Source organism: Amycolatopsis sp. NPDC058986 (assembly GCF_042741125.1).
In the GTDB taxonomy this organism is placed as follows: Bacteria; Actinomycetota; Actinomycetes; order Mycobacteriales; family Pseudonocardiaceae; genus Amycolatopsis.
The window spans coordinates 57,672-115,342 of the sequence record NZ_JBHYJW010000007.1 but is presented as its reverse complement, the minus strand read 5'-3'; the positions used below and the strand labels follow the sequence as shown (position 1 = coordinate 115,342).

The 57,671-nt window shown below is 67.5% G+C and carries 40 protein-coding genes and 1 tRNA gene (2 of these 41 cut by a window edge); 22 read left to right on the top strand and 19 right to left on the bottom strand.

The window, feature by feature from the left end:
- Positions 1-13,407, bottom strand: partial view of an amino acid adenylation domain-containing protein gene (locus tag ACFW0G_RS09200; protein WP_378324514.1) — the 5' portion only. The gene continues 5,106 nt to the left of window position 1, outside the view; 13,407 of the gene's 18,513 nt are visible here — the first part of the coding sequence; the start codon lies at positions 13,405-13,407; its stop codon lies off the left edge, out of view.
- Complete coding sequence (locus ACFW0G_RS09195; protein WP_378324375.1) at positions 13,404-19,442, bottom strand: amino acid adenylation domain-containing protein; 6,039 nt, start codon at positions 19,440-19,442, stop codon at positions 13,404-13,406. The genes ACFW0G_RS09200 and ACFW0G_RS09195 overlap by 4 nt, the downstream gene beginning before the upstream one ends.
- Before the next feature lie 274 nt (positions 19,443-19,716).
- On the opposite strand from ACFW0G_RS09195, the gene ACFW0G_RS09190 reads away from it, so the two are divergent.
- From ACFW0G_RS09190 to ACFW0G_RS09180, 3 genes are read left to right on the top strand one after another with little or no spacing between them, the layout of a single operon-like run.
- Positions 19,717-21,642 (top strand): amino acid adenylation domain-containing protein, encoded by a 1,926-nt coding sequence (locus tag ACFW0G_RS09190; protein ID WP_378324374.1) that lies wholly within the window; start codon positions 19,717-19,719, stop codon positions 21,640-21,642.
- The gene (locus ACFW0G_RS09185) at positions 21,635-22,783 is read left to right on the top strand and encodes an acyl-CoA dehydrogenase family protein (protein WP_378324373.1); all 1,149 of its coding nucleotides are present in this window, start codon (positions 21,635-21,637) and stop codon (positions 22,781-22,783) included. Before ACFW0G_RS09190 ends, ACFW0G_RS09185 begins: the two co-directional genes overlap by 8 nt.
- 37 nt (positions 22,784-22,820) lie before the next feature.
- Positions 22,821-23,570 carry a thioesterase II family protein gene (locus ACFW0G_RS09180; protein ID WP_378324371.1) on the top strand — a complete coding sequence of 250 codons (750 nt, stop codon included), beginning with the start codon at positions 22,821-22,823 and terminating at the stop codon, positions 23,568-23,570.
- Positions 23,571-23,715: 145 nt separating this feature from the next.
- On the opposite strand, the gene ACFW0G_RS09175 is transcribed toward ACFW0G_RS09180, so the two are convergent.
- Both ACFW0G_RS09175 and ACFW0G_RS09170 read right to left on the bottom strand, forming a co-directional pair.
- Positions 23,716-24,513 (bottom strand): SDR family oxidoreductase, encoded by a 798-nt coding sequence (locus ACFW0G_RS09175; protein ID WP_378324370.1) that lies wholly within the window; start codon positions 24,511-24,513, stop codon positions 23,716-23,718.
- A 347-nt stretch (positions 24,514-24,860) separates the two neighbouring features.
- Positions 24,861-25,505 carry an FMN-binding negative transcriptional regulator gene (locus tag ACFW0G_RS09170; RefSeq protein WP_378324513.1) on the bottom strand — a complete coding sequence of 215 codons (645 nt, stop codon included), beginning with the start codon at positions 25,503-25,505 and terminating at the stop codon, positions 24,861-24,863.
- Positions 25,506-25,731: 226 nt separating this feature from the next.
- Here ACFW0G_RS09170 and ACFW0G_RS09165 point away from each other — a divergent pair, with 226 nt between their 5' ends.
- The 7 genes from ACFW0G_RS09165 to ACFW0G_RS09135 are packed head-to-tail and all read left to right on the top strand — an operon-like array spanning position 25,732 to position 31,781.
- Positions 25,732-26,064 (top strand): cupin domain-containing protein, encoded by a 333-nt coding sequence (locus ACFW0G_RS09165; RefSeq protein WP_378324369.1) that lies wholly within the window; start codon positions 25,732-25,734, stop codon positions 26,062-26,064.
- Between the two features lie 15 nt (positions 26,065-26,079).
- Positions 26,080-26,631 (top strand): hypothetical protein, encoded by a 552-nt coding sequence (locus ACFW0G_RS09160; protein WP_378324368.1) that lies wholly within the window; start codon positions 26,080-26,082, stop codon positions 26,629-26,631.
- Positions 26,628-27,383 (top strand): RraA family protein, encoded by a 756-nt coding sequence (locus ACFW0G_RS09155; RefSeq protein ID WP_378324366.1) that lies wholly within the window; start codon positions 26,628-26,630, stop codon positions 27,381-27,383. The genes ACFW0G_RS09160 and ACFW0G_RS09155 overlap by 4 nt, the downstream gene beginning before the upstream one ends.
- Before the next feature lie 26 nt (positions 27,384-27,409).
- A complete protein-coding gene (locus tag ACFW0G_RS09150; RefSeq protein WP_378324365.1) occupies positions 27,410-28,387 on the top strand; it encodes a quinone oxidoreductase family protein in 978 nt (325 codons plus the stop codon).
- Positions 28,388-28,399: 12 nt separating this feature from the next.
- Positions 28,400-28,702 (top strand): chorismate mutase, encoded by a 303-nt coding sequence (locus tag ACFW0G_RS09145; protein WP_378324364.1) that lies wholly within the window; start codon positions 28,400-28,402, stop codon positions 28,700-28,702.
- A gap of 17 nt (positions 28,703-28,719) precedes the next feature.
- Positions 28,720-30,024: a 3-deoxy-7-phosphoheptulonate synthase gene (locus ACFW0G_RS09140; RefSeq protein ID WP_378324362.1), complete on the top strand. Its 1,305-nt coding sequence runs from the start codon at positions 28,720-28,722 to the stop codon at positions 30,022-30,024.
- Positions 30,021-31,781, top strand: a complete 1,761-nt coding sequence (locus ACFW0G_RS09135) for an NAD(P)-binding domain-containing protein (protein ID WP_378324361.1) — start codon at positions 30,021-30,023, stop codon at positions 31,779-31,781. Before ACFW0G_RS09140 ends, ACFW0G_RS09135 begins: the two co-directional genes overlap by 4 nt.
- A 650-nt stretch (positions 31,782-32,431) precedes the next feature.
- Here the strand turns inward: ACFW0G_RS09135 and ACFW0G_RS09130 are convergent.
- Genes ACFW0G_RS09130 through ACFW0G_RS09120 form a run of 3 tightly spaced genes read right to left on the bottom strand, consistent with a single transcriptional unit; the run spans position 32,432 to position 34,746 of the window.
- Entirely contained in the window at positions 32,432-33,076 is a 645-nt protein-coding gene (locus ACFW0G_RS09130; protein ID WP_378324360.1) for an LmbU family transcriptional regulator, read from the bottom strand.
- Between the two features lie 56 nt (positions 33,077-33,132).
- Entirely contained in the window at positions 33,133-33,375 is a 243-nt protein-coding gene (locus tag ACFW0G_RS09125; RefSeq protein ID WP_378324358.1) for an MbtH family protein, read from the bottom strand.
- 36 nt (positions 33,376-33,411) lie between these two features.
- Complete coding sequence (locus ACFW0G_RS09120; RefSeq protein ID WP_378324356.1) at positions 33,412-34,746, bottom strand: lysine N(6)-hydroxylase/L-ornithine N(5)-oxygenase family protein; 1,335 nt, start codon at positions 34,744-34,746, stop codon at positions 33,412-33,414.
- A gap of 868 nt (positions 34,747-35,614) precedes the next feature.
- Here ACFW0G_RS09120 and ACFW0G_RS09115 point away from each other — a divergent pair.
- Together ACFW0G_RS09115 and ACFW0G_RS09110 are read left to right on the top strand one after the other, a co-directional pair.
- Positions 35,615-38,848, top strand: coding sequence for an amino acid adenylation domain-containing protein (locus ACFW0G_RS09115; protein WP_378324355.1), 3,234 nt, complete (start codon positions 35,615-35,617; stop codon positions 38,846-38,848).
- Positions 38,829-39,650: a thioesterase II family protein gene (locus ACFW0G_RS09110; RefSeq protein ID WP_378324354.1), complete on the top strand. Its 822-nt coding sequence runs from the start codon at positions 38,829-38,831 to the stop codon at positions 39,648-39,650. The genes ACFW0G_RS09115 and ACFW0G_RS09110 overlap by 20 nt, the downstream gene beginning before the upstream one ends.
- A 316-nt stretch (positions 39,651-39,966) precedes the next feature.
- On the opposite strand, the gene ACFW0G_RS09105 is transcribed toward ACFW0G_RS09110, so the two are convergent.
- The 5 genes from ACFW0G_RS09105 to ACFW0G_RS09085 all read right to left on the bottom strand — a co-directional run bounded on the left by ACFW0G_RS09105 (position 39,967) and on the right by ACFW0G_RS09085 (position 43,992).
- Positions 39,967-40,039: transfer RNA gene (locus tag ACFW0G_RS09105), tRNA-Ala, on the bottom strand.
- Positions 40,040-40,095: 56 nt separating this feature from the next.
- Positions 40,096-40,908 carry a gephyrin-like molybdotransferase receptor GlpR gene (glpR, locus tag ACFW0G_RS09100; RefSeq protein ID WP_378324352.1) on the bottom strand — a complete coding sequence of 271 codons (813 nt, stop codon included), beginning with the start codon at positions 40,906-40,908 and terminating at the stop codon, positions 40,096-40,098.
- Positions 40,909-41,073: 165 nt separating this feature from the next.
- Positions 41,074-41,745 carry a GNAT family N-acetyltransferase gene (locus ACFW0G_RS09095; protein WP_378324351.1) on the bottom strand — a complete coding sequence of 224 codons (672 nt, stop codon included), beginning with the start codon at positions 41,743-41,745 and terminating at the stop codon, positions 41,074-41,076.
- An 8-nt stretch (positions 41,746-41,753) separates the two neighbouring features.
- The gene (glp, locus tag ACFW0G_RS09090; RefSeq protein ID WP_378324512.1) at positions 41,754-43,016 is read right to left on the bottom strand and encodes a gephyrin-like molybdotransferase Glp; all 1,263 of its coding nucleotides are present in this window, start codon (positions 43,014-43,016) and stop codon (positions 41,754-41,756) included.
- 70 nt (positions 43,017-43,086) lie between these two features.
- Entirely contained in the window at positions 43,087-43,992 is a 906-nt protein-coding gene (locus tag ACFW0G_RS09085) for a UTP--glucose-1-phosphate uridylyltransferase (RefSeq protein WP_378324350.1), read from the bottom strand.
- A 24-nt stretch (positions 43,993-44,016) separates the two neighbouring features.
- Here ACFW0G_RS09085 and ACFW0G_RS09080 point away from each other — a divergent pair, with 24 nt between their 5' ends.
- The 4 genes from ACFW0G_RS09080 (at position 44,017) to mscL (ending at position 46,375) form a co-directional block, all read left to right on the top strand.
- Entirely contained in the window at positions 44,017-44,607 is a 591-nt protein-coding gene (locus ACFW0G_RS09080; RefSeq protein WP_378324349.1) for a 5-formyltetrahydrofolate cyclo-ligase, read from the top strand.
- Between the two features lie 134 nt (positions 44,608-44,741).
- Complete coding sequence (locus ACFW0G_RS09075) at positions 44,742-45,083, top strand: FmdB family zinc ribbon protein (RefSeq protein WP_378324348.1); 342 nt, start codon at positions 44,742-44,744, stop codon at positions 45,081-45,083.
- Between the two features lie 130 nt (positions 45,084-45,213).
- Entirely contained in the window at positions 45,214-45,885 is a 672-nt protein-coding gene (locus ACFW0G_RS09070) for an SAF domain-containing protein (RefSeq protein WP_378324347.1), read from the top strand.
- An 82-nt stretch (positions 45,886-45,967) separates the two neighbouring features.
- Positions 45,968-46,375 (top strand): large-conductance mechanosensitive channel protein MscL, encoded by a 408-nt coding sequence (gene mscL, locus ACFW0G_RS09065; protein WP_378324346.1) that lies wholly within the window; start codon positions 45,968-45,970, stop codon positions 46,373-46,375.
- Positions 46,376-46,389: 14 nt separating this feature from the next.
- Here mscL and ACFW0G_RS09060 read toward each other — a convergent pair whose 3' ends face one another.
- Together ACFW0G_RS09060 and ACFW0G_RS09055 are read right to left on the bottom strand one after the other, a co-directional pair.
- Entirely contained in the window at positions 46,390-46,560 is a 171-nt protein-coding gene (locus ACFW0G_RS09060) for a hypothetical protein (protein WP_378324345.1), read from the bottom strand.
- An 80-nt stretch (positions 46,561-46,640) separates the two neighbouring features.
- Positions 46,641-47,135 (bottom strand): MogA/MoaB family molybdenum cofactor biosynthesis protein, encoded by a 495-nt coding sequence (locus ACFW0G_RS09055; protein WP_345393810.1) that lies wholly within the window; start codon positions 47,133-47,135, stop codon positions 46,641-46,643.
- Positions 47,136-47,258: 123 nt separating this feature from the next.
- Here ACFW0G_RS09055 and ACFW0G_RS09050 point away from each other — a divergent pair, with 123 nt between their 5' ends.
- The gene (locus ACFW0G_RS09050; RefSeq protein ID WP_378324344.1) at positions 47,259-48,320 is read left to right on the top strand and encodes an NAD-dependent epimerase/dehydratase family protein; all 1,062 of its coding nucleotides are present in this window, start codon (positions 47,259-47,261) and stop codon (positions 48,318-48,320) included.
- Positions 48,321-48,419: 99 nt separating this feature from the next.
- Here the strand turns inward: ACFW0G_RS09050 and ACFW0G_RS09045 are convergent, their stop codons facing one another.
- The 4 genes from ACFW0G_RS09045 to ACFW0G_RS09030 all read right to left on the bottom strand — a co-directional run bounded on the left by ACFW0G_RS09045 (position 48,420) and on the right by ACFW0G_RS09030 (position 53,037).
- On the bottom strand, positions 48,420-49,316 hold the full coding sequence (locus ACFW0G_RS09045; protein ID WP_378324343.1) for a serine hydrolase: 897 nt from the start codon (positions 49,314-49,316) through the stop codon (positions 48,420-48,422).
- A 553-nt stretch (positions 49,317-49,869) separates the two neighbouring features.
- Entirely contained in the window at positions 49,870-50,916 is a 1,047-nt protein-coding gene (locus ACFW0G_RS09040) for a sensor histidine kinase (RefSeq protein WP_378324342.1), read from the bottom strand.
- On the bottom strand, positions 50,913-51,614 hold the full coding sequence (locus ACFW0G_RS09035; RefSeq protein WP_378324341.1) for a response regulator transcription factor: 702 nt from the start codon (positions 51,612-51,614) through the stop codon (positions 50,913-50,915). Before ACFW0G_RS09035 ends, ACFW0G_RS09040 begins: the two co-directional genes overlap by 4 nt.
- 10 nt (positions 51,615-51,624) lie before the next feature.
- Positions 51,625-53,037: a hypothetical protein gene (locus tag ACFW0G_RS09030; protein ID WP_378324340.1), complete on the bottom strand. Its 1,413-nt coding sequence runs from the start codon at positions 53,035-53,037 to the stop codon at positions 51,625-51,627.
- Between the two features lie 158 nt (positions 53,038-53,195).
- Between ACFW0G_RS09030 and ACFW0G_RS09025 the strand changes: the two genes are divergently transcribed.
- Genes ACFW0G_RS09025 through ACFW0G_RS09005 form a run of 5 tightly spaced genes read left to right on the top strand, consistent with a single transcriptional unit; the run spans position 53,196 to position 56,719 of the window.
- The gene (locus ACFW0G_RS09025; protein WP_378324510.1) at positions 53,196-53,840 is read left to right on the top strand and encodes a glycosyltransferase family 2 protein; all 645 of its coding nucleotides are present in this window, start codon (positions 53,196-53,198) and stop codon (positions 53,838-53,840) included.
- Entirely contained in the window at positions 53,837-54,526 is a 690-nt protein-coding gene (locus ACFW0G_RS09020; RefSeq protein ID WP_378324339.1) for a DUF2064 domain-containing protein, read from the top strand. Before ACFW0G_RS09025 ends, ACFW0G_RS09020 begins: the two co-directional genes overlap by 4 nt.
- Complete coding sequence (locus tag ACFW0G_RS09015; protein WP_378324338.1) at positions 54,523-55,146, top strand: methyltransferase domain-containing protein; 624 nt, start codon at positions 54,523-54,525, stop codon at positions 55,144-55,146. Before ACFW0G_RS09020 ends, ACFW0G_RS09015 begins: the two co-directional genes overlap by 4 nt.
- Positions 55,143-56,276: a molybdopterin-dependent oxidoreductase gene (locus tag ACFW0G_RS09010; protein ID WP_378324337.1), complete on the top strand. Its 1,134-nt coding sequence runs from the start codon at positions 55,143-55,145 to the stop codon at positions 56,274-56,276. Before ACFW0G_RS09015 ends, ACFW0G_RS09010 begins: the two co-directional genes overlap by 4 nt.
- On the top strand, positions 56,273-56,719 hold the full coding sequence (locus ACFW0G_RS09005) for a hypothetical protein (RefSeq protein WP_378324336.1): 447 nt from the start codon (positions 56,273-56,275) through the stop codon (positions 56,717-56,719). Before ACFW0G_RS09010 ends, ACFW0G_RS09005 begins: the two co-directional genes overlap by 4 nt.
- Before the next feature lie 88 nt (positions 56,720-56,807).
- Here ACFW0G_RS09005 and ACFW0G_RS09000 read toward each other — a convergent pair whose 3' ends face one another.
- On the bottom strand, positions 56,808-57,671 hold the 3' portion of the coding sequence (locus ACFW0G_RS09000) for a S1C family serine protease (protein ID WP_378324335.1). 606 nt of this gene lie beyond the right edge of the window; only the last 864 of its 1,470 coding nucleotides appear in the window; the start codon falls outside the window, past its right edge; it ends in the stop codon at positions 56,808-56,810.

Sequence of the window (57,671 nt, the reverse complement as noted above, 5' to 3'; positions counted from 1 at the left end):
GGTCACGTACGAGCTGATATCCACTGTGGACAGAGCAGGCATGTCCTCGTCGAAATCGGCGAGCAGGCCGAGCGAGTCGGCCGCCACCACCCAGCCGTCCCCCGGTGTTTCCTCGCCTGCCGCCATGCGGCCGAGGTAGTTGAAACCGATCTGCCCGACCGGCAGGTGGCGCAGTTCCGCCGCGGTCCCCGGATTCAGATAGCGCAGCATGCCGTAGCCGATGCCTTTGTCCGGCACGGAAAGCAACTGTTCCTTGACCGCCTTGACCGCGGCACCCGCGGCAGGCCCGCCCGCGAAGGCATCGGCGATGTCGATGCCTTCGACATCGAGGCGCACCGGGAACATGCTGGTGAACCAGCCGACGGTGCGGGACAGGTCGGCGCCGGGCACGACCTGCTCCTCGCGCCCGTGACCTTCGAGCCGGAGAAGCACGGACGACTCGGAGACGCCCCGCTCGGCGCGCCATCTGACGATCGCGAGTGCCAATGTCGTGAGCAGCCCGTCGTTGACCCCTGCGCGAAACAGTGCCGGCACCCGGGTGAGCACGGCCTGGGTCACCGACTCCGGAACATCGATGTGCACACTATCCACAGTGGACATCGTGTCCACCGAGCCGTCCAGTGCTCGGGCGCCGAGCAGCGGATCGGGGCCATCGACGATCCGGCGCCACAACGGCAACTCCGCCATCCGTCCGGCGCTGGTCGCTTCCTCGGCCAGCGCGTGGGCCCAGCGACGCGCCGAGGTCCCCACCCTGGCGAGTACTGGCGTCCGGCCGGTGTGGACGGCCTGCCACGCGGCGGCGAGATCCGGGACGAGAACGCGCCAGGAAACGCCGTCCACCACGAGGTGGTGCAGGACGATCAGCAGCCTGCCCTGTCCATCCGCCCGGTCGAACCACACGAACCGCGCCATCGCCCCGGCGGCCGGATCGAGTTCCCCGGTCGCGGTGTCGAGTTCGGCCGAAACGAGGTCATGCCAGGCGGGCGATCCCCAGCCGGCCTCGCACCGGACGCGGCGCACCAACGCGGCCGGGTCGACCGAGCCCGGTTCCGCGATCACCATCTCGTCGCCGTCCAGCCGGGACCGCAGCACGTCGTGCCGGTCCAGCACGACACCGAGCGTGGCGACCAACTCGACATCCGAGACATCGTCCGGCAGGCCGAGGACGATCGACATGGAGAACCGGTCGATACCGCCGCCCAGTTCGGTCAGATACCTGGCAGCGGGGAGCAGCGGAAGCCTGCCCACCGGCCCGCCCGCCAACTCGGCGAGCACGGGTTCTCGCGCCGATCCGCGACGAGCCGCCGCGGCCAGTGCGAGCTGCGCCACGGAGCGATGCTCGAAGATATCCCGTGGGTTGATCTCCACTCCGAACGCGGCGGCCTTGGCCACCACCTGGATCGAACGGATGCTGTCCCCGCCGATGGCGAAGAAGTCGTCACTGGTGCCGACTCGGTCCAGACCGAGGACCTCCGCGTACACCGCGGCGAGGATCTCCTCGTCGAGTGACCGCGGGACGGAGTACTCGCCGACCGTGAACGCCGGCCTCGGCAGCGCGGCGCGGTCGAGCTTCCCGTTGGGGCCCAACGGAAGGTGGTCAAGGATTTCGATCACCGATGGGACCATGAACTCCGGCAGCCGCGCGGAGACGAACCTGCGCAGCTCGTCGCGTGTGACACCCGCGATCAGGTCGACATCGGCGTGGGGATCGGAGTGCAGACCTTCCGGTACGACGTAGCCGACCAGCCGGGCGCCCGCTGTCCCGGCGTCGTGCACGGCGACCGCGGACCGGGCGACGCCAGGATGGGCGGCCAGCACCGCCTCCACCTCGCCGGGCTCGATGCGGATGCCGCGGATCTTCAGTTGCGCGTCACCGCGTCCGGCATAGGCCAGTACTCCGTTTTCGTCCCAGCGCGCGAGATCACCGGTGCGATACATGCGGGTTCCCGGCGGCCCGAAGGGGTCGGCCACGAACCGGCTCGCGGTCAACCGGGGCTCGTCGTGGTAGCCACGCGCGATCTCCCCGGCGACGTACAGCTCACCGATCACGCCGATCGGCACCGGACGAAGGCCGGACCCCAGGACGTAGACACGCATGTTGCCGAGCGGGCGGCCGAGGTGCACCGTACCCAGCGGTGGCTCCTCCTCCGCCGGAAAAGCCGTCGCATAGAAGCTCTCGGTCTGTCCGTAGGTATTGACCACGCGGACACCGGGGACGGCCTGCGCGACCCTGCGCGCCAACGCGCCAGGCAGTGCCTCACCGGCGAAGACGACGGTGTCCACGTCGATCTTCTCCGGTATCTGTTCGATCAGTTCGGCGAAGACGGAGGGAACGGAACTGAGCACACCACCCGTCCAGCCGCCACGCTCCACCACGGCGAGCACGTCGCGTACCACTTCCACGGTGCCACCGGACACCAACGTCGCGAAGATCTCGAACACTGACACGTCGAAGCCGACCGATGTGCTCGCGAGCACCCGCCGTCTTCCGGTGTCGACGCCGATGGCCTCGATCAACTGGGTCAGCCCGTTGACCACGCCGCGATGCGTGACGGCGACGCCTTTGGGAGTTCCCGTGGACCCGGAGGTGTACATGACATAGGCGGTGTTGCCGGGCCGGAGGTTCACGAGTGGCGTAGCGACCACACCATCGCGGCCGGTGGTCGGACGGTCGACGTAGTGGTGGGGACAGTCGCTTCCGGCCAGGACGCCCGCGGTTTCGGTGTCGGTGAGAATCAGCGCCGGACGGGCCGACTCGATGACCAGTCCCAGGCGTGCGCTCGGATACCGCGGATCGATCGGCAGATAGGCTCCGCCTGCTTTCCACACTGCCAGCAAGGCGATCACGAGGTCGATCGAGCGAGGGAGTGCCACCCCCACGACGCTCTCGGGGCGGACGCCGCGCCCGGCCAGTTCACTCGCCAGGCCGCCGGCCCGCTCGTTCAGCTCGCGGTAAGTCAGTTCGGCGCCCTCGCACTGTATGGCAGTTGCGTCGGGCGATAACGCGACCGCCCTGTCGATCAGCTCCGCGACCGTGGCCTCCGCGACCGGCGTCGCGGTGCCGTTGAACTCCGCCACTATCCGATGCCATTCGGCCTTGGCCAGCAGCTCGACGTCGTCCAGTCGATCTTCCGGGCTGGCGACGAGGCCGGCCAGCAATCGCACGAAGCAATCCGCGATGCTCCGCGCGGTCGATTCATCGAACAGATCAGTGGCGTACTCGAGAACCCCCAGCACACCCCGGCCGGGCAGATCGGCCAGGTTGAAATACAGGTCGAACTTCGCCGTACCGGTCCGCGCGGGTTCGAAACGCGCGGTGAGCCCTGGCAGCGCGAAATCCTCGCGCGTGTAGTTCTGCCAGGCGAACATCACCTGGAAAAGGGGGTGATACGCGGTCGACCGTTCCGGATTGAGGAGTTCCACCAATCGTTCGAAGGGAACATCCTGGTTCTCGTAGGCCGCCAGCGAACGGTCCCGCACCTTGTGCAGAAGGCCGGTGAAGCTTTCGGTACCGGAAACGCCGATACGCAGGACCCAGGTGTTGACGAAGAACCCCACCAGGTCGGTCAGCTGCTCGTCGGTCCGGTTGGCGATCGGCGAGCCGATCGTCAGGTCCTCTCCACCGCCGAGGCGCAGCAGCAGCGCCGCCACGGCCGCCTGCAACACCATCGCGACCGTGGCGTCATGGTCGCGGGCCAGCTTTTCGACCACTCGCATCGTGCCCGCGTCCACAGTGAACTCGACGATGTCGCCACGGTGACTCGCGACCGGCGGGCGCGGGCGATCGGTCGGCAGCGTCAGGGGTAACGGGACGTCCGCCAACTCGGCACGCCAGTACGCGGACTGCCTCGTCATCAAGCTGTCCGGGTCGGACTCGTCTCCCAGCAGTTCCCGCTGCCACAGCGTGTAGTCGGTGTACTGGACAGGCAGGTCGGCCCAGGCCGGCGCGCTCCCACCGCGGCGAGCGGCGTAGGCCGAAGCCAGGTCACGGGCGAACGGGGCCATCGACGAACCGTCCATCGCGATGTGATGGAACACCAGCACGAGCACGTGTTCGCCGGGACCGCATCGCAGCACGGAGGCCCGGATCGGAATCTCGGTAGTGAGGTCGAACGCGTGGGCGGCGGCCGCCACGACGGCGTCCTCGACCTGCTCCGGCAGAACGTCGGTGACCGGCAGGTCGACGCCGACCTCGAACGCCGGCAGCACACGCTGGTAGGGGATACCCTCGGCGTCCTCGGCGAAGATCGTACGAAGGCTCTCGTGGCGGACGACCACATCACGCATCGCCTGTCGAAGCGCCGGGACGTCGAGCTCGCCGATCAGACGCAGCGGGACCGGCGCGTTGTATGTGGCCGAAGGACCTTCGAACCTGTCGATGAACCACAGCCGCCGCTGGGCGTAGGACATCGGTGACCGTTCCGGCCGCTGTGCCATGGGGCGCAAGCTGGGCCGAACTCGCGTTCCTGGCGAGAGCCGCTCGGCCAGCTCTGCGACGGTCGGGGCCTGAAAGATCGTGGAAATGGGGATTTCCACGCCGAAGGTCGTCCGGATCCGACTGATCAGCCTGGTGGCCAGCAACGAATGTCCGCCGAGTGCGAAGAAGTCGTCATCGATACCGACCCGGTCGAGACCGAGTACCTCGGCACACAAGCCGCAGAGGATCTGCTCACGCGGATCGCGCGGGCCGCGGCCCGAGACCTGGCCGGCATAGTCCGGTGCGGGGAGCGCGCGGCGGTCGACCTTTCCGTTGGCGGTCAGGGGAATCCTGGCGATCGCGATGATGGCCGCCGGCACCATGTAGCCGGGCAACCGATCGCGAAGGAGGTCATGCACCTCACCGATGAGCGCGCCGATCCGCCGGGCTTTCCTCGGACTGTTGGCCAGCGTCCGGCTCGACCGACCGACCGGGACGAACGTGCCGGCAAGCACCCGCCCGCGCGCCATCCGCTCGGGCATCACGACCGCGTCGAAGCAATCCGCGTCCGCGGACGGGGTCAGCACCACTCCCAGGTGGTGTTCCGCGGCCCAGTCGGCCACGTCCTCCGGATCGAGTTCCGGTCCGTGCGTGGAACGCGCGGTCAGCGAGAGCGCGGCGGCGGCTGCCGCTTCGCCGGTCAACCGAGCGTTCGGGATACCGCTGAGCCGGACCGGCCCGGCGTCGCAGTGCCGGCGCGATTCGGCGAGCCGGTCAAGATGATGCCCCCACCGCAGCACCGGCGCCGCCCCGAGATCGATTGCCGTGTGCGGTGTTTTGTGCAGGGTGACCTCGTAGCGATGACGCGTCAGCTCGTTGTGCGCCCTGCCCCTCTTGAGCCGGACGTCCGCGACTGCCAGATGCTCACCTGCCCAGACATGGAACCACTCCGGGTCGAGCACGAGTTCCTCTTCCATGAGCACAGCCCGCGCGACTGACGCACGGGCGGCCGAAGCGGGCTCGTCCGGACAGTGGGCACGCCGCACCGCTGTGTGGAACAACTGGAGGGAGGTCGCCGAACGGATATCGCCCACGATGATCCGGCCGCCGGGCGCCAGCAGGTTCATCGCGCTTGTCAGTACACGGTCGAGGTAATCGGCGTCGGGAAAATACTGGACCACCGAGTTCAGCACGATCGTGTCGAAGTGGTGCTCCGGGAGATCGTCGATCTCGTCGGCGGCCGCGGTACGCAGCCAGACCCGATCGTCGTACCCCGCCTGTGCCACCTGTTGGTTCAGCCGCTCCACCACCGGGGCCGAGATGTCGGTACCCCAGAACTCCTCGACCTCGCGCATCAGCCGCGACAACAACAAACCAGTGCCGACACCGATTTCCAGTAACCGCCGCGGCGACCAGGCGAGAATCCGATCGACCACCGCGTCCCGCCATTCCGTCATTTCGGGCAGAGCGATCGGCGCGCCGTCATAACTGGAGTTCCAGCCCTTGAAATCCTCCCCCAGCTCCGTGTCCGATCCGGCGTACAGGTCGTCGTACAGCCGCCGCCACTCGTCGACCTGGTCGGCGACGTCCATCTCGCCGGCATCGTCCACGCCCGGTACCACGTAACCGACAAGCCGCCGTTCACCACTGCCGTCGTCGTTCCATGCCACCACGGCCTCACCGACCCCGCGGTGGGTCAGGATCGTCGCCTCGACCTCACCCGGCTCGATCCGGAAACCCCGGACCTTGACCTGCTCGTCCGCGCGACCGCGATAATCCAGTTCACCTTCTTCGCTCCAGACCACACGGTCACCGGTCCGGTACATCCGGTCGCCGGGCGCACCGAACGGGCAGGCCACGAATCGCTCGGCGGTCATCCCTGGCCGCTGCGCGTAACCCCGGGCCAACCCGTTTCCGGCGATGTACAGTTCGCCCGCCACACCCGGCAACACCGGGCGCAGCGCCGAATCGAGAACATAGACGCGCATCCCGTCCATCGGGCTCCCGATGGGCACCGGATCGCGGATGTCGTCCGGCGAACGCATCGGGTAGCACGTGGCGAAGGTGGTCGTCTCCGTCGGGCCGTAACCGTTGACGACGGACAGTCCGGGGCAGCACCGCAGAACGCGTGCGACCGCCGCGGGAGGCGCTACATCGCCCCCGGTCCAGACCTCGCGGATCCCGGCGAGACAGTCCGGATGCTCCTCGGCGACGACCCGGAACAACCCGGTGGGCAGGCAAAATCCTGTGATGCCGCCCTCGGCCAGCAACGCGGCCAGCGCGCCGGTGTCCAGCCTTCCCGGGGGCGCCACCACGACCCGACCGCCCCCGAGCAGGGGAACCCACAGATCGTAGGTGGAGGCATCGAACGCCTGCGGTGAATGCACCAGCACCCGTTGGTGGTCGCCGTTGCGGTAGCGATGGTCGTCGGCCAGGCCGAGGACCGCGCGGTGCGGGATGGCGATGCCCTTCGGGACGCCGCTCGAACCAGAGGTGTACATGACGTATGCCAGCTGATCGGCATGCCCCGGACGCGGGATCGACGGGCCTGCCTGGTCGATCGCCTCCACCGTGGCGGGATCGTCGAGGACCAGCAGCGGGCAGTCGTCCTCGGCGAACCGTTCGGCGAACTCGGCCGTAGTGACCACAAGCGCGGGCTGGGTGTCGCGCAGCATGAAAGCCACGCGCTCCGGAGGGTATTCCGGATCGATCGGCAGGTACGCGCCACCGGCACCGAGCAGAGCCACCAGAGTGACGATGAGACCCGCCGAACGCGGCAGCGCCACACCGACGACGGTCTCCCGGTCCACGCCATGCCGGGCGAGCACCGTAGCGAGCCGGCTCGCCCGGCTGTCCAGGTCGCGGTAGCTCAATACGGTCTCGCCGCAGACCACGGCGACCGCATCGGGCTGCGCCCGCACGTGACAGGCGATCCGGTCCGGGATCGTCTGTGCCACCGGGGGAACATCGGTGCGGTTGAAACCACTGATCAGCTGGGCACGTTCCGCGGGCTCGATCAGGTCCACCGCACCGACCGGAACGTCGAGATCGGCGATGAACTGCCGGAGCGCGCGCGCGAACCGGGCCGCCGTCGCCTCGACGGTGCCGCGATCGACCAGGTGGTGCTGGTACTGCAGGGCAATGCGCAACTGGGGCTCCGCGAACGCCATGACCACCAGCGGGTAGTGCGCGCCGCTGAACGGGCTGGCTCCGGTGATCTCGATGCCCGCCGCGTCGTTGGCCTCGGCAAGGGCGACCGTGTCGATCGGATACGACTCGAACCCGACCAGGGTGTCGAACAACGCGGTCAGTCCGGTCGCCTGCTGGATGTCCAGCAGCCCGTAGTGGTGGTGGGCGAGCAGGGCGCCCTGCCTACTCTGCAACGAGATCAGCATCCGCCGCAGCGTGTCCGCCGGATCGCAGTCGACCCTGATCGGCAGCGTATTGATGAACAAGCCGACCATGGAGTCGATCTCGGGCACGTCCGGGGGACGGCCGGACGTCGCGGCGCCGAAGACCACGTCCCGGCGTCCGGTCAGATAAGCCAGCACGAGAGCCCAGGCACCTTGCACCAGGGTGTTCATCGTCAGGCCCAGCTCGCCGCCGAGTCGTGCGAGCGCCTGGACCTCGGCTCCGCTCAACGGGACGTCGACCTGGCCGATACCCGCCGGCGTGCGCTGTCCGGCCGGCTCGGGAAGCAGCAGTGTGGGCTGGTCGATACCACTCAATTCCTCGGACCAGGCGGCTCTCGCCGACGCGTGGTCCTGGACGGCCAGCCATTCGAGGAAGTCACGGTAGCTCCGTGCTCTTGGCAGTCCCGATCGGTCGCCGTCGGACGCGTAAAGGCGCAGCAGATCCTGCATGAGCAGCGGAATAGACCAGCCGTCGAGAAGCACGTGATGCGCCGTGAGAACCAAGTCGGACCGGCCGTCGCCGAGCGTCACGAGGGAAAGGCGTAACAGCGGCGCCTCGGCGAGGTCGAAGTGGCGCTCGTGATCCTCCTCGAGCAGCCGGTCGAGCCGTGCCTGACGCTCCTGCGCGGAAACGGTACCGAGATCGATGTGGCGCCAGGGCAGCTCGACCCGGTCCTGGACGACCTGCACCCGATCTCCGCCGGCGTCGAGGGCGAACGCCACGCGCAGGTTGGGATAGCGATCGAGCAGAGCCTGGCCGGCGCGCCGCATTCGCCCCGGCTGGACAGGGCCGGCGAGGTGCAGCACGAGCTGCATCTGATACGCGTCGAAGCCCGGTCCCGCGAGCTGCGCGTGGAACAGCAGCCCTTCCTGCATCGGTGTCAACGGCCACACGTCACGCAAACCCGGGTACGTGCGTTCCCAGGCGACGATCTCGTCCTGGCTCGCCGAAATCAGCGGCAGATCCGACGGGGTCATGCCACCGGCACCGGAAACGCCCGCGTGCCGGGCCAGCCCTTCCAGCGCCGATTCGAACAGGCGCACCAGCTCGCGCGCCTCGTCGCGGGTGAGGATGTTCGTCGCGTAGCCGACGCGGGCGGTCAACGCCGGGCCCTCCTCCGTGTCCACTACCAGTGCGTGGATGTCGAGGACCGCCAGAGCGGACATGTCCGGGTCCGGCCCGGGGACCAGGCCCGCTGTCCCCTCTGCTTGGCACCAACCCAGATCCCGCAGGGATTCCGGCATGTCCGAGGAGGAGTACCGGCCAAGATAGTTGAACCCGATCTGCGGCATCGGATAGTGCCGCAGGATCTCCGTGGTCTCCGGGTTCAGATAGCGCAGCAGCCCGAAGCCGATTCCCCGGTCCGGCACGGCGAGAAGCTGCTCCTTGACGGCCTTGACCGCGTCACCCGCGGGTCCGGATCCGGCGAACGCTTCGCGGAGATCGATTCCGGACAGATCGAACTTGACCGGATACATCGTGGTGAACCAGCCGACGGTCCGGGACAGGTCGGCACCGGGGATCGCCTCCTCCTCCCGGCCGTGCCCCTCCAGGCGGACCAGCACAGAGGAACCCTTGGCACCGCGCCTGCGCTGCCATTGGGTCACGGCCATCGCCAAGGCGGCGAGCAGACCATCGTGGACGCCGCTGCGGTACAAGGCAGGCAGCGTGGTCAACACCGACTCGGTCGCTTTCGCGGGCACCCGCAGCCACAGATATTCCATGGTCGACATGACATCCACGGTGGGATCCAGCGGTCGTGCCCCGAGGACCGGATCTTCGGTACCCAGGATTTCGCGCCAGGCCGGCAACTCCGCGATGCGCCGCGCGGACGTTGCCTCGTCGGCCAGAGCATGCGCCCATCGGCGCATCGAGGTGGTGGCGGGCAACAGGGCGACAGCTGTTCCGTCTCGTACCTGTTTCCACGCCGCGGCGAGGTCGGGAAGCAGAACACGCCACGACACCCCGTCGACGACGAGGTGGTGCAACACGATCAGCAGCCGGCCCGCGCCATGGGCAGGCGCGAACCACACAAACTGCGCCATGATCCCGTCGGCCGGGTCGAGCCGGCCACCGGCGGCGTCCAGCTCGGCCGCGGCTCGCTCGTGCCAGTCCTGGTCCCACGGCGCGTCCCAGCCGACCTTACGGACGAGGGAAGCGACCTCCACCGACCCCGGTGCGGAAACCAGCAGGCCGTCCGGCAGGAGCCTCGACCGTAGCGCGTCGTGACACTCGACGACCGCCGTCAGTGTTGCCACCAGCCGCGCTTCGTCGATCTCCGCCGGCAGATCGACGGTCATCGCCATGGCGAACCGGTCCGGATCGCCGCCCAGCTCCATGATGTAGCGGGCCACCGGCGGCAGCGGCATCCAGCCGACCGCGCCATCGTCGAACTCGGCCAGGATCGGTCCATCCTCGGCAAGGGGACTCTCCGCCGACCGCCTCGCGAGCTCCGCGGCGGTCCGGCAGTCGAAAACGTCTCGCGGCGTGATCGTCACTCCGAGACGCTTGGCACGGGACACGATCTGGATGGAGCGGATGCTGTCGCCACCGAGAGAAAAGAAGTCGTCGTCGACGCCGACTCGCTCCAGTCCGAGTACGTCGGCGTAGAGGCCGGTGAGGACCTCCTCCACGCGGGTGCTCGGAGCTCGGTACCGCTCGCCTGTGAACTCCGGCTCGGGCAGGGAATCCCGATCCAGTTTTCCGTTGGACATCAGGGGCAGGCGGTCGAGCACGACGAACACCGACGGGACCATGAACTCGGGCAGCCGCTCGGCGACGAACCTGCGCAGGTCCCGCACCGACAATGTGGCCGTTAGATCGACCGTGAGGTCGCCGAGGCTCGCCACGTTCCCGAAACCCTGTTCCGCGCCGTTCGCAACGACATAGCCGACGAACTGCTTGCTCGCTCCACCCCCCTCGTACGCGACAACGACCGCTTGTCGCACACCGGGATGCGCAGTGAGCGTTGCCTCCACTTCGCCGGTCTCGATGCGGACACCTCGGACCTTGACCTGCGCGTCGTTGCGGCCGACATACTCGTGAACGCCATTGTGGTCGACCCGGACGAGATCGCCGGTGCGATACATCCGCGCGCCGGGAGGGCCGAAGGGGTCGGCGACGAATCGGCTGGCGGTCAGCTCACCACGGCCGTGATAACCACGTCCGATGGCGCCCGCGACGTACAGTTCCCCGACAACGCCGGCGGGGACCGGCCGCAGGCCGGTGCCCAGGACGTAGCACCGCATGTTGGCCAGCGGCGAACCTATCGGCGCCGTGGGCCGGTCACCGGATTCGTCGGCCAGGGTGCAGGTCGTGGCGTAGAAGCTTTCTGTCTGTCCATAAGCGTTGATCACCCGCACGCCTGGCAGGGCCGCGCGTACCCGGCGCACGAGAGACGTGGGAAGCGCCTCACCGGCGAACACCAGCGCGTCCACCGTCAGTTTGTCGGCGATCTCGTCCAGAACACCGGCGAACACCGACGGAACCGCGCTGATGACGCCACCCGACCAGCCGCCTCGCTCCCCGATGACGAGACCGTCGCGCACGATTTCGACGCACCCGCCCACGGAGAGCGGGGTGACGATCTCGAACACGGACACGTCGAAACTGATCGAGGTCCCCGAGAGCATGCGGGACAGCGGACCGATGCCCACCGTATCCGCGAGGTCACGAACGCCGTTGATCACTCCGGCGTGGGTGATCGCCACCCCCTTGGGTTTTCCTGTCGACCCGGAGGTGTACATGACGTACGCCGTGTTGTCCGGCCGGGCGGCGCGGACCACAGTGCCGTCCACGGTGTCGCCCTCGCCGTCGACGTCTCGGTCGATGAGGAGAAACGGCGATTCCGTCGCGGGCAACGTCGGCGCGGTCGCGCTGTCGGTGAGGATCGCCAGTGGCTGGGCCTCGGCGAGCACGGTGACCAGCCTGGCGCTCGGATACCGGGGATCGATGGGCAGATAGGCGGCACCGCACTTGAGGATGCCGAGCATTCCGGCCACCAGGTCGACGGTGCGTGGCAGTGCCAGGCCGACAAGGGTTTCCGGCACGGCGCCAAGCCTGGCCAGAGCGTTCGCCACCTGGTCGGCACGCCTGCGCAGCTCGCCGTAGGTGACCGCGTCGTCGTCGCACACCACGGCGACCCGATCCGGATGAGCCTCGGCCCGTTCGTCGACGATGTCAGGAACAGTCAGCGGCGGCACCTCGGACACGGTGCCTCGTGACGTCGCGAGCAATCGGCTCCGCTCGGCCTCGGTCATCGTGTCCACGAGTGCCACCGGCCGTTCCGGCGCACCGGCGAGTTGCCGTACTACGCGGAGGTACCGCTCGGCGATCTCGGCCGCGGTCTCGCGGTCGAAGAGATCGGTGGCGTACTGGAGGTAGCAGAGCAAGCCCGGCCCGTCGGGGTCCGAGAAGAAGTTGAACTCGAGGTCGAACTTGGCCGTCCGGGTCGCCAGCGCGTCGAGCCGCGCTGTCAGGCCCGCGAACTCCAGATCGAGCTGGATATCGTCCCCCCAGGTGAACATCACCTGGAACAGCGGATGGTAGGCCGTCGAGCGAGCCGGGTTGATCAGCTCCACCAGGCGCTCGAACGGGACTTCCTGATTATCGTATGCGTTGAGCGCCTTCTCCTTGACCTGGGCGAGCACCTGGCCGAACGAAGGGCTGCCGGAGAGGTCGGTGCGCAGGATCCAGGTGTTGACGAAGAAGCCGATCAGGTCGTTGAGCTGCTCATCGGTGCGTCCGGCGATCGTCGACCCGATGGCCACGTCGGTACCCGCCCCGAGATGCTGCAGCAGGACGGCCAGCGCCGCCTGCAGGACCATCGGGGAGGTGACGCCCTGCTCGCGGGTGAGCGTGTCGATCGCCGCGATCAGCTCGGGTCCTATTCGGACACCGACCACGTCGCCACGGTGGCTGGCCACCGTGGGCCGCCGCCGGTCCAGCGGGAGGCTGATCGGCTGGGGCACACCTTCCAGTTCCGCGCGCCAGTACTCCGACTGTGTCGAAAACAAGCTGTCCGGATCCGATTCGTCGCCCAGCAGTTCCCGCTGCCAGAGGGTGTAGTCGACGTACTGGATCGGTAGCTCCGGCCAGTCGGGTGCGGTACCGCCGGCCCTCGCGGTATAGGCGGCGGTCAGGTCACGAGCCAGTGGCGCCAGCGACTCTCCATCGCTGGCGATGTGATGGATCAACAGGATGAGGACGTGCCGCTCCGGACCGCACCGGAACAACGAGGCCCGGACGGGAATCTCGACCTCGATGTCGAGGACCTGTTCGGCCGCCGCCGATACCACGGCGTCCAGTCCGCCTGCCGTCACCTCGGCCACCGGCAGGTCCAGTACGACCTCGTCCATTGGCAGTACCCGCTGTGCCGGCAAGCCGTTGTCGTCCGTCACGATCAGAGTGCGCAAACTCTCGTGCCGTGCGACAAGGTCGCGCAGCGCGGCACGCAACGCCGCGACGTCAAGCCGTCCGTCGATGCGGGCCCGGAACGGCACGTTGTAGGTGGCGGACGGGCCTTCGAGCTTGCCGATGAACCACAACCGGCGCTGGGCGAACGACAGCGGGATCACGACTGTTCGCTCCGATTCATCTTGCGCAGGCTGGGCATGCTGGAGTCGTCCGCATCCTCGAGCGCGCGTGCCAGTTCGACAATTCTGGAATGCTGGAAAATGGTCCGAATCGATGAGTCCACGCCGATCTCCCTGCGGATGCGGCTGTTCATACGGGTCGCCAGCAACGAGGTCCCGCCGTGCTCGAAGAAATCGTCGTCGATTCCTATTTCTTCGACCTCGAGGATCTCGGCGAAAAGCCTGCAGAGAGCCTTCTCCATGTCGGTGCGCGGCGAACGGGAGCTGTTGTCGGTCGTTTCCACTGAGGCGAACGCCGAGACGTCGGCCTCGCCACCGGGCAGCCTCGGGATGCGGTCCGAACGGACGAAAGCGTCGGGAAACATGGGTTTCGGCAGCCGCCGGGCGACGAAGTCGGCCAGATCCTCGGTATCCAGTCCGGCGCCCACCACATAGCCGATCAGGCACGTGTCGTCGTCCCGTGCCTTGGCGACCACCGCGGCATCGTCCACATTGGAGTGTTCCAGCACCACGGCCTCGATGGCGGGGAGACTGACCCGGACGCCATGGATCGTCGCCTGGCCGTCCGTGCGGCCCACGTACGTCACCCGGCCGCCCCGGTCGCGCCGCACCCGGTCTCCGGTACGGAACATGCGCGAACCGGCCGTCCCGAAAGGATCCGGGACAAACCATGCCGCCGTCGCCGCCGCCTGCCCTTGGTAACCGCGACCGAGCCCTGGGCCCGTGACGTACAGCTCGCCCTCGGCGCCCGGAGGCGACGTCCGGAGGCAGGCATCGAGAACGCGTACCTCCACACTCGCGGACGCGTAACCTGTTTCGCCGTGAAACAGCTCTAGCGGCGCCGCCGTGCTCAGCCCGTCCTTGTCCCGGACGATCTCGGCACCGGCGCCCAGGCACACGGCGGCGAGCACGTCGACCAGCCATAAGCCGAAGTCACCGGCGAGACGGGTGGTCAGGCACGTGCCCGATGCCGCGTCCTTCAGGCGAGCCGCGAGGCTCGCGTGACTGACCATGACGGTCCTGCGACCTTCCGGATAGCCCAGCACGTCGAGCAGCGCGGCGAGCCGGGCCGGGTCCGGCGGCGGCACGTCATCACCACCGATACCGACCGGCAGCGCGGTCAGCACCGACTCCGCCGCCCTGTCCGTGGAGACCAGGCAGCCGCCCGACCGGAGAACCGCAACCAGAGCGACCACGAGATCCAGCGACGGCGACAACCGTACCGAAACCGGTGTCTCCGGGCCGACACCGCGACGAATCAACTCTCGCGCCACCTCGCCCGACCGGGCATCGAGTTCCCGGTAGGTCAGCGAGGCGCCGGCGCAGCGCAGCGCGACCGAGTCCGGCGTTCGCATCGCCCGTGACGCGAGAAGGTCGGGGACGGTCGTCGCGGGGGTCGGGCGCCCTGCGCGGGCCCGGTCACCGGAGCCCGCGGGTCGTGCGAGGTCGAGTGCGCCGACCAGCACCGTCGGATCGGCCGCGATCTGCCGCAGGATCCGGGCGAGCATGGTCGCCACGTCATCGGCGTCGGCGCGGTCGAACGCGTTTCGGTGGTATTGCACGGAAGCGCGGAGAAAACTGTCCGAGTCGACGAAGACCATGAGCCCCAGCGGATAGTGGCTGGTGATGAAGGAGCGGATACCGGTCACCGCCAGTCCGGCGGCTTCACCGGCCGCCGTGATACCTGTCCGGTCAAGAGGAAACGACTCGAATCCGACGATCGTGTCGAACAGCGCCGACGTGCCGGTCGCCTGGTGGATTTCGCTGAGACCGTGGTGATGATGATCCAGTAGCGCCGCCTGCCGTTCGTGCATTTCGCCCAGCAGGCCGGCGAGGCTCTTCGCGGGAGCGCAGTCCACTCGGACCGGTACCGTGTTGAGCAACATGCCGACGATTTCGTCCACCCCCGGCACCGCGGGCGGACGACCGGAGACCACCGCTCCGAACACCGCGTCCCGGCGGCCCGTCAGTTTGGTCAGCACCAGGCCCCAGGCCACCTGAACCGCGATGTTCACCGTGACCCCGAGCTCGGCGGCTCCCGCGATGAGCGATGCGGACTCGGCTGCGCTGAGCGGCACGTCCACGTGCTCGATACCTTCGCCGTCCTCAGAGCGACGCGTGTTCTCCCCGACGATCGTCGGCTCACCCACGCCATCAAGCTCACGTTTCCAGGCGGCAGCCGATTCATGCTTGTCGCGCTGGGCCCACCAAGCGAGGAAATCCCGCTGATCTCGGGCCCGGGGCAACTCGGTGGTGCCTGGACTGTAGAGCGACAACAGATCCCGCAGCATCAGCGGCACCGACCAGCCGTCGAAGAGTGCGTGGTGCGCGGTCAGCACGAGTTCGGCGGCGTTGGGCTCCATCCGGACCAACGTCATCCGCAGCAGCGGCGGCACCGAGGGATCGAAATGCGTGCGCAGGTCTTCGGCGAGTAGCCGCTCGAACGATTCGCTCCGGTCGGTCTCGCCGAGATCTTCGAGATCGACCACGCACCATGGCAGCTCGGCACGGGCGACAATGAGCTGTACGAGATCTCCGCTGCGCCCGGAGACGAACGCCGACCTCAGGCCCGCGTGTCGATCCAGCAGTTTCTGCCCGGCCGTCCGCATCCGCTCCGCGTCGACGTCACCCGATATGTGCAACACGTACTGCACCTGATAGGCGTCGACGCTCGAATCGTTCGACATGCTGTGGAAAAGAAACCCGGACTGCAACGGCGTCAACGGCCACACGTCCACCAGGTTCGTCAGGTGTTGCGCCCACCCGTCCAGCTCCGCCTGGGTAGCCGACACCAACGGGACGTCCGACGGAGTCAGCCCACCCGCATCAGGACTGGCCGCATGCCGGGTCAGGGCTGTCAGCGCGAGACGCCACAGGCCTGCCAGCTCGTCGACCTCACGCGGGGCCAGGACACCGGCCGGCGCCGCGAACACGGCGCGCAGTTGTGCCCCTTCGGGTCCCTCGGTGAGAACCGCGTCGATGTCCAGTTCCGAGCGCACGGGCGCCTGTGCGTCCTTGGCCACGCGAGGCCGGGCGAGTTCGGGTACGTCGACCCGGCTCCACTCCGCGGTATCCGTCGAGTCGAAACGCTCCAGGTAACCGAAGCTCACCTGGCCCGTCGAGTACTGGCTCAGCGCGTCGGCGGTGTCCTGGTTGAGATGCCGCAAGAGGCCGTAGCCGATTCCCTTGTCAGGGATCGACCGCAGGCGCTGCTTCACCAGTCTGATGACCGCGCCCGCCGCCGGACCGCCGTCCATCGCGTCGTCGAGGTCGACGTCGGAGAGATCGAGCCGGATGGGGAACACTGTGGTGAAGCGCCCCACCGTCCGGGTCAGGTCGGCACCCGGGACCGCGTCCGATTCCCGGCCGTGGCCCTCGAGCTGGATCAGCAAGGACGCGTCGCCGATCCCCCTGCAGCGCCGCCATTGCGCCAGTCCCAGCGCCAGGCCCGCCAGCAGCCCGTCCGTCACCTCGCCGTGGTACACCGCGGGAACCTTCGTCAGCAGCGCATCCGTTACCGCTGCCGGAAGTGTCACGGTGCTTTCGTGGACGGTGCCCAGCACATCGACCTCGGGATCCAGACGCCGCGCTCCGAGCACCGGGTCCGAGCCCGTCAGGATCGACCGCCACAGGGGCAGCTCGACCAGCCGCTTCGGGCTGTGCGCCTCATCGGCCAGCACCTGCGCCCACCGGCGCATGGACGTCCCGGCTTCGGGCAGCCGGGGCGATGTTCCGTCACGCACAGCCGCCCACGCGGTGGCGAGGTCGGAGGACAGGATGCGCCACGACACACCGTCGACGACCAGGGGATGCAGGACCATCATCAATCGGCCCGGGTTCCCGTCGAACCAGACGAACCGAGCGACCGCTCCCGCGGCGGGGTCCATGGCCGCGGCCGCCTTGTCCAGTTCCAGCACCGCCCGCCGACGCCACGCCTCATCCCACGGGCCGTCCCAACGGACACGCTCCAGCGCGACCTCCGCGCTTCCCGGCGGCCTCACCACGACCTCGTCCGGGGTCAGGCTCATCCGCATCATGTCGTGGTGCTCGACCACCATCCGCAACGCCGCGGTCAGATCGGCCTGGCCGATGCCTTCGGGCAGCCGGAGCACCATGGCCTGCGGGAAGCGGTCGAACCCGGGCCCACCACCGCGGAGCCACCGCGCGACCGGCAACAGGGGGAATGCGCCGACACCGCCTCCTTCGCGCTCGACAAGGCGAGGGACCGGCTCGATCGTCGACCGCGCACCGACCTCGCCGGCGAGTGCCGCCACCGTCCGCTGCTCGAAAATCGCGCGAGCGCTGATCTCCACCCCCTCCGTTCGCGATCGCGACACCACCTGGATCGCCTGGATACTGTCGACGCCAATCGCGAAGAAGTCATCATCGATCCCGATCCGGTCGAGCCCGAGCACGTCGGCGAAGTGCCGCGCGAGTGTCTCCTCGATCCGGTTACGCGGTGCTCGATACTCCGCGCGCCACATCCGCGGTTGCGGGAGCGCGGCCCTGTCGCGCTTGCCGTTCGGTGTCAACGGGATCCGGTCCAGCACGACGAAGGCGGCGGGAACCATCGGGGAAGGCAACCGTCGCACAACGAACTTACGCAGATCGCTCATGGAGAACGCGGAACCCAGTGCGATGTCGCCGGGCGAGCGTTCCGCACCCGCCACCGGCACCACGTAGCCAACGAGATGTTTGCTCCCGCCCAGCTCACGAGCGATGACCACGGCGTCCGCGACACCGGGGTGCGCGGTAAGTGCCGCTTCCACCTCAAGGGGTTCGATCCGCACGCCGCGGACCTTGATCTGCGTATCGGCCCGGCCATGGAGCATCAGCTCGCCGCTGACGGTCCACGAAACCAAGTCTCCCGTCCGGTACATCCGGGCGCCGGGCGGGCCGAACGGGTCGGCGACGAAACGCTCCGCGGTCTGCCCTGGGCGTCGTTGGTAGCCGCGGGCGAGCAACGGGCCGGAGACGTACAGCTCGCCGATCGTGTCCGGCGGCACCTCGCGCAGACACGGGTCGAGAACGTGGACGGCGGCGTTGACTATCGCGTGCCCGATGGGCGGCATCCGTCCGTCCGCGGCCAACGGGTCGCTCATGGTGCTGCAGATGGTGGTCTCGGACGATCCGTATCCGTTGATCACCGTGCGTCCGGTCGCCCAGGCCGACACCAGTTCCGGGGGCGTGGTGTCACCGGCGAATATCAGACATTCCACAGTCGGCGCCGAACTCGGTTCCAGCGCGGCTACCACAGCGGGTGTCAGTGTCGCGTGGGAGATCGCCTTCGCTGTCATGGTGTCCGTCAACCGACGGCCGGGCTCGAGGTCGTCCTCGGCCGCCAGCACCAGCGTCGCGCCCGACAACAACGACGAACACAGCTCCCACACGGAGGCGCCGAAGCCCGGCGAGGCCGCCTGAAGGATCCGGCTCCGTGGCCCGATTCCGATGCTTCCGGCCTGCTCGATCAGCGAGGCGAACCCACCGTGGGAGACCGACACGCCCTTCGGCCTGCCGGTCGACCCCGACGTGTAGATGATGCAGGCGCTCTGAGCCGATCTTGGCGGGCTCGGTCGGACGTCACCGTCGTCGAGCAGGTCCGGCTCCGCTATCGGTACGTGCAACGCCGGAAGCGTACGCCGGGTCGCCGCGTCCGTCAGGACCAGCTCGCACCCCGAATCCTCGATCATGTAAGCGATGCGCTCGGCCGGGTACTGGGGATCCACCGGAAGGTAGGCCGCCCCCGCCTTGAGCACCCCCAGGAACGCGATCACCCACTCCGGCGTCCGACGGAAGCACACCGCTACCACCGACTCGGGCGCGATCCCGGCCCCGGCGAGCGCGCGACCCACTCGATCGGATCGTTCATTCAATTCCCGATACGTCAGGGAATAGTCGCCGAATTCAATCGCAATCATATCGGGTGCCGTCCGGACGCGATGCTCGAACAACACGGGAATGGACGGGCCTACAGCGCCAACAGCACCATCCAGGGATTTCACGGCACCCCTCTCCATGCTTCTATCCGGACCAGCACGAGTGCAGCCGAAAATAAAATTCCACCCCCAGCGTAAGCCGGACTTTTCGCTCGCGGCACGGCGAAGACGAAAAGAATGACGGTCGACAGTTGCCGAGCAGTCCGATCTGACGTTAAGGACGAGGTCCAGCCGCGTCAAGCTTGGCCCACACCGAGGTGAGCCAACGACGCCAGACACCTATCACTGTCCTGTCGGCAGGACAGCAAGCGCACTCCGAGACATTGTTAACCGGGAATTATGAGATGGTGCCGTAGTGCCGCGAGCGGTTTACTCATCGCCTTTACGAAACACCCGAGAAGGGGCGAAGGTTATCGGAATGCAGCAGTATGAGAGCCTCGCTAGGACAACACCGGAAATACTTGATCCCCCCAGCGCGCCGATCCCTTCGAAAGCCGAGCCCGTCACCGCGCGGATCGCCCGCCGTGCCAGAGCGGAACCTGACCGCGCAGCGGTGGTGCACGGCGAACGGAGCCTGAGCTACGCCGAACTGTTCGCCCGCGCAGGCGCGCTCGCCGCCATTCTCCGGTCCCACTCGGTGGGGCGCGATGTACTTGTACCGCTGTGGCTCGATCGCTCACCCGAGCTCGTCATCGGCGCGCTGGCGACCTGGCTGGCCGGCGGCGCGTACGTCGGCATGGATACCAAAGAGCCGCCTGCCCGCGCCGAAAGTATTCTTGCCGACTGTGCCAGCCCGGTGGTGCTCACCACCCGCTCGCTGGCCGGCAGCCTCCCACCCGGTGCCCCGCCCGCGATCGTGGTCGACGAGCCCGTCGGACCCACCGGCGGCGGTGTCCTTCCCCGGTCCACACCGACCGGCGGTGACCTGAGCTATGTGACGTTCACATCCGGTTCGACTGGGCGGCCCAAGGGCGTCCTGGTGGAGCAGCAGGGTGTCGCCGATCTCGTGGACTGGTACGTAGACACCTTCCGGATCATGCCTGGTGACCGGATGCCGCAAGTGGCCCGCCCGTCATTCGACGGATGGGCGTTGGAAGTATGGCCGTGCCTGGCGGGCGGCGCGACCTTGTGCGTCACCGAGCGGCAGATTCCCGATTCCCCGCAGGACTTCGTAGACTGGCTGTGCCGGCAGCGGGTGTCGGTCGGCTTCTTCACGACCGCACTGGCAGTGCAGCTGCTGCGGGCGCGCTGGCCTGCCGATGGCGGATCGATGCGGGCGATGCTGCTCGGCGGCGAGAAGCTGCACGCGCCGCCCACCCCTCATCCCCCATTCCGGCTCTACCACGTCTACGGGCCCACGGAAGCCACCATGCTGGCCACCTGCGGGGAAATCCGCGCCGACGCGGCCGCCGACACACCACCACCCATCGGCTATCCGCTTCCCGGCCTCACCGCTCATGTGCTGGACAGCGAACTTCGCCCCGTCCCCGACGGCGAAGCGGGGGAGCTTCACCTCAGTGGCGCGGCGGTCGCCCGCGGCTACCTGAACCGAGCCGATGAGACCACGCAACGCTTCCGCGAAGATCCTTATGCCGCACGGCCCGGCGTCCGGATGTACGCCACCGGTGACCTCGTAGCGCGGCTCCCCGACGGCCGGCTCGCCTTTCTCGGCCGCACCGATGATCAGGTGAAGCTACGCGGTTTTCGGATCGAGCCGGGTGAGATCGAGAGATCCCTGCTCGCCGTGGCGGGCACTGCGCTGGCCGCCGTCGTGGTGCACGAACCCGGCGGCGGAGCCACACGGCAACTTGTCGGCTACTGGTGCGCCACGGACGAAACTCGCGCTCCCAGCACGAGCACGCTGCGCGATCACCTGACCGCCGTGCTGCCGCAGTACATGATCCCGCACGCGTTGGTCCAGCTCGACGCGCTGCCGGTGAACGCGCACGGCAAGATCGACCGCCGAGCACTGGCGACACGGCCACTCCCGGCAGATGCCGGCTCCGCGGGCGGCGAGACGCCCTGCCTCGGCCCGACCGAGCAGCTTCTGGCCAAGCTCTGGGGCCGGGTTCTCGGCCAGTTCCCGGCGAGCCGGGACGACAATTTCTTCGACCTCGGCGGCGACTCCCTGCTGGCGATGCGCCTGGCGGCCGACGCGAAACGCCACGGCCTGCACCTCAACGCGGAGGACATGTTCGAAACCGACGCGCTCTTCGAACTCGCCGATCTGCTCGACAGGCGCGCAGCCACGGGGCCCCTCGCAGGTGACTACCATGCGTAACGAGATCATGGATGCGGAGCACCACGCCTTCCGAGAGCTCGCCCGCGCCTTCATCGCCAAGGAGATCACACCCCACTACCCGAGCTGGGAAGCCGCGGGCCGGGTCGACCGCTCCGTCTGGCGCGCGGCGGGGGACGCCGGACTGCTCGGCATGGACATGCCCGAGGAATACGGTGGCGCGGGCAACCCGGACTATCGCTTCAACGCGATCCTCGCGGAGGAACTGGCGGCTGCCGGAACGTATGCGCCCTGCCTCCCGCTGCACAACGAGATCGTCGGTCCCTACCTCCGTACTCTGACGACCAAGGAACAGAAGGAACGCTGGCTGCCCGGTTTCTGCGATGGATCCCTGATCACGGCCATTGCGATAACCGAGCCGGACGCGGGTAGTGACATCCAGGCCATGCGGACCACGGCGATCCGCGACGGGGACCACTGGATCCTCAACGGGAGCAAGACGTTCATCTCCCATGCGCACACCGCCGACCTCTATCTCACGGTCGCACGCACCCAGCAGGGACAAAGCCGAGGGCAGGCGGTGTCCGCGAGCATCTTCGTCGTGGAGCCGCACCGCGCCGGCTTTTCCCGGGGACGAACACTCGACAAGGTCGGCATGACAGCCTTGGACACCGCCGAGCTGTCCTTCCAGGATGTAGTGGTCCCCGCGGAGAACCTGCTCGGCAAGCCGGGTCGCGCCTTCGCCTACCTCATGCGCAACCTGCCGCAGGAACGACTCTGGATCGCCGTTTCCGCGCTGGCCGCCGCCGAAAGGGTTCTCGAGGACACCCTGGAATACTGCCGACGACGTGTCGTCTTCGGCCAAGCGGTCGGACGGCACCAGCACAACCGCTTCGTCCTCGCCGACCTCGCCACCGCGCTCGCCGTGGCCCGTAGCCACACCGACCGTGCGCTGACGGTACACAACGAGGGGCGTCTCGGCTCCGAAGACGCCGCGATGGTCAAGTGGTGGAACACGGAACTCTGTCAGAACGTCGTCAACCGCTGTCTGCAGCTGCACGGGGGATACGGCGTCATCCGCGAGAATCCGGTCGCGCGCGCCTTCCTCGACACCCGGGTGCAGACCATCTACGGAGGGACGACCGAGATCATGAAAGAGATCATCGGTCAGTCGCTGATCTGATCGTTTCCGCTCGGCGGCACAGGAGGGGGAATCAGCCATGCCACGAACGCATCCCTGGTACCTGGTCTTCAGGCCCTGCCCAAACCCGTGGCTGACGCTGTACTGCCTTTCCTGCGCGGGTGGGAGCCCGTCGATGTTCCGGCCCTGGATCGACCATCTCCCCCAGGGAATAGAACTGCGTGCTGTACGGCTACCGGGCCGGCCGGGCCGCCACAAGGAAACACCGTTGACCGACATCGACAGTGCCGTCGAGGCACTGCTCGATGGCCTTCAACCGGAACTCGCCGGTCCCTATGGTTTCGTCGGCCACAGCATGGGCGCGCTACTGGCCTACGGTATGACGCTGGCGCTACGGCGGCAGGGCTCGTCCTTGCCGCGGATACTCGCGATCGCCTCGTTTCCGCCGCACGGCGCTTCACCCCAGGTAATGCCTGACCCCGAAGACGATGACAGGGCGTTCATCGCCGACCTCCGCAGGCTCGGGGGCGTCCCCGGTGAACTGCTCGCGGACCCGCCGATGCTGGCACGCGCACTGCCAACACTCCGCGCCGACTTCAGTGTCTGCCGCAGCTATGTGTACCGGCCTGTGCCTCCGTTGCCCGTGCCGGTGATCGCCTTCAGTGGTGACGCGGATCGAGTGACGCCGGCCGAGACGTTGAAGCCCTGGCACGACGAGACAACGGACTTCCGTGGCCTGCACCTGTTCCCTGGCGGCCACTTCTTCCTCTTCGATCACGTCCCGGCATTGGCAGACCTGGTCGTCCGCGCGACAGCGGGCGACGCATGATGGGTGGTCCTCCACCTGCGGCAGCCGCGCGCATCCCCCTGTTCCGCGATCAGCGCGGCGGACCGGTCCAGGCGGACGGGCACGCGATACAGCGGACAACCTCATCCGCTGTGTCGCGTGATCCGGTATCCGTTCTCGTCTGCCGTCACGGCGCCGCGCCGGCGGAATCGGTCAAAGCGACGCGGGAGCGCTGGGCAGTACCGCCGAAACGGCTGACGATGCGTAGCGGCAGCACCCGCATCCCGAGCCCGAACAGCCACCACGGCGGCCAGGCCGGGACACACGCTCGCGCGGGCTCGTGTTCGATCACCTTGGCAAGCGCACGGCAGCCACGCTCGAAATCGGCCACCAGCGGTCCTTGGGCGGTCTGGGTTTCCGAGCGGATGTAGCCGGGCAGCAGGGTGGTCACCGCGATCGGTGTGCCCATCAGGTCAGCACGCATGCCTTCGCCGAGGGCCAGCACCGCGGCCTTGCTGGCAGCATAGGTGGTCAGGTTCTGCGGGAAGGCACGCAGCGCGCACACCGACGAGATCAGGACCAGGTGCCCGGCGCCGCGAGCGCGGAAGATCTCCAGTGCTGCCTCGCACTGGGCGAGTACGGCGGTGAAGTTGGTCTCGGCGGTACGCCGGTTCAGTTCGAATTCGCCGGTGCCGACCGGCCGGCCGCGGCTGCTCCCCGCGTTGACCACGATCCGGTCCAGTCCCCCTGGCTCGGCGGCGAACTCGCCGAATACCTTGAACACCGCCGGGTGGTCGGTGACGTCAAGGGTGCGCACCGACACCGAAATTCCCGGATACTCCGCCAGCAGTTCGTCGCGTAGCTCCTCCAGGAGGTTCTGCCGCCTCGCGCACAGCGCGAGGTCGCGGCCGCGCCGGGCGAACTCCCATGCCATCCCGCGGCCCAGCCCGGCGCTCGCGCCGGTGATCAGGATCCGGCGTCGCATCAGGCAACCCCCGTCCACTTCGGACGGACCGGCGACTCAGGAAGATCGAACGCCGCCCGCGCGGCGCGGATACACTTGCCGCCGCTGGCGCAGCGCTCTTCGTCGGTCTTGATCGTCACTCGCATCACCATGTCACCGGCAGCCTTTCCAGTCCTACTACGATCAATCCGGTTGTGATCTTCAGTTCATGCGGAGCGACCACCCGAGCTTTCTTCGTACCGCGGCGAAACTCCGCTTGTGCCGCCACGCGCCCGGGGTGCGGCGGTGTCCTTCTGGGCTATTGGTCGCATCACCTTGTATCGACCGTTCCTTTGAATTCCATTCTAGAACCCGACGCCCCTTCTCTCCTACCGCAGCCGCTCCATGAGCTCGGCGACCGCCCTGCAGCCGGTGGCCTCGTGCGTCGAGAAATGTGTCTGTACCGCGGCGCGTACGTCGGCAGGCTGCTCCTGGCTGAGCTTGAACATGCCCTCGGCGCGCGAGATGGTGAACTGGAAGGCGCCAACTCCCGGCAGTAGCTTGTCGAAATATCCGATCGACCCGGACATGTCCCAGCCGGCACCGAACTGTGCTTCGAAGATACGGACCGTGGACTGGACGACATCCATCGTCTCTTCCCTCGACTCGATCCTGCGGAGCACACCGTGGACATGCACCGCGGTATAGTCCCAGGTGGGCGCGGCGGGGTCGTTCTGATAAACGGTCGGCGACACGTACGCGTTCGGCCCGATGAAGACCAGAACGGACTGGGTGCCGCCGGCCAACGCTTCCCAATGCGGGTTCGCTCTGTTCAGGTGACCGAGCAGGACACCCCCGGCCAGCAGGTCCGGCCCCGCGTTCAAGGGAAGTTCCTTCGGAATCAGCGGAAGATGGGTCACATAGGGACCAGTCGCGGATTCACCACTGGTCACCAAAAGAGCGAATGGATTCCTCCGAATGATCTCGACCATCCAGCTACCGGCCGGCGGACGATACTGCATCGGCACGTACATCGTCGCCACATCCCATCCAGCTCACCCTCGACACTGATCACGATATTAACAACGCGAAACTCGTCGATGTCAAGCAAAGGTAACCGGCGCATAATCCCAATATTATTGACATCGGAACACCGCCAGTATGTCCTGCCGACAGGACACGAAGGAACACGCTCGGGATGTTTTCCGGATCGACCGGATATACACTGGGAAATGCAAATCCATCCGAAGGAGGCAATGGATGACCAGCGCGACGCACTACCCTGCCGGACACAAGGAGACAACAGATCTCTTCCCGAACGCGCGGCTCCAGTTCATTCACGGGGACACCATGACCTTCGCCAGGTGGGAGTTCGAGGAAGGCGCCAAGGTCCCCGCGCACAGTCATCCTCACGAACAGATCACCCACTGCCTCGAGGGCACCCTCGAGCTGACCATCGACGGCAGGAATTTCGTGCTCCAGCCGGGCGAGACCATCGTCATTCCTGGCAACATCGAGCACGACGCCTCCGCCCCCAATGGCGCGAAGGGAATCGACGCGTTTCAACCGGTGCGCGAGGACTATCGTTTCTGATCGAAGGGCGGCAGCATGAAGAGCAACTCGCGAACGCTGCGAATTCACACGCTAGGCCCCACCGGCACAAACTGCGAAGCGGCCGCACATTACTATCTTGAACAAAATGACTACGAGGACGGCAGCGTCACGCTGTACGACACACTCGAGGACGCGGTGAAGTACGTTCTCGACGAGCCGGATAACAGCGCCCTGCTCGGCTGCATAGTCTACCCACAGTTGAACGACATTGTGTTTCGAAATCTCGCTTCGCTGACACTGCGGGAATGCTTTATAATGCCGACACATCGCATGGTCTTCGCCAGGCCTGTCGACGGACCGGAGGTCGGCCCGAGAGCCACGGTTCTCTGTCATCCCGCTCCCGTACAGCTTCTCGACGGCAGGGACCTCGACATCCGATTCGCGACAAGCAACGCGGCCGCCGCGAGCCAATGTGCGGCAGGAGAGTCGGACGCGTGTATGACGACGATCGTCGCCGCCGAGGCGAACAAGCTCGAAGTTCTCGAGGACTTCGGCCCGGTGCCGATGGGTTTCAGCATTCATGTACCGCATAGGACCGCGTCATGACCTCTGGTCTGTCGGAGCTGAAGGCCCTCAGCGTCAGCGACGAAGCACCGCTTGGCAAAGTTTTCGAGTCGGCGAAGAGCATCATGCTTGAGCGCGGCATCTCCACATGCGCGATCGCGGACGTACTCGACAAGCTGGGCATCCCGAACACCGTGTTGAACCCGGGCCTTCACCGCGTCTCGGGTGGCGAGCCCCTCTTCTTCGGAGCCGCCGTTCCGGTCAGCTGGGTTCCGCAACGCAAGGGCCCCCGTATCACCGACCCGTTGCCCAGTACCTGGTCGGCGGTCCGTGACTTCCTCGTGCCGGAGATCACCGACGGCCGTGGGCGCGTCTACGTCGCCGGTTCCGGCCCCATAGTCAGAGACGCCGCCCTGGCAGGCGGGTTGTCGTCCACCTACCTCATCGAACAACTGGGTTTCGAGGGAATGGTGCTCGGCGGCGCGATCCGCGACCGTGGTCTCATCGAGAAAAGCCAGCTACCTGTCGTGGCAAGCAACTTCGTTCCCACTGACACCCAAGGCGCCTTCCGCGTCGACGCGGTCAACACCGCGTGTGTCATCGACAACGTCACCATCCGGGCCGGTGATTGGATTTTCTCCGACGGAAACGGCACCGTTGCAGTGCCGTCGGTACTGCTGCACGAGGTGCTGTCCGCGGCAGCCGCCACCGAACACACCGAGCAGCAAATTCTCCGGCGAATCCGGTCGGGTGAACGGCTACCCCAGATCATCGACGAAGTGGGACAGATCTGAGTCCCCGACGCGTAAAGCAGGTGTACATGCGCGCGGTCGCGGTATATCGACACGGTGGCCCCGAGGTGCTGACGCCGGTCGAATGGACCACGCCGGTGCCGGGGCCCGGCGAAGTTCTCGTCGATGTCATGCTCATCGGCGTCAACTATCACGAAACGTACGAGCTCAGTGGCCTTTACCCTCGCGAGGTACCTTATGTTCCCGGCCGGGAGCTGGTGGGAACCGTAGCCGCACTGGGCGACGACGTCGACGGCGTCACGGTAGGTGACGCCGTCGCCACCGTGGACGTGCCGGTTCCCGGCGCCTACGCCGAACAAGTCGTACTGCCCGCACACCGGCTTGTCCTGGTACCTCCGGGCATTTCGGCCGAGCAGGCCTGCGCTGGCCTGCTGCAGGGAATGACAGTGCGGCTGCTGACGCACGACTGCCATCCGGCACGGCCTGGTGAGACGGCGCTGGTACACGCCGCGGCGGGCGGTGTCGGCCTGCTGCTCACGCAGATGCTCAACCAGCTAGGCGTCCGGGTCATCGGCACGGTTTCCACCGCCGAGAAGGAAAAAGCGGCACGCGAGGCCGGTGCGCACGACATCATCCGATATACGGATGTCGACTTCGTGTCCGAGGTCCAGCGGTTGACCGGACGAGCGGGGGTCGATGTCGTCTACGACGCGGTCGGCGACACCACGTTCGACGGAAGCCTCGCTTGCCTGCGCCGGCAAGGAAAGCTTGTGCTCTATGGTCAGTCGAGCGGCAAGGTGGGGCCCGTCGACGTGTCCACAGGCCCCCTGCGCTCCAAGGTGCTGACTCGGCCTTATCTCCCGGATTTCATCGTCACCAGGGAAGAACTACTCAAACGAGCTGAAATCGTATTCGACTGGATGGGGAACAACCAGCTGAACGCACACATAGAACGGAGATATCGGCTCGAGAACGCCGTCACCGCGCACAGGGATCTCCAGGAACGGCGCACCATCGGGAAGTTACTACTGACTCCACAGAGATAGTGGGTATCAAGCGTGAGCGGTTCAGATGGTGAGGCACTTACATCCGCGGCGACCGTCAGTGCAGGTACTGGTGGTCTTATCCAGTTGTCCGCTGCGGCCGCACGACAAGAGATCGATAACATCGACATCGGGATAGTCAACTTGTTACGCATACGTTTTGATATTTCCAAGCGTATTCAGCAGGCTCGTCTCGACTCGGGTGGCGCACGGACAGACCCCCGCCGGGAAGCCGACATCAAGCGGGTGTACCGATCCTTCTTTGGAGAACCCGGGGAAGAGGTTGCGGATGCCGTCCTGCGACTTTGCCGGTCCTGACCACACTGGTAGGCGTCATGAACAGCCACATGGATGAGCCGGCAACGCGGCGACAGCCTTCGGCGGCACAACAGCCGGACTGGCCGGATCCCGGCAAGCTGTCCGAGGTGGTACGAACACTGGAGCGTCTTCCGTCTCTGGTATCACTGACTGACTGCGATGCACTACGCGACCGGCTCGCCGCTGTCGCCAGGGGCGATGCGTTCCTGTTCCAGGCCGGCGACTGCGCCGAACTCTTCGCAGCGTCGCAGGTCGAATCGGCCGAAGCGAAGATCAGGTGCCTCGCGGATATCGCGACGGTCCTGACCGCTGTCTCGGGTCTGCCAATCGTCACCGTCGGCCGCATCGCAGGGCAGTACGCGAAACCACGTTCGACGCCGACCGAGACGAGAGACGACGATGTGCTGCCGGCCTACCGCGGCGACGCGGTGAATTCGATACAGTTCACCGCCAAGGACCGTACCCCGGACCCACGGCGTCTGCTCCGCGCATACCGCGCGTCGGCGCGCACCCTGCTGGAGATCCGGAAATTGCAGGCTCGCGAACCTGTACTGCGCCGCAGGCTCGGCGGTAACTGTTTCACCAGCCACGAGGCTCTACTGCTACCGTACGAAAACGCGCTCACGCGCACTGACCCGGCCAGCGGGCGGCGATACGGCGCCTCCGGTCATCTACTGTGGATCGGCGAGCGGACCAGGCAGATTTCCGGCCCGCATATCGCATTCGCGGCGCGCGTGTGCAATCCGATAGCGGTCAAGCTGGGGCGTACGGCGACTCCCGGTACGATAGCGCAGCTGGTGGAACGACTCGACCCGCAGCGGCAACCTGGGCGACTCACCTTCATCACCCGGTTCGGCTCCGACGCCGTGCGGGAAATGCTCCCGCCGCTGGTCGAGGAAGCACTCGCCGTGGGTTCTCCGGCCGCGTGGGTGTGCGATCCGATGCACGGGAACACGTTCGTGACACCGGAGGGCCGCAAGACCCGACGGCTGGAGACAATACATGATGAAATACGTGGATTCTTCGAGGTCCACAAGGAGCTGGGGACAATCCCTGGCGGCCTCCATCTGGAGGTGACAAGCAGGAACGTGACCGAATGCATCGATTCCGGCTCTCCGGTTCGAGTGGACGATCTCCACCGCCGATACGAGACGGCATGTGATCCGCGACTGAATCGCGACCAGGTGCTGAGGTTGACCTACGGAACAGCGCCATTGATCAATTCCACCGGCTGGATCAACCCGCGCGCTGGAAACCAGCCCGGCTCACGGGATTCGGCAGGCTCGCTGGTAACTCACCCAAGGCCAGGAAGGTTGTCATGACGGAACACCACAAGTACATTATTGTCGGCGCCGGCCCGGCCGGCTTGCAGCTGGGGTACTTCCTGGAGCGCAGCGGCCGCGACTATCTCATTCTGGAGAGATCCGCGAGAGTCGGCAACTTCTTCCACAAGTATCCCATCCATCGAACCTTGATCTCGATCAACAAGAAACACAACTTTTTCAAGGAAGAGGAATTCAACTGGCGACACGACTGGAACTCCCTCCTGTCCGATGATTCGCGTATGCGCTTCACCGAGTACACGGACGAACTGTTTCCCGACGCGGACGTCTACTGTCGCTACCTGAGCGACTTCGCTACCCGGTTCTCGCTCCGGATCCGGCACCAGACGGAGGTGACGAACATATCGCGTCCCGAGAGGGACATCTTCCGGCTGACGACGGCGACTGGGGAGGTCTTCACCTGCGACGTTCTGCTTCTGGGCCTCGGAGCCGCCGAACCGATGATCCCCGACGAAATCGAGGGGATCGAGCTGGCGACCGGCTACGAGGACGTGACACTCGACCTCGAAGCTTATCGAAACAAACGCGTCGGAATTATCGGTCAGGGCAATTCGGCGTTCGAGACGGCGAAGTACATAGCCGGTTCGGCGGCTATCGTGAACATCCTGGCCAAGGGCCCGATACGGTTCGCCTGGGACACCCATTACGTGGGTGACCTCCGAGCGATCAACAACGAAATCTTCGACCTTTACCAGCTCAAGAGCCTGAATGCGGTGCTGAGTCCGCGCCTGAGGAAGATCGAACAGACTCCGACCGGGACTCTGGTGACAAGCCACGAGTACGACTACCCGACCTCCTCCATCCCCGGAACCCTTCAGCTCGACCGCGAGTACGACATCATCATCCGCTGCTGCGGATGGCGCTATGTGCCGGAGAGCATTTTTTCGCCAGACGTCATGCCGGAAACCTGGGACAGGGGGAAATATCCTCGGTTATCTCCGACGTGGGAGTCCGCCAACGTGCGGAACCTCTACTTCATCGGTACTGCCATGAACGGGAACGACAAGAAGTCAGCCTCGGGATTCATTCATGGTTACCGGTACAACGTTCAGGTGCTTTCACGCCTGCTCGAGGAGCGGTACGAAGGTGTTCCTTACCCCAGGAAGATCATCGAACCGTTCGCGTGGGACACATTCGCAGATTACCTCTACGAGCGCGTGAGCGTGACGGCCGCGCTGTTCCAGTTGTTCGGAACCCTCTGTGACGTCATCACTGTCGCCGGCGACGGCCGCCTCACGATCATGCAGGAACTCCCGCTCGCACACGCCGATCGGATGGACTTCGGCGAAGATCACGTCTTCACTCTGACACTCGAGTTCGGGTTCCACCACTACTCGGAATCCGCCGTCCAATTCCTCGGGCCATCCGACCCGAATCACCCCGATTGCACAGCTTTCCTGCATCCGGTGATCCGCTATCGTCGGGGAACGGCCCGCGACGAGTTCCACTTCGGCGACTCACTCCTCGCCAGATGGGATCGTCCGCACGGCCATGGCGGCGCTGTCGTCTCGTACCATCTCGACTTCCAGCGTTGGATGTGCGGCAAGCTCGGAATCCCGGCGCCGCAAGCCGACGCGCGGCCCGATGGCCCGTTCCGGCCGTGGACGCCCGAGGAACACGCCGCCTGGACGGCCAAGGAGAACGCCGCGGAGCGAGACGAGCCGACCTGCCAAAAGACGCTCAGGACAGACGCGGCGCCGCGGAGACTGGACCGAGCAGGCGACCCGCGAGGCTGACGCTCGCGGGATAGTCACGGATCAAGTCGGCGAGGATGGCGGAGTGCGCGCAGCGCGGTTCGGCACGCGGCGGCGTGTACAGACAGTCAGGCCGCCCGGGCAGTCAGTTCACCGTTCCAGTGACCGTGAATATGCTGAACGGGTCGGCCTTCGCCCCTGCGTGGACGAGGCACTCGGCGATTCTGTTCAGCGAGCGCCACCGACACCCGCGACGCGCTATGGGCTCCTCGTCCCGATCAGCTCGGTGATCCGGTCGCCCGAATCGTGCGGCCGCCGCGCGGTGACGGCCCTTGGCGGGCCCCCGGACGTCCGAGCCAACGGCCTGGGCGGCGACGGCCGGATCGATGCGGGTTCATCACCGCGACGGCATACCTCCTCGGGCTCGACCAGGATGACACCGTGCACCTGCTCGTGCGGATACGGCATTCCGCACGAGCAGGGCGAACACCACGAGGCGCCGATTCCGGCGTCCCGTGGGGTGCGTTCAGCGATTCGACGCTGATTCCACTTTTCGTACGATCGAGCACACCCATCTTTCCCGCACACGACACCGTATGGCAATTCCCGAAGCGTGACACCGTTCTGCGGAATAGACTTCCGACACCCAAACGTGCCCCTCTACTTGCTCGACCGACTTGAAAGACATACCGTCAAATTCCGAAATCATAGTCGACGTTAAGTGCTTCTTCCGCAGCTTGATCCAGGGTCTCTCGTACCCAGTGATCAAAGTTCGTGCCCGCGGCATCCGCTGCCTTGCGCCAGACGTCGACATGGTCGTCGGGCACCTTGATGTGCGACTGCTTTCTCGCCGGGGCCTGCGTCTCACTGTCCACGACACGGCTGGCCCTGATCGCGATGCGCAACTGTTTGGTAGTCCATGCTTCCTGCTCCGCGCAGTCAAGCAATCGCTCCTGCTCCACGAAAGGAAGAGAGGCCACTTCCGCGTGGTGCTGGAAGGTCAGCGCGGACCGACGCCTGGCAATCTCAAAGCGGCGTGCCACCCACGCGTAGTTGCGCAATGTCTGGTATCTGAGGCCGACCGTACGAATGACCCTCTGATAACTATCGGAGTAGTACTTCTTGCCGAACACCAACCAGTCGCCGAGCCACCACGCCGAGGCATCCATCAGGCCGGACAACCGTTTACCGGCCAGTGTCCATTCCTCGAAGCTCAGGTCCGTGGGGATCCGAAGCCCGACCCCGGTGGCGAGCACCTTGTCGCCGGCCGCCGCCTTTCCCGGATGGTGTGAATTTCTGTTCTGATCAGGTTCTGTACGACCAACTCCCGCCACCATGCGTATTGAACCCAACGCGCTTCCCCCATTTCTTTCGATGCGCTATCTCCAGATGTTCACTCGCGTATGCCTTCGCCGCGCGCGTCCCCAGCCATCGCCTCCTGCAGGCTCTGCGGACGCAGGTCCGTCCAGTTCTCCTCGACGTACTCGAGGCACCGCTGCCTGGAGTCCTCGCCGAACACGGTCCGCCAGCCCTTCGGGACCGGCGCGAACGTAGGCCACAATGAATGCTGGTTCTCGTCGTTGACCACCACGTAGAACCGGCCATCCTCGTCGTCGAAGGGGTTGGTGCTGCTCACGGTTCTCCAATCTTTTGGCGAAGCTGTCCTGGTCGGTCAGCTCGTCGGAAGGACGTTGACGGCCGCCGTGTAATCGATTTCCCACCGGGTACGGCGACTCAGGATGGATTCGACGATCTCGCCGCTGCGCACCGCGATGTTCGACAGCAGTGACGACACCAGTCCGTGTGCGTGCTCCGTACCGCCCTGCAGGTAGATACCACCGGGCAGGTCGAGATTCGTGACCAGCCGGTAGTCCCGCTCAACGCGGTAACGTTTCGCTTCGTCCCGGAAGATGTACGGGTCGATCTCGCCCAGCAGTCCCGCGGGCTGCATGGGGTTGTAGCCGGTGGCGCACACCAGGACGTCCACGTCGAGTTCGCCGGGGGTGCCCTGACGGAGCGACTCGATGCTCAACCGTGTCTGGTCACCGACCCGGCGAACACCGCTTACCCGGGAAAGCTTAAGAAAGTTCAACCTGTCGGCCTTGAGCAACTTGTCCTCGTACATCCGCCGATAGAGGTCGCTGATCACCTCCGCGTCGACGACCGAGTAGTTCGTGTTGCGGTGATAGCGCCAGAACGCCTCGCGCGACTCGCCCGATCCGAAGTATTGGTCGTCGACCGCGTCAGCGCCGAAGACCTCGTTGGCGAACGGCGTGTCGTCAGCGATGGAGTAGCCGTACGACGGGATGATCGCGAAAACACTGGCCTCCGGCAGGGAGTCGTAAAGGAACCTGGCGATCTCGGCCGCGCTCTGCCCAGCGCCCGCGACGGCAACGCGCCCGAGTCGTCCCCGATCGGCGTTCTCGAATCTGCCGAGGAACTCCGAGCTGTGCCAGACATGGTCGTCGCGGTCGATACCCGAAGGCATTCTCGCCTCAAGGCCAGTGGATATCACTACGTTATGCGCATACACTGTCCGTATAGCCTGGTTCGCACGCTTGACGGTGACCGCGAGTGCACCCGCGCAAGGGCCGTCGGCGACGAAATCGATGCCGGTGACGTGCGCGCCATAGGTTACATAGCTGGCCACCCTGGCCGCGCCCCACTCCAGGTAGTCATGAAATTCGCGCCGAGTCGGAAAGAAGTCCTGATTGTTCACGAACTCGGCCAGCCGCCCCATGGAATGGAGGTAGGAAACAAAACTGAATGACGAGGACGGGTTGCGAAAAGTGGCAAGATCCTTGAGAAACGAGACCTGCATCTTCGCCAATGGAAGCACCATATCCCGATGCCAGCCGAACGTGTTCTGCCGCTCGAAAAAAGCAGCAGTGAGCCGTTTTCCGGAGAGATCATCCTGAGATTCCACCAGCGCCGCCGCCAGAGAGAGGCTGGCCGGGCCGAACCCGACGCCAACCACGTCATACATCTCGGGTGCACGAGTTTCCATAGATAGTCTCCCCATCGACAGCTATGACGCCGTCCCGATTTACCCGGCTCCAGCCCCCACGACCCCCATGAACAAGTAGCTATTTAATTTCCAACAAATAGCTACCCCGCTTTTCGAAAAGTAATATATCACCGGCAACACGCTAGACCAAGACGATCGACCTCCCCGAGCAGGTGTCGGAAATTTACTGTTTTGTGGATTCGGGTTGATTTGTCGCGGAAGTGGCAGGCGACCCCGGAGAACAGGGTCTTCGCTCCAGGCTCAAGTGAGCGGCAATCACGAGCGACGGAAGAACATGCGGTGCGACGATATCGGATGGCCGACCGCGAGCATCCGGAGAAGCGGGCGCCCCGCAAATGATCATTGACCGTCCAAGACCACGCCCCCTTCGTGGAAACATGGGTCACCGATCGGAGATGACCCGTGACCCACCCAGTCGCCCCACCGCCCCGGAATGTCCTGTCAACCGGACACCGGTCGCTTGCACTGAAGCACGCCCGCACGTGCGGCCGCACTACCGTACTGTCCGTCTTACCACCACTGTCCGTGACAGTCCACCGCAACCTGGGTGACGACAACACGGGCTGGTCGACAATGCCGAGCACTCCGCGTGACCGCGGTGGGCTCGACCTCCCTCCGTTTGCGCGGTGCCGGCCACTGTTGACGACGACACCGACGCGCTCGGATTCCATGGCGGCCAGACCGGTATAACGCATGCGTAGCACGATGTCCCGTCACCGGGACAAGCCAGTCGACAGCCGTGACAAAGGCTGATCCGGCGAGGATTTCCATTGCGTGTCACGGCTACCGTCAGGCCAATACCGTCATCCAGCATCAGGCGAGACACGGACGAAAAGGAGATGATGAGGTGCCCGACGGAACACCCGGGCCTGACGGGTCGCTCGGTATCGATGCCGAGTCGTTCCCGTTGGCGTTCGGCCAGGAGGAACTTTGGCGCCTGTATGAACGCGATCCGGAAGAGGTGCGATACAACTCCACATTCACGTTCCGGCTGGACGGCGAACTTGACCGGACGGCGTTGCAGGAAACGGTCCGGCAATTGGTGGCCAGGCACGAGATACTGCGCGCGACTTTCGCCGAGGTCGCCGGTAGCCCACACCAAACGGTGTGGCCGGTAGACGCGGTCCATGTCGACTTCGTCGACCTGGAGCCGATGCCCAGGGCAGCATACGAGTCCCAGTTGGACACGCGCATACGTGCGTCGAGCCGGATCCCCTTCGATCTCGGCTCTGGCCCGATGTTGCGAACGACGCTCTTCCGGCTGAGCGGAACGGAGCACGTGCTGGCGCTGTGCGCGCACGCCATCGTCGTCGATGAGCCTTCAAAGGAGATCATCGCCGCAGAGCTGAGCGCACTCTACGCGGCAGCCCTGGCGAAGGAACCGGCGCGGACGGCCGAGCTTCCGATGCGGTATGCCGACTATGTTCGCCGGCAACGCGAACGCCTCACCGAAGACGACCTCGCCGCACAACTGGACTATTGGCTCGCACAGCTCGCCGACCTCCCCGTCCTGAACCTGCCGATGGATCGCGCTCGGTCAGGCGGATCCCGCAAGGCCGGTACTCCGCACCAATTCCGAATTCCGGCCGCGGTCGTCAACGGAATGGCCGAGTTGGCCGGCGTCAGTGGGGGTACGCTGTTCGCGGGGCTGTTCACGGTATGTCAGGTGATCTTCTCCCGCTACTGTCGGCAACGTGACGTCGCTCTGGGAACGGTGGCGGCCGGTCGCGACTTGCCAGGGCTCGAGGGCGTGATCGGCCAATTCACGAATTTCCTCCTCCTGCGCGCCACCGTCCAGCCGGGCATGCCGTTCGCGCAGCTCCTCGCTCAGAACGTCACGACGATCCGAGACGCACTGGCGCACGGCGATGTGCCGTTCCAGCGTGTGGTGAACGCCTTGGAAGCGTCCCGGGACGACGACCGCCCTCCCGTGCAGGTGATGGTGACCCTTCGGAAGACGCCCCGCCCAGGCACCGAGCCGGGTGGCATGAGCGTGCGCGAAGTACGGACACCGAGCGCATCTCAGTCGTACGACATCGCCATAGACTTCTGCCAGACCGAAACCGGAGAATTGGCGGGTTCGCTGCGCTACGACGCAACACTGTTCGACTCGGCCACCGTACGGCGACTCGCTCGACACGTGTCGGTGTTGCTGGACGCCGCCGTGCGGGATCCCTCCCTGCCGGTGGGTGATCTCCCCTTGATCGACGAGGAAGAGCACCACGTCGTGCTCGCCGACTGGGCGGTCAACAAGGTGGAGCTGCCCGCGTGGCGGGGCGTTCACGAGTTGGTCGGCGAGCAGGCACATCTGCGGCCGACCGCGGTCGCCGTCGTGGACGGCAGCGACACGGTGACCTACGCGCAACTGGACGCCCGAGCGAACCGGCTGGCCAATCTGCTGGTTTCGGCCGGAGTTCGCCCGGGATCGGTGATCGCGGTGTGCCTGCCGCGCGGCATCGCACTGATCACCGCGTTGCTAGCCACTCTTCGCGCCGGCTGCGCCTATCTCCCGCTGGACCACGAATATCCGGCCGAGCGGCTGAGTTTCATGCTCGCCGACGCGGAGCCGACGATATGCCTGACCGAAAGGCGGCTGATCGCGAACCTACCGGACACCGCCGTCCGATATCTCCTGCTGGACGAGCAACGGCAGGCCCTGTCCACGCAACCGGCCGAGCCACCCGGCGTACCCGTCGCTCCGCGCGACGCGGCATACGTGATCTACACCTCGGGTTCGACCGGCCTGCCAAAGGGAGTCGTCGTCGAGCACCGGTCGATAGTCCGGCTGGTCAGCAACGCCGACTTCATCCCGTTGCGCACGGACGACATCGTGGGTCAGGGGGCCGCGGCGACCTTCGACGCGGTGACCTTCGAGATCTGGGCGCCCCTGGTCGTCGGAGCCCGGATAGTGGTCCTCGCCAAGGACACGATCCTCGATCCGGTCACGCTTATCAGGACGCTGGTTCAGCGTCAGGTCACCACATTGATCCTCACGACCGCGGTGTTCAACCAGGTGGTGGCCGCGGACCCCGGTGCCTTTCACACACTGCGCCAGTTGCTCTTCGGCGGCGAGACCGTCAACCCACACCGCGTGTCGCAGTTACTCGCGAGCCGGCCGCCTCAGCGGCTGCTGCACGGCTACGGGCCCACCGAGACGACCACGCTCGCCACCTGGCATCTGATCGACGAGGCCGATGATCACACCACGGTGCCCATCGGCCGCCCCATCGCGAACACGACGGCTTATGTGCTCGACCAGCGGCTCCATCCGGTACCGATCGGCGTAGTCGGCGAGCTGTTCATCGGTGGACCCGGTGTGGCCCGCGGCTACCTCAGCCGGCCCGGCCTCACAGCGGAAAGGTTTCTGCCGGACCCTTTCGGCGACACGCCGGGCGACCGGATGTACCGGACCGGGGACCTCGTGCGATGGTCTCCGGAGGGCACGCTCAAATTCGTCGGCAGGGCCGACCGCCAGGTCAAGATCCGCGGATACCGGATCGAGCCGGGCGAGATCGAGCTCGTGCTGCAACAACATCCGGACGTCGAGGACGCGGCCGTCGTGTGCCGCGACGATGACGAGCACAAACGCCTCGTCGCCTACGTTCGCCATGTACCCGGACGGGCGCCCGAGCCCGCGCGGTTGCGGGATTTCGCCAGCGAAAGGTTGCCGGAGTTCATGGTGCCGGCCATCATCATGTCGCTCACCGACTTCCCGCTCAGCCCGAGCGGCAAGGTCGACCGTGCGGCGCTGCCGCCTCCGGATCACCGGGCCGACACCCCTGTCGAGGATCGGGGCGGCTATGTTCCGCCCCGGACGGACCACGAGCGCGTACTCGCGGAGATCTGGTCCGAAGTACTCCATATCGAAAACATCGGTGTCACCGACAACTTCTACGAGCTGGGCGGCGATTCGGTCCTCGGCATAAAGATCGTCGCCAAGGCGAAGAAGGCCGGGATATCGATCTCCGCCAAGAACTTGTTCAGGCAACAGACGATCGCCGAGCTGGCCGGCGGCGCGGCGGTGAACGAACAACAGGTCGCCATCACCGACGCGGTGATCGGTGAGACAGACCGGATCTGAATTGCGAGGGGTCGTGCACACACGAAAACGGCACCACAACGACCGGCTGGTCGTCGAGAGTCCGTATCTCTGGCGAGCTCGCCGGGACGAGGCCCAGCACCGGCTGATTTGTTTTCCGCACGCGGGTGGAGGTGCGAACGCGTACGCGAGTTGGGCACGGCGGTTGCCTCGGGAGATCGAGTTGGCCGCCGTGCAGTTGCCCGGCCGTCAGAATCGGATCGCCGAAGACCCGGTCACTGCTGTGGACCCGCTGGTGCGGACGCTGATCGATGCTCTGCGGTCGGTGCTGAACGGGTCGTTTTCCTTTTTCGGCCACTCGAGCGGCTCGTTGCTGGCGTTCGAGGTGGCCAGGGAACTGCAGGCGCAGGGCGGGCCGTGTCCGGCACGCTTGTTCGTGTCAGCACAGTCCTCACCGGACGTGATCTGGGGCGGACCGAAACTGCATGATCTTCCGGAGGCGGAATTCCGCACGGCCATCCTGAGCTTGGGCGGCTTCGACACCGAACTGATCGAGGACGACGAGGCGGTCGCCGAACTGCTACCCCCTGTTCTCGCCGACTTCCGCCTCTGGGAGAGCCATCGCATCACACGCGCTCCCCTGTTGGAGATACCTATCGTCGCGCTGGTCGGACAGTCGGACTGGCGGGCACCGTTGGCCACCATGGAGGGATGGCAGGCTTACACGACCGCGTCATTCGCGACACGCGTCTACCCAGGTGGGCATTTCTACCTGATCGACGAAGGCAACGATGTGCCCGGATTCATCGAACAGACTTTGCTGGGAATCAGGTCACAGAGCTGACGGTCCTCGACCGAGGGGCGCCTACGCGACCCCAACCCGCTGAACGCAACCACAGCCTGGGGGTCCGGGCCTTGCCCCGAACAGGGTGTGCAGGTTGCACCCCCACCAGACACGCGAAACGCAAATGGCGAGCGCTCTCCGCGAGCACTCGCCAGCTATGCGTGGACGTTACGGGACCTTACTCGAACAAGGTGACCACGGCTGGGGGTCCAGGGGGCGAAGCCCCTTGGCGGGGGTTTGGGGGTTCGACCCCAAGAGACACTACGAAGAGAGCCCTATTGCGCTTTCGGCAAACAGGGCTCTCCCGCGAACGGAGTGGAGCTGAGGGGAATCGAACCCCTGACCTTCTCGATGCGAACGAGACGCGCTACCAACTGCGCTACAGCCCCTTGTTTGAAGCTCCATGAGCCTATCAGCAGCTCATGGAGCCCCTTGCACCGGGGGGTCACTCTCCGGCGGCCCGCCGGAAGGGCCTGGTCCCCGGCTCGTCGAGGTCCACGAAGGCGGGGTCCTCGTCGTCGAGGTCCACGACGACGGCCTGCCTGCGGGCGCGGAGCATCGGCGACGGCTTGCGTTCGACGATCTCGCGCCGGACGGGGGCGACGACCTCGACGTCCTCTACATCGTCTACTACAGGCTCCTCGTCGGCCTCGGGGGCCATCGGACGCCGGGGCGCGCGGGTGTTGTTGAAGCGCGCCATGCGGCGCTGCCGGATCTCGTTCTCGATGCGCACCTGGCGGCGGAGATAGCCCAGGTAGCCGACGAGGACGACGTCGGCGGCGGCGTGGGCCCACCAGACGAGCGGGATGAGGAAGCCGGCGACGGCGGCGGTGGCCACGGCGACGATGAGCAGGATGACGACGACGCGCTGCCGGAAGGCGTACTTGGCGCGGGCCGCGATCTCCGCGGCTTCGGGGTCGAAGCCGCCCCGGCCGGGGCGGTAGCCGTGCCGTTCGGACTCGGCGCGTGGCGCGCGTGACGGTTGCGGCAGGGGGTCGGGTTCCGGTTCCTCGTCCTCGAGGTCCGCGTCGAGTTCGGCTTCGAGCTCGGCGAGGTCATCCTCGACCGTCGGCTTCGCGCTGTCGGACATGGCGAACTCCTCCTGTCCTTCGTTGCGTGCGCTCCCGCTCCGCACCACTCGCGCGGCGAGCGCGGAGTCGGCCGTCCGCGCGACCTGCTGGCGCTTGCGGGCGACCATGGGCACGAGTACGACGAGCCATGCCGCGGCGAGCGCGACGATGATCACGGAGCTGGGCATCTCCCGTCACCTCCCCCGACTCTTCCTGTCCTGAAGTCACGCTAGCCACAGGAGTAACAGAACGGGCGGAGGCTCGCCGGGTTCGATCACGGAAATGCATCACCGGATTAGGTGAAACTCACGGAATGTGGTAACGCCGTTGCGGAGCCGGACGAGTAATCGCCATCACGCCTGTTCGGCACGTCCGGATGCGATGAGCCGGGGCACCAGGCCGTCGCCGGTTTCCTCCTGGGTGATGGCGTAACAGTAGTGGTCCCGCCAGCCACCGGCGACGTCGAGATAGCGCTCGAAAAGGCCTTCCCGCCGGTACCCCGCCTTGGTCAGAACGCGCAGGCTGGGCCCGTTCTCCGGGCGCACGGTCGCCTCCAGCCGATGCAGCCCGGCCAGCCCGAAAGAGTGATCCGTCACGAGCGCCACGGCGGCCGTCGCGACACCCCCGCCGACGAAGTCCGAAGCCACCCAGTACCCGATCCACGCGGACCGCAGCGACGCGCGGATGACGTTACCCACAGTGATCTGCCCGGCGAACCGGCCGTCGACGGTCACCGTGAACGGCAGGCACTGCCCGCGCCGCGCCAGCGACCGCAACGCGGCCCACTGCGACGGCCACGACCAGAAGGCGTTGCGATCGGGCCAAGGCCCGATCCCGGTGGGTTCCCACTGCTCCAGGTGCTCGCGGTCGCGCTGGCGGATCCGGCTCCACTCGCCCGCGTCCCGCAGCCGGACCGGCCGCACCGTGACGACGCCCGCCGGGACGCGTAACGGTCCGAGCCGGGCGGGCCAGCCGGGATGCCTGCTTTCCACCGGGTAGGACACGCCGGACACGGGCGAGGTCATCCGCCGTGCTACCCCCGCTGTGCCAGGAAGGTGACCTTGACCTGTTCGCCCGCCGGTACCTCGGTGAGATCCTCGTCCACGTTGATCAGGCAGTTCGCCTCCGCGAGCGAGGCGAGCAGATGTGCGCCGGACGTGCCGAGCGGCTGCACCAGGTACTCGCCGTTGGCCTCGTCCCGCAGCAGCTGACCGCGCAGGAAACCCCGCCTGCCCTTGGTCGACGTCACGGGCGAGAGCAGCCGTGCCCCGACGACCCGGCGATGCGGGTTGCGGGTGCCGCGGGCCGCGCGGATCAGCGGCCGCACCAGCACCTCGAACACCACGAGCGCGCTCATCGGATTGCCGGGGATGAGGAACGTCGGGACCGAGTCCGGCCCGAGCCGTCCGAAGCCCTGCACCGAGCCCGGGTGCATCGCCACCCGCGTCGTGTCGATCCGCCCGAGGTCCGACAGTGCGGCGTGCACCTCGTCGCCGGTGGTGCCGCCGGCACCCCCGGCGACGACGACGATCTCGGACATCAGGAGCCTGCCCTCGACGACCTCGCGCAGCCGCTTCGGATCGCTGGACACGATCCCGACCCGGCTGACTTCCGCTCCGGCGTCCCGCGCGGCCGCGGCGAGCGCGTAGGAGTTGACGTCGTAGACCTGCCCGACCGACGGGGTGCGGTCGATGTCGACCAGCTCGTCACCAACGGAGACGATCGACACGCGGGGCCGCGGGTAAACCAGCACCTTCGCCCTGCCGACCGCGGCGAGCAGACCGACCTGGGCCGAGCCGATCGTGTCGCCGTTGCGCACCGCGACGTCGCCGATCTGGACGTCTTCGCCTGCCCGCCGCACGTACGCCGCCGAGGGAACCGAGCGGTGCACGGTGACCTTCGCCTGGTGTCCGTCGGTGTAGGCGGTGGGCACGACGGCGTCGGCCAGCGTCGGCAGCGGCGCGCCCGTGTCGACCCGCACCGCCTGTCCGGGCTGGAGGCGACGCGGCTGCCGGGATCCGGCGGCGATCTCGCCGACGACGGGCAGCTGGACCGGTTCCTGGCCGGCGGCGCTGACGTCGACGCTGCGGACCGCGTAGCCGTCGACGGCGGCCTGGTCGAATCCGGGCAGGGCGTGTTCGGCGATCACTTCCTCCGCGCACAGCAGGCCCTGTGCCTCGGAGATCGCCACCCGAACCGGCCGCGGGCGCACGGCGGCGTCGAGGGTCAGCGCGATCTGCGCGTCGACGGAGCGGAATTCGCCGGGCTCGGCCGGGATCTCCGTCACGTCGGCCATGCCGGGCTCTTCGGTCGGTGCGTCGAGGGAGTCGGTCATGCGATCGCCTCGATTCGCTCGCGAGCGTCGCTCATGCGCGATCTTCCCCGATCCGTTCGGTCAGCCACGCCCGTAACGATGGCCCGTACTCGGGGGTTTCAAGCGCGAAATCGACGGCGGCACGCAGAAAACCACCCGGATTCCCCAGATCGTGCCTGCCGCCGCGATGGACGACGATGTGTACCGGGTGCCCCTCGGCGATGAGCAGCGCGACCGCGTCGGTCAGCTGCAGCTCGCCACCGGAGCCCGGGGTGATCCGCTTGAGCGCGTCGAAGATCGCCCGGTCCAGCAGGTAGCGGCCGGCCGCGGCGAACGTCGAAGGCGCGTCCTCGGGCTTCGGCTTCTCGACCATGCCGTGCACCCGCTTGACGTCGGGGTCGCCGGTGTCGGTGACGTCGAAGACGCCGTACGGGGAGATCTGTTCCTTGGGGATGTCGAACGCGCACAGCACACTGCCGCCGTGTTCGGCGCGGACCGCGGACATCCGGTCGAGGACGCCGGTGGGCAGGACGAGGTCGTCGGGCAGCAGGACGGCGACCGCTTCGTCCTCCGGAGTCAGATTCGGCTCTGCCTGCGCGACGGCGTGCCCCAGTCCGAGCGCCTGCTCCTGGATCGCCACCTCGACGTCGAGCAGGCCGGGCCCGCGGCGGACCTTCTCCAGCAGTTCGGTCTTGCCCTTGGCCTCGAGCGTCTTCTCCAGCTCCGGCTGGTCCTCGAAGTACTTGACGACCGATTCCTTGCCGGGCGATGTCACGATCACCAGGCGCTTCGCGCCCGCGGCGGCGGCTTCGCTCGCGACCAGCTCGATGCCCGGTGTGTCGACCACCGGGAGCAGTTCTTTCGGCACTGCTTTCGTGGCCGGCAGGAAGCGTGTGCCGAGGCCCGCGGCAGGCACGATGGCGGTTTGGAACGTCTGCGAGGTCGTAGCGCCCGTCATGGGCGCAAAGCCTAACCTGGTCCCATGCAGGGGCTGGGCAATGAGCACCCGAGCAAGGCGGAGTGGCGTACCCGGCTCACCCGGGCGCGGGGTGCCGTCTCGCCCGAACAGCACGCCGCGGATGCCGCCGCGCTCGCCGAAACGGCCGCGACACTGGCGCGCGGGACCGTCTGCGCGTACCTGCCGTTCGGCACCGAACCGGGGTCGGTGGCACTGCTCGACGCGCTGCTCGCGGGCGGCGCGCGCGTGCTTCTCCCCATCGTCCCGCCGACGCCGGGGCCGTTGGAGTGGGCCGAGTACACCGGAGAGGATGCGCTGGTCAACGGCCATTTTCGCGGGGTCAGGGAGCCGTCGGGACCGAAGCTGGGAGCGCACGCGGTCGGCGAGGCCGGCCTGGTGCTGGTGCCCGCGCTGGGCGTCGATCGCCGGGGCGTCCGGCTGGGCCGGGGCGCGGGGTTCTACGACCGTTCGCTGGTTTTCGCCCCCGACGCGGATCTGCTCGCCGTGGTCCGCGACGAGGAGCTGGTCGATCTGCTGCCCGGCCAGGATCACGACATCCGCATGCGCGGCGCGCTGACGCCGGGACGTGGTGTGGTCCGGTTCACAGAACTGTGAAAGCCGCAGCGCTACCTGTGGCGTGTCCAGCCCGCCCTCCGCACGGAGCAGGAGGGGAATTGCGCTGGGGGAATGCTGTGCCGCACAATCGCGTTAGCACTCTTGTAGAGCGAGTGCCAGTGAAGGAGCAAGCCGTGCCGACCTACCAGTACGCCTGCAAGGAATGCGACCACCGCTTCGAGGCCGTGCAGTCGTTTTCCGATCCCAGCCTGACCGTGTGCCCGCAGTGCTCCGGCCAGCTCCGCAAGGTCTTCAGCTCGGTCGGCGTGGTCTTCAAGGGCAGCGGCTTCTACCGCACGGACTCGCGGGACTCGTCGAAGTCGAGCACGACCGCCACCCCGGCGAAGAGCGAGGGCTCGAAGCCGGAGTCCAAGTCCGACTCCTCCAAGTCCGACTCGGGCGGTTCCAGCAGCTCGAGCACAAGCTCGTCATCCTCCTCCTCGGGTACGACGAAAACGGCCGCGGCCGCCTCCTGACGACCTGGGTTATCCACAACACCCCAGTTGTCCACAGCTCGCGGGTCCGGCCCTTTCGCCGGACCCCGCGTCGTCCCTAACGTCGGATTCATGCGGCACCGCGCCGCACCGATCCGCAGAGGGGGACACCATGCACTCACTGCTCCGCACTCATCTGCCTGCTCTTGCCGGGCTGCCCGTACTGGGTTGGCTGCGCGGGCGCCGGGCCCGGTTGCTCCGCCGCTGGCTCGCCGCCGGTCTGCTGCTCACGGGGTCACTGGCGCTGCTGCTCCCGGCGTCCGCGAGAGGCGCGCCCGGCACGCCGACCGTCGTCACCGTCCGCGATCTTCCTGCGGGCACGGTGCTGCACGCCACCGACGTCAAACTGGCCGAGGTGCCCGATCCCGTCCGCCCCACCGGCGCTCTCGGGGATCCCGGAGTCCTCGAAGGACGGCTGCTGGCCGGCCCGGCACGGGCGGGTGAGCCCCTCACCGACGTCCGCTTGGTGGGCGAGAGCATCCCCGGAACGGGTGATCCGACGACGTCCACGGTGCCGGTCCGACTGGCCGACGCGGGCGTCGCCGAGTTACTCCGTCCTGGCCGGCGTGTCGACGTCGTGGCCGCCGCGGAAGCGGGCGCTCCGGCATCGGTGCTGGCCAGCCAAGCCGTGGTGGTGACCGTCGGCCGGGCGGAGGCCGGTGGGGTCCGCGGGATCGGCCCGCCGGAGAAGGGCCCGCTGGTGCTGCTGACCCTTCCGGCGGCGGTCGCGACACAGGTCGCGGCGACTTCGCTGGAACGACCGGTAACAGTTACTCTCCGCTAGCCCGCACCCCTTCGTGGCGTGACGGCGTCCCCCGGAGTCAGCGGGTCGGTCGAGTCACCGTCCCCGGTCTTGAGGAGTCAGTGTGCTCAAAGGTTTCAAGGATTTCCTGATGCGCGGCAACGTCGTCGACCTCGCTGTCGCGGTGGTCATCGGCGCGGCCTTCACCTCGATCGTCACGGCGTTCACCAACGGCCTGATCAAGCCGTTGATCAACGCGATCGGCGGCACGGACGCGGCGCAGGGCCTCGGCTTCCGGGTCCTGGGCGCGAACGAGTCGACGTTCATGGACTTCGGCGGTGTCATCAACGCGGCGATCAACTTCGTGCTCGTGGCCGCGGTGGTGTACTTCGCGATCGTGCTGCCGGTGAAGCACCTGCAGGAGCGGCGCAAGCGTGGTCAGGAGTCCGGGCCCGCCGAGCCGACCGACGTCGAGTTGCTGAAGGAAATCCGGGACCTGTTGCGCGCGCAGCAGCAGAACGGCCGGAACTGACTCCGATGGCCGCGTCAGCGGTCGTGATGGGGCGGGCGGTTCTCCAGGTACCACGAGTCGGGGTCCGGGCCGCCGGGCTCGGGGCCCCGCTCGTCGGACGTCGTCTCGGGCAGGACGTCCCCGAAGATCTCGTCCACCCGCCGTTTCTCACGGGGACTCTGGGGTTTGCGTTCTCGGCCCGGCATGACCCCATTGTCCCACCGCCGCCACGGCGGCCCATCCGCAGCTTGAAAACTCCAGAGAGATGAATCGCCGGGAGGGCCGGTCAGTCCAGGCCGGAGAGTTCGTCGATCACGTGCGGGACGAGTGACGACAGGGTCGCCATGCCGTCACGGACGGCGGCACGGGAGCCGGCGAGGTTGACCACGAGCGTGCTGCCGGAGACCCCGGCGAGACCACGCGAGATCCCGGCATCGACGGCGCCCGCGGCGAGCCCGGAGGCGCGCAGTGCTTCGCCGATGCCCGGGATGGGGCGGTCGAGGACGCCGGCCGTGGCGTCGGGGGTGCGGTCCCGGGGTGAGACCCCGGTGCCGCCGACGGTGATCACGAGGTCGGCGCCGCCGATCACGGCGGTGTTGAGCGCGTTGCGAATGCCCGCGGTCTCGGCCTCGACCACGACGACACCGTCGACGATGAAACCCGCTTCTTCGAGCAGCTCCGTGACCAGCGGGCCGGTGTTGTCCTCGTGTTCGCCGTGCGCGACGCGGTCGTCCACGATGACCACGAGGGCTCGGCCCAGCCGTTGTGCACTCCGTTCCATGGCGACCACCGTAGCCGGTTCCGGGCGGCCCGGCTCGTGCCGGTGCGGGGAGTTTCTGACGATTCCGTGACGTGATCGGCTTCCGCCGGGTTCCTGCCGCCCGGTGCCCCTAGCGTCGGGGGTGTGCGCGTTCTCATCACCGGCGGGGCCGGGTTCATCGGCTCCCACATCGCCGACCTGCTGGCCGATTCGGGCGACGAGGTCGTGGTGCTGGACAAGCTGCTGTCCACGGCTCACGGCTCGTCGTCCCCACCGGCCTACACACGACGGCACCGTTTCCTGCGGGGTGACGTCACCGACACCGAGATCGTCGCCGAACTGCTGGACGGCGTCGACGCGGTATGTCACCAGGCGGCGGTGGTCGGACACGGCGTCGATCCCTCGGACGCACCGTCGTACGCGCTGCACAACGACTACGGCACGGCGGTGCTGCTGGCCGGGATGTATGCCGCCGGGGTGACGAAGCTGGTGCTGGCCTCGTCGATGGTGGTCTACGGCGAAGGGCGGTACGCGTGCCCGGAACACGGTGTCGTCCCGCCTTCGCCACGCCGCCAGTCCGATGTGGACGAAGGACGGTTCGAGCCGAGGTGTCCCCGGTGCGGCGCCGAGCTGGGCTGGCGGCTCGTGCCCGAGGACGCGCCGCTGTCGCCCCGCAGCACGTACGCGGCCACCAAGCTGGCCCAGGAGCACCTGGCGGCCGCGTGGGCACGGCAGACCGGCGGCACGGTGTGGGCGATGCGGTATCACAACGTGTACGGGCCGCGGATGCCGCAGAACACGCCCTACGCCGGAGTGGCGTCGCTGTTCCGTTCGGCGCTGCTGCGCGGCGAAGCGCCGACCGTGCTCGAAGACGGCGGGCAGCAGCGGGACTTCGTCCATGTCCACGACGTCGCCAGAGCGAACGCGCTCGCCCTGCGCATCGACGGCCCGTCCGGCGACCTCGTGCCGTTGAACGTGTGCTCCGGCGAACCACACACCGTCGGCGAGCTGGCCGAAGAGCTCGCCCGCGCGTGCGCCGGTCCGGCACCCCGCGTCGTCGGCGGCGCGCGGCCCGCCGACGTCCGGCACGTCGTAGCCAATCCGGCCCGTGCCAAGGAGCTACTCGGGTTCACCGCGGAAACCGGCTTCGCGGAGGGCATCGCGGACTTCGCCACGGCCGAACTCCGCGATCCGGTGGGCGGTTGACGGGTCGTAGCGGCGGTGGCTGGTGTCCGGTGAACCCCCGGCACCAGCGGCCACCTGGTCCATAGTGGACTGATCTGGCGGGAGCGGCTCTGGGTGTGACTAGCTGAGCTTCCAGCCGCCACTCGCGGTGAGTGAGCCCTTCAGCACGCCGGTGGCGGTGGTGAGCGCCGTGGTCGCGGTGGTCCAGTCGATGGTTTCGTTCCAGGAGCCCATCACCACGACGGCGAAGGTCCGGGACGCGGTTCGGACCAGGCCCGTGGTGTTGAGCACCCGCCGGCCACCGGAGGTGCCCCAGCCCTGCTTCACCGCCCACTCCGAGCCCGGGAACGCGCGCGGGATCCCGAAGTGCTGGTCGAAGCCATCGGCGGCGCTGCGCGGGGCGCTTTCCATCGCCTCGGTGACGAAGTCGCGTTCCTCTTCGGGCAGCTTCGCGGTGATGTGCCGGTAGACCGTGATGACGTCAGCGGGCGACATCTGGGTGGAGCCCCATTGGCCGGCGTCGTCGGGGGGCGAGGTGTGCGCGAGCCCCAGCTTCTCGGCCTGCCGCCGGACGATCGCGGGCCCGCCGTGCTGTTGCCACAGGCTGCTGGCGACGCGATCGTCGCTGGCCGCGAGCATGTCTTGGACGGCCGTTGCCGTGCTGCCCGAGGGCACCCCGGAACTGTCCATCAGGTCCAGCGCGATGAGCAGTTTCACCACGGACGCGGTGGGCTGCGCCTGATCGGCTTTCCAGCTCAGCTCCACCGCGCACGCGTCCAGATCGACGACCTCGATCTCGAGACGGGGATCGTTTCCCTTGCTCAGCAACGCTTCCCTGGCTTCGGCGATGGCACTCGCGTGCTCGCCCGCCGTCTCGGCCGGAGCCGAGCCGCACCCGGTGTGCCAGTCCTCGCTTCCGGATCCGCCGATGAGGGCGATCGTGGCGCACAGACCTCCCACCACGACGAGCGCGGCGATCACCACGAGCACCTTCATCTGTGCGAACTGCTTCAGCAACGGTCCACCTCCGCCGGAAACGCGAGCAGTCCGAAGCTATTCAGGATGGGGGCCGGGGGTATCGTCCGAAGAGCCGGTGCATTCCGGCCAGCCGGTGGGCAACCTCGCCGGAACGTGCGTCTACATCGGCCGAATGGCCGATCCCCCGCGATCCCCGTTGCGCTAAGCGGAAAACCGGAAGCGAGTGGGCAGGGCGAAGGCGCCCGGCGCGACGGAGCCGGGTTGGAGCCAACGGCCCGTTCGGTCCGGCGGAGTATCCGAGGGCGCCCCGGCAGCCGGGGGCTTCGAGTCGGCGGCACCGCCGGTATCGCTCGCCGCAGGCGCGGTACTCGGCCAACGGCGGCAACTTCGTCCGTAGCGACAAGGACTGCCCTCGGAGAGGTGGATCCGATTCGGCCGTGTATCCCGTCAGCGGTCTGTGCAGCCTGCGGCGCGGATCGAGGCCATGCGCAGCGCCGCGCGGATCACTGGCCACACGTTCTGCGAGCGAGCACGGAAATCTCGCCGCGCTCCCGTGACCGGAACACGGGCACGCTCCGGCCCGGCGGCGAACTCAGGGTGTGGCCAGCGGCAGGCGGACTTCGAACCGGCAGCCGGGGCCGTGGTTGAGCACACCGATCCGGCCGTGATGTGCCTCGACGAGGCCTTTGGCGATCGCGAGACCGAGCCCGCCACCGGCCTCGCCACCACGTTCCGGTGTCCGCGCCCTGGTTCCGCGGAAGGCGACGTCGAAGACGCGGCCGATCTCGTCCTCGGGGATACCGCCGCAGGAGTCGTCGACGGCGAGCAGCGCGTCGGTGCCGTCCACGCCGAGCTGCACCGCGACCGTGCCGTCCGGCGGGGTGTGCCGGATCGCGTTGGACACCAGGTTCCGCACGATCCGCGCCAGTTCGGGGTCGCTGCCGGAGACCACCGGCCAGGCGTCGGCGTTTTCCAGCACCCGCACGCGTTTGCGTTGGGCCACCGGCGCTTGCGCGGCGACCGCGTCGCTCACGACATCCCGCAGCGGCACGGAGGACATGGTCAGCCGCAAGGCACCCGCGGTGATCCGGGACAGTTCGAACAGGTCGCCGACCATGCCGGACAGCCGGGTGGTCTCGCCGGCGATGCGCTGGGCGTACTCGGTCACCTCGGCGGGCTCGGACACGACTCCGTCCGCGAGTGCCTCGGCCATCGCCTGGATCCCCGCCAGGGGGCTGCGCAGGTCGTGGCTGATCCACGCGACAAGTTCGCGGCGCGAGGCCTCGGCGGCCCGTTCCCGGTCGCGGGCCTCCCGTTCCCAGACGCTGCGCCGTGCGATCGCCCGGCCGAGCACGATCGCGGCGGGCACGGTGATCAGTGCGACGAGCAGGCACACCAGCGCCATCGTGGTCAGCGCCGGGGTGAACATGAACCCACTGACGCCGAGTACCCCGACGAGGGTGGCGAGGACCGGGATCAGCACGAGCACGGTCAGGGCGCTGGCGAGCGAGCCTCGGCGCAGCACATAGAGCACGACGCCGCCGAGCACCGCGACCGGCAGCGAGAACAGCAGCGCGACCGGCAGGATGTGCCAGACATGCGCCAGCATGGCGCCGAAGGACTCGCTGGGTTCGATCATGGCTGTATCCGGTCGTAGCGGTAGCCGACGCCCCACACCGTCGCCACGCGGGCGGGTTTCGCCGGGTCCCGTTCGATCTTCTCCCGCAACCGTCGCACGTGGACGGTCACAGTGGACTGATCGCCGAAGTCCCAGCCCCACACCTTCTCCAGCAGGTCGGCCCGGGAGAAGGCGACGCCGGGATGGGCGAGGAAGAACGCGAGCAGGTCGAACTCACGGGTGGTCAGCGGGAGTTCGGCTCCGTCAAGGGTGGCGTGCCGGGCGGACATCTGCAGCCGGAGGTTCCCGTCGGCGAGTTCCGCGGCGGCGGGCTGCGGCAGCGGCATCCGCGCGCGGCGCAACACGGACGCCACCCGCAACGCGAGTTCCTTGGGGCTGAAGGGTTTCGTGACGTAGTCGTCGGCGCCGAGCTGGAGACCGGCGATCCGGTTCTCCTCCTCGCCGAGCGCGGTGAGCATGACGATCGGCACCTGGCTCAGCTGCCGGAGCCTGCGGCACACCTCGAGCCCGTTGACGCCGGGCATCATGACGTCGAGCACGACCAGGTCCGGCTCCTGGCTCGCGAACTTCGCCAGCCCCTCGGCGCCGTCGCCCGCCATGTCGACGGTGAAGCCGGCGACTTCGAGGTAGCGCCGGACGACGTCGCGGACGGTCTCGTCGTCGTCCACCACGAGCACCCGGCCGGGCTGTTCGGTCATCGGTGTCCCCTCACCAGCTCGTCAGCAGCAGATGGTTGACCGCCAGCGCAGTCACCGCCTGCCCGGCCAGCCACCAGCGGCGGGCCGGGAGCGGCAGCAACGCGGTCAGCAGCAGCACCCACGCCACGAACGGTAGCCAGATCCGTTCGACCTCCGCCTTCGACAGGCCGGAGACATCCGCCGCCACGATCGTGAGCAGTGCGGCGAGCCCGATCAGCAGCACCGGGTCACGCAGCCGGGACCATCGCGGTTTCGGCAGGAACACCTCGGTGACACCGCGCCGGGCGGCGGCGATGAGGGCGGGTCCCGCGGCGACGGCCACCGCGGCGAGGTCGGCCCACACCCAGTACGAATACGGCCGCAGCGTGGCGATGCCCTGGTAGTACCGCTCGACGACCAGGTGATATCCGTCCAGCCACCAGAAACCGGCGACGGCGAAGGCCGCGACGACACCCAGCGCCGTAGCCAGGGCGAGCGCGGCCGCGACCCATTGCCTGCCCAGCACGGTCACCACGAGGGCCACCAGCCCCAGCAGCACCAGGCCGTAGGACAGGAAGATCCCGAACCCGAGCAGCACTCCGGCCGCGAGGGCCACCGGCGCGGCGTAGCGGCGGCCCTGCGCGAATCCGGCTGCCGCGAGCGCGAGCAGTGCGACGCCGGTCGCGGTGACTCCGGCGAAGAGGCCGTCGGCGGAGACGCCCATCCACACCGCGGCCGGGCCCAGCACGGCGAACGGCAATATCGCGCGAGCAGCGTCGGGACGTCCGAGCAGCGACACGGTGGCGGGTACGGCGACCGCGACGAGACCGCCCACGAGGACGACGAGCGTCGAGGCCCAGGCGCCGCCGTGCAGGCCGAGCCGGCCGAGCCAGACGAACACGAGGGTGGCCCCTGGCGGATGCCCCGAGACGTGGGTTGTCCAGGAATTCGGCTGGAAGTCGAGAATGCGCGAGGAGAATTCCCTCAGCATGCGCGGGATGTCGGTGATCCCGGGTACCTCGTGCAGGTATTCGTCCGGTGTCGTGAGGCGGCCGGTGAATCCGCGCGTCCAGCCGTCGACCATGGCGAGCGAGAACGTCCAGCCCAGCGACGTGAGATACCCGGCGGCGAGTGCGCGGCGCCACGGCAGCCGGGCAGCGAGCGCCGGTCCCCAGGCCACGACGGCGAAGGCGATCAGCACGGCGAAGACCGAGCCCGGGCCGAGGTGCGGCAGCCAGACCGCGAACAGCGGCGGTGCCTGGGCGTAGATGACCACTCCGGAACCCGGCCGGTTGTAGTACAGCCCCACCACGGTGGCCGCGGCGATCACCAGGAGGGCCGCGCCGACGGCGATCAGGTCGGCGCGGGGGAACCGGCGGGTTCGGACAGGCGCGGGCGGGCCCGGCGCGTCGGCGACCTGGGCAGCCGGAATCGACTCGCTCATCACCGGCACCTTAGCCCCGTGCCCCGCTGTCCACCGGGTCTCGCGGCGATCCGTCACCGGTCGGTAAGAATTCGCCCGCCGTCACATTTTGGTAAGCAGCGCAAGGATTTCACACCGTCCATCCCGGACTTACCGTACGAGCCGTGAGGGAATTCGAGGTGGATGTCGTACTCCCGTGCCTGGACGAGGCCGGGGCGCTCCCCGCTGTCCTGCGCGGGCTGCCGCCGGGGTACCGGGCCATTGTCATCGACAACGGTTCGGCGGACGGATCGCCCGAGATCGCCGCCGCATGCGGTGCGAAGGTCGTCCACGAACCTCGGCGAGGTTACGGCGCGGCCGTGCACACGGGCTTGGAGTGCGCCACGGCGGACATCGTGTGTTTCGCCGACGCGGACGGTTCGCTCGATCTGGCCGACCTGCCGCGATTGGTCGAGGCGGTGCGCTCGGGTACGGATCTCGCTGTCGGCAGACGAGTGCCGACCAGCTCCCGGGCGTGGCCATGGCATGCGCGGGCGGGCAACGTGGCGCTGTCGCTGCTGTTGCGGAGCCGGGGTCTGCCGGTACACGACATCGCGCCGCTGCGGGCCGCGCGACGGCAGGCGCTACTCGATCTCGACGTCGTCGACCGCGCTTTCGGGTATCCGCTCGAACTGCTGGTCAAGGCCCAGCGTGCTGGTTGGCACGTGCGCGAGTTCGACGTCAGCTACGGCGAGCGGGCCGCCGGGACGAAGTCGAAGGTGTCCGGCTCGGTGCGGGGCACGCTGCGTGCGGTCCGGGACTTCGGGCGGGTGCTGGCCCGATGACCGCCCGGTTCTGCCTGCTGGTGGTGGCGAAAGCGCCCGTGCCCGGGTTTGCGAAGACCCGCCTGTGTCCCCCGGCCACCGCGGCCCAGGCGGCCGAAATCGCCGCGGCCGCGTTGCTCGACACGCTCGCCGCGGTCCGTGCGACCGCCGGTGCCGTGCCGATGGTGGCGATGACCGGTGACCTCGGCGATGCCGCCCGGGGCACGGAGATCGCCGAGGCGCTGAGCGAGGTCACGGTCATCGCCCAGCGTGGTGGAGATTTCGGTGAGCGGCTCGCCAACGCCCACGCAGACACCGTCGCCGCGTACCCCGGGGTACCGGTGTTGCAGATTGGCATGGACACCCCGCAGGTCACGCCCAGCCTATTGGAGAGCGCGATGATTCCCTTGCTGCGCAAGGAATCCGATGCGGCACTGGGCTTCGCCGAGGACGGCGGCTGGTGGGCGCTCGGGCTGCGCGACCCGCTCGACGCGCGAGTCCTCGCCGACGTCCCGATGTCGCGGCCGGACACCGGCGAACGGACCTGGCAGGCGCTGGCCGTCTCCGGCTTGTCCGTCACTCCGGTCAGCACACTGTCCGATGTGGACACCATCGCCGATGCCCACCGCGTGGCGACGTTGTGCCCCGGAAGCCGATTCGCCCGCGCGGTGGCCGAGGTCGCCGTGCTCCCGGTGGCCGTCCGATGAAGGCGGGCACGGAGTTCGACCACGGCCTGCTCGGCCATCGATGCTGGCTGGAACTCGCGAACGGTGAGCGGGTCGAACTGCCGGTGGAGCGCTGGACCGGCCGCCCGTGTCCCGGGGACGACGTGCTGCTCGACGCCTGCACCGGCCCGACCCTCGACATCGGCTGCGGGCCGGGACGGCTCACCGCGGCACTGGCCCGACGAGGTGTCGCCTCGCTCGGCGTCGACAGTTCGCCCACCGCGGTCCGGCTCACCCACCAGCGCGGCGGCGTCGCCTTGTGCCGCAGCGTGTTCGAGCGCATTCCCGGCGAGGGCCGCTGGCGGCACGCGCTGCTCGCGGACGGCAACATCGGCATCGGCGGCGAACCCGCGACGTTGCTCCAGCGCACCGCGGCGCTCATCGCCGAGGACGGCGATGTCCTGGTCGAACTCGACCCGCCGGGGTTCGGCCTGCGGCACGAACGGGTGCGGCTGCTGCCCGGCCGTCCCGAGGGCCGGTGGTTCACCTGGGCGTGGGTCGGCGCGGACCGGATCACCGAGGTCGCGGCGACCGCCGGACTCCACGTCGCCTGGATCGCCCGGCACGGGCATCGCTGGTTCGCACGGCTGGAGAAAGTATGAAACGGCTGCCGATTCCGGACGAAAAGCGTTTCGCGGCCGCGGCGCACTCCCCGCGGGTCACGGCACGGATCGGGCTGTGGCTGGCGATCACGTTCACCACGTGCTTCGTGACCGGCCTGCTCAGTCACCTCATCCAGCATCCGCCGACGTGGTTCTTCTGGCCCAGCAGACCGATCTGGCTCTATCGCGTCACCCAGGGGCTGCATGTCGTCTCCGGCGTCGCGTCGATCCCGCTGTTGCTGGCGAAACTGTGGAGTGTCTATCCGAAGCTGTTCGGCAGGCCGCTCGTGCGGTCGATCCCGCACGCGGTGGAGCGACTGTCGATCCTGGTGCTGTCGGCGGCCGCGTTCTTCGAGCTGACCACCGGTCTGCTCAACGTCGCGCAGAACTACCCGTGGACGTTCTACTTCCCACAGGTGCACTACGCCGTCGCATGGGTGGCGATCGGCTCGATCCTGGTGCACATCGCGGTGAAGCTCCCGGTCATCCGCCGGGCACTGACCCGTGAACCAGCTGGCGATCCCGAACCGCAGTCGGCCGGCTTGTCCCGGCGAGGGTTCCTGCGCACCACGTGGCTGGCCGCCGGGGTGTCCGTGGTCGCGACGGCGGGCGCGACGGTTCCGTTGCTACGTAACGTCTCCGGGCTGTCGTGGCGCACGGGCAACGGAACTCAGGGCCTGCCGGTGAACCGCACCGCCACCGCCGCGGGGGTGGTTCAGGCGGCACAAGCCACGACGTGGCGGCTGTCCGTGGTGACCTCGGCCGGGACGCGGACGTTCTCGCTCGCCGAACTCCGCGCGCTTCCGCAGACCACGGCCGAGCTGCCGATCGCCTGCGTCGAGGGCTGGAGTCAGTCGGCGGTCTGGCGCGGCGTCGCCTTTCCGACGCTACTCGAAACCGTTGGCACACAACCAGGCTCCACGGTACGAGTGTCCTCTTTGGAGCGTTCCGGACTGTACGGCGTGAGTGTGCTACCCGGCGAGCACACGGCGGACGCGTTGACGCTGCTCGCGCTCGAACTCAACGGCGAGGTGCTCGACCTGGACCACGGCTTTCCCTGCCGGGTCATCGCGCCGAGCCGTCCCGGTGTCCTGCAGACGAAGTGGGTCTCGAAGCTGGAGGTCCTGTGAGAACGGCGCGAATTCTGCTGCTACTTCTCGGGCTCGCCTCGCTGGTCTGGGGCGCGATCTTGTTCGGCGAGTACCTTTTCCCGCTCCGCGCCGACGTGATCGGCACGCTCGGCTGGCTCATCGGCGGCCCGCTGGTGCACGACGCGGTGATCGCGCCGGTGGTCGGCCTCGCCGGGCTCGGCGTGAGCCGCCTCGTGCCCCCGTTGTGGCGAGCGCCGGTGCTGGCCGGGGCCGCCTTCAGCGGAGTGCTGGGGCTGCTGGCGTTTCCGCTGTTGTGGCGGCCCTACGGCAACCCGCCGATGCCAGGGCTGCACGACGGGCATCCCGGCGTCGGCCTGCTGCTCACGCTCGTCGTGGTCTGGGCGTTGGCCGTGCTGGCCGGTGTCGGCCGGACGCTGCTCGCCCGGCGCCGTACAGACAAGAGCCACGCGCGACCGGTTTGAGTGCCGGGTCGCGCGTGGCTTCGAAGGTCCGGCCCACCCAGAGGCCGGAGCTGGTCTCGGCCGCCTTCCAGCGGCCGAGCGTCTGGGATCAGTTGGGCACGGGCTGGCCGCCGAGGGTCACGTCGACGGTGCGGGAGTTGTTCAGCGTGAAGGTGACCTTCTCGTCCGGTGCCCGGGTACGGATCGCGGCGATCAGCGTGTCCGCCGAGTCGATGGTCCGGTCGTCGATCTTGGTGACCACGTCGCCGGGCTTGAGCCCCGCCTTCTCCGCCGGGCTGCCCGGGGTAATGTCCCCGAGCTGGGCGCCACCGCCCTGCGCGTCCTGCACCTTGGCGCCGATGAAGGTCTGCGTGGCCTTACCGGTCTTGATGATGTCGTCGGCCGTCCGCCGGGCCTGGTCGATCGGGATGGCGAACCCGATCCCGACGTTCGCCCCCTCGGAGCTGCTGCCCCGGTTCGAGGAGGACTGCGGGCTGTAGATGGCCGAGTTGATCCCGATGACCTGCCCGGACATGTTGGCCAGCGGGCCGCCGGAGTTGCCGGGGTTGATGGCCGCGTCGGTCTGCACCGCGTCCATCACCGTGGCCTGGTCGCCGTTGTTGCCGCCGGCACGCACCGGCCGGTGCAGCGAGCTGACGATGCCGGAGGTGACGGTGCCGGTCAGCTCGAACGGCGAGCCGATGGCCACCACCGACTGCCCGACGCGCAGGTCGTCGGAGCGGCCGAGCTCCACAGGGGTCAGCCCGCTCACGTTGTCGACCTTGACCACGGCGATGTCGGTCGTCGGATCCCGGCCGATGACCTTGGCGGGTGCCTTCTTGCCGTCCGGGAAGACGGCCTGGATCTGGCCGCCGTTCGCGGCGACCTCGACGACGTGGTTGTTGGTCAGGATGTAGCCGTCGGTGCTCAGGACGAATCCGGAGCCCTCGCCCTGCGCGGTGCGGCCGGCGAC

Coding starts and splice junctions, on each gene's coding strand:
- ACFW0G_RS09010 (WP_378324337.1), top strand. CDS start 55,143: ATGAAACGGCTGCCGATTCCGGACGAAAAGCGTTTCGCGGCCGCGGCG.
- ACFW0G_RS09080 (WP_378324349.1), top strand. CDS start 44,017: ATGCAGGGGCTGGGCAATGAGCACCCGAGCAAGGCGGAGTGGCGTACC.
- ACFW0G_RS09040 (WP_378324342.1), bottom strand. CDS start 50,916: ATGATCGAACCCAGCGAGTCCTTCGGCGCCATGCTGGCGCATGTCTGG.
- ACFW0G_RS09140 (WP_378324362.1), top strand. CDS start 28,720: ATGAACAGCCACATGGATGAGCCGGCAACGCGGCGACAGCCTTCGGCG.
- ACFW0G_RS09170 (WP_378324513.1), bottom strand. CDS start 25,505: ATGTACGTGCCGATGCAGTATCGTCCGCCGGCCGGTAGCTGGATGGTC.
- ACFW0G_RS09085 (WP_378324350.1), bottom strand. CDS start 43,992: ATGACGGGCGCTACGACCTCGCAGACGTTCCAAACCGCCATCGTGCCT.
- ACFW0G_RS09015 (WP_378324338.1), top strand. CDS start 54,523: ATGAAGGCGGGCACGGAGTTCGACCACGGCCTGCTCGGCCATCGATGC.
- ACFW0G_RS09165 (WP_378324369.1), top strand. CDS start 25,732: ATGACCAGCGCGACGCACTACCCTGCCGGACACAAGGAGACAACAGAT.
- ACFW0G_RS09055 (WP_345393810.1), bottom strand. CDS start 47,135: ATGGAACGGAGTGCACAACGGCTGGGCCGAGCCCTCGTGGTCATCGTG.
- ACFW0G_RS09130 (WP_378324360.1), bottom strand. CDS start 33,076: ATGGTGGCGGGAGTTGGTCGTACAGAACCTGATCAGAACAGAAATTCA.
- ACFW0G_RS09020 (WP_378324339.1), top strand. CDS start 53,837: ATGACCGCCCGGTTCTGCCTGCTGGTGGTGGCGAAAGCGCCCGTGCCC.
- ACFW0G_RS09135 (WP_378324361.1), top strand. CDS start 30,021: ATGACGGAACACCACAAGTACATTATTGTCGGCGCCGGCCCGGCCGGC.
- glp (WP_378324512.1), bottom strand. CDS start 43,016: ATGGCCGACGTGACGGAGATCCCGGCCGAGCCCGGCGAATTCCGCTCC.
- ACFW0G_RS09175 (WP_378324370.1), bottom strand. CDS start 24,513: ATGCGACGCCGGATCCTGATCACCGGCGCGAGCGCCGGGCTGGGCCGC.
- ACFW0G_RS09195 (WP_378324375.1), bottom strand. CDS start 19,442: ATGGAGAGGGGTGCCGTGAAATCCCTGGATGGTGCTGTTGGCGCTGTA.
- ACFW0G_RS09070 (WP_378324347.1), top strand. CDS start 45,214: ATGCACTCACTGCTCCGCACTCATCTGCCTGCTCTTGCCGGGCTGCCC.
- ACFW0G_RS09155 (WP_378324366.1), top strand. CDS start 26,628: ATGACCTCTGGTCTGTCGGAGCTGAAGGCCCTCAGCGTCAGCGACGAA.
- ACFW0G_RS09185 (WP_378324373.1), top strand. CDS start 21,635: ATGCGTAACGAGATCATGGATGCGGAGCACCACGCCTTCCGAGAGCTC.
- ACFW0G_RS09035 (WP_378324341.1), bottom strand. CDS start 51,614: ATGACCGAACAGCCCGGCCGGGTGCTCGTGGTGGACGACGACGAGACC.
- ACFW0G_RS09180 (WP_378324371.1), top strand. CDS start 22,821: ATGCCACGAACGCATCCCTGGTACCTGGTCTTCAGGCCCTGCCCAAAC.
- ACFW0G_RS09095 (WP_378324351.1), bottom strand. CDS start 41,745: ATGACCTCGCCCGTGTCCGGCGTGTCCTACCCGGTGGAAAGCAGGCAT.
- ACFW0G_RS09120 (WP_378324356.1), bottom strand. CDS start 34,746: ATGGAAACTCGTGCACCCGAGATGTATGACGTGGTTGGCGTCGGGTTC.
- ACFW0G_RS09060 (WP_378324345.1), bottom strand. CDS start 46,560: ATGCCGGGCCGAGAACGCAAACCCCAGAGTCCCCGTGAGAAACGGCGG.
- glpR (WP_378324352.1), bottom strand. CDS start 40,908: ATGCCCAGCTCCGTGATCATCGTCGCGCTCGCCGCGGCATGGCTCGTC.
- ACFW0G_RS09160 (WP_378324368.1), top strand. CDS start 26,080: ATGAAGAGCAACTCGCGAACGCTGCGAATTCACACGCTAGGCCCCACC.
- ACFW0G_RS09030 (WP_378324340.1), bottom strand. CDS start 53,037: ATGAGCGAGTCGATTCCGGCTGCCCAGGTCGCCGACGCGCCGGGCCCG.
- ACFW0G_RS09150 (WP_378324365.1), top strand. CDS start 27,410: ATGCGCGCGGTCGCGGTATATCGACACGGTGGCCCCGAGGTGCTGACG.